At 34.8% G+C, this 57671-nt stretch carries 31 protein-coding genes and 1 other RNA gene (2 of these 32 cut by a window edge); 11 read left to right on the forward strand and 21 right to left on the reverse strand.

The genetic code is table 11. The features are described 5' to 3' along the window. From NNH57_RS06200 to NNH57_RS06225, 6 genes are all read left to right on the forward strand, one after another. Positions 1–1265 carry the final stretch of a M43 family zinc metalloprotease gene (locus NNH57_RS06200; protein WP_108807637.1) on the forward strand. It extends 2923 nt beyond the left edge of the window, so only the last 1265 of its 4188 coding nucleotides appear in the window; its start codon lies beyond the left edge, outside the window; it ends in the stop codon at positions 1263–1265. A gap of 164 nt (positions 1266–1429) precedes the next feature. Next, entirely contained in the window at positions 1430–2275 is an 846-nt protein-coding gene (locus NNH57_RS06205; protein WP_074410033.1) for an N-acetylmuramoyl-L-alanine amidase-like domain-containing protein, read from the forward strand. 79 nt (positions 2276–2354) lie between these two features. Next, the gene (locus NNH57_RS06210; protein ID WP_074410034.1) at positions 2355–3074 is read left to right on the forward strand and encodes a hypothetical protein; all 720 of its coding nucleotides are present in this window, start codon (positions 2355–2357) and stop codon (positions 3072–3074) included. 113 nt (positions 3075–3187) lie between these two features. Continuing rightward, positions 3188–3646 (forward strand): GNAT family N-acetyltransferase, encoded by a 459-nt coding sequence (locus NNH57_RS06215; RefSeq protein WP_234423347.1) that lies wholly within the window; start codon positions 3188–3190, stop codon positions 3644–3646. Between the two features lie 78 nt (positions 3647–3724). Continuing rightward, entirely contained in the window at positions 3725–4180 is a 456-nt protein-coding gene (locus tag NNH57_RS06220) for an HAD family hydrolase (RefSeq protein ID WP_108807645.1), read from the forward strand. 92 nt (positions 4181–4272) lie between these two features. Next, positions 4273–4473, forward strand: coding sequence for a hypothetical protein (locus tag NNH57_RS06225; RefSeq protein ID WP_074410036.1), 201 nt, complete (start codon positions 4273–4275; stop codon positions 4471–4473). Here NNH57_RS06225 and NNH57_RS06230 read toward each other — a convergent pair. From NNH57_RS06230 to NNH57_RS06265, 8 genes are all read right to left on the reverse strand, one after another. Beyond that, the gene (locus NNH57_RS06230; RefSeq protein WP_074410037.1) at positions 4452–5330 is read right to left on the reverse strand and encodes a DUF4249 family protein; all 879 of its coding nucleotides are present in this window, start codon (positions 5328–5330) and stop codon (positions 4452–4454) included. The genes NNH57_RS06225 and NNH57_RS06230 overlap by 22 nt on opposite strands. 3 nt (positions 5331–5333) lie before the next feature. Continuing rightward, positions 5334–7922 (reverse strand): TonB-dependent receptor, encoded by a 2589-nt coding sequence (locus NNH57_RS06235; protein ID WP_159099195.1) that lies wholly within the window; start codon positions 7920–7922, stop codon positions 5334–5336. 59 nt (positions 7923–7981) lie between these two features. After that, entirely contained in the window at positions 7982–8965 is a 984-nt protein-coding gene (locus tag NNH57_RS06240) for a FecR family protein (protein ID WP_108807639.1), read from the reverse strand. A gap of 111 nt (positions 8966–9076) precedes the next feature. After that, positions 9077–9940, reverse strand: coding sequence for a DUF4249 family protein (locus NNH57_RS06245; protein ID WP_108807640.1), 864 nt, complete (start codon positions 9938–9940; stop codon positions 9077–9079). A 51-nt stretch (positions 9941–9991) separates the two neighbouring features. Then, entirely contained in the window at positions 9992–12325 is a 2334-nt protein-coding gene (locus tag NNH57_RS06250) for a TonB-dependent receptor (RefSeq protein WP_234423348.1), read from the reverse strand. 77 nt (positions 12326–12402) lie between these two features. Continuing rightward, complete coding sequence (locus NNH57_RS06255) at positions 12403–12573, reverse strand: hypothetical protein (protein WP_159099196.1); 171 nt, start codon at positions 12571–12573, stop codon at positions 12403–12405. Between the two features lie 145 nt (positions 12574–12718). Continuing rightward, positions 12719–13279 (reverse strand): RNA polymerase sigma-70 factor, encoded by a 561-nt coding sequence (locus NNH57_RS06260; protein ID WP_074410041.1) that lies wholly within the window; start codon positions 13277–13279, stop codon positions 12719–12721. Positions 13280–13473: 194 nt separating this feature from the next. Beyond that, positions 13474–14070 carry a porin family protein gene (locus tag NNH57_RS06265; RefSeq protein ID WP_074410042.1) on the reverse strand — a complete coding sequence of 199 codons (597 nt, stop codon included), beginning with the start codon at positions 14068–14070 and terminating at the stop codon, positions 13474–13476. A gap of 471 nt (positions 14071–14541) precedes the next feature. Here NNH57_RS06265 and NNH57_RS06270 point away from each other — a divergent pair, with 471 nt between their 5' ends. Continuing rightward, the gene (locus tag NNH57_RS06270; protein ID WP_074410043.1) at positions 14542–15141 is read left to right on the forward strand and encodes a TetR/AcrR family transcriptional regulator; all 600 of its coding nucleotides are present in this window, start codon (positions 14542–14544) and stop codon (positions 15139–15141) included. A gap of 60 nt (positions 15142–15201) precedes the next feature. On the opposite strand, the gene NNH57_RS06275 is transcribed toward NNH57_RS06270, so the two are convergent. From NNH57_RS06275 to NNH57_RS06285, 3 genes are all read right to left on the reverse strand, one after another. Beyond that, on the reverse strand, positions 15202–18717 hold the full coding sequence (locus tag NNH57_RS06275; RefSeq protein ID WP_108807641.1) for a T9SS type A sorting domain-containing protein: 3516 nt from the start codon (positions 18715–18717) through the stop codon (positions 15202–15204). 3 nt (positions 18718–18720) lie between these two features. Beyond that, positions 18721–19182 (reverse strand): hypothetical protein, encoded by a 462-nt coding sequence (locus NNH57_RS06280; RefSeq protein ID WP_108807642.1) that lies wholly within the window; start codon positions 19180–19182, stop codon positions 18721–18723. 458 nt (positions 19183–19640) lie between these two features. Next, entirely contained in the window at positions 19641–21266 is a 1626-nt protein-coding gene (locus NNH57_RS06285) for an ABC-F family ATP-binding cassette domain-containing protein (protein WP_074410046.1), read from the reverse strand. A 244-nt stretch (positions 21267–21510) separates the two neighbouring features. On the opposite strand from NNH57_RS06285, the gene NNH57_RS06290 reads away from it, so the two are divergent. Then, positions 21511–22956 (forward strand): TlpA family protein disulfide reductase, encoded by a 1446-nt coding sequence (locus tag NNH57_RS06290; protein ID WP_108807643.1) that lies wholly within the window; start codon positions 21511–21513, stop codon positions 22954–22956. A 54-nt stretch (positions 22957–23010) separates the two neighbouring features. Here NNH57_RS06290 and fsa read toward each other — a convergent pair whose 3' ends face one another. The 3 genes from fsa to ffs all read right to left on the reverse strand — a co-directional run bounded on the left by fsa (position 23011) and on the right by ffs (position 24867). Beyond that, positions 23011–23664 (reverse strand): fructose-6-phosphate aldolase, encoded by a 654-nt coding sequence (gene fsa / locus NNH57_RS06295; RefSeq protein WP_034247234.1) that lies wholly within the window; start codon positions 23662–23664, stop codon positions 23011–23013. A gap of 160 nt (positions 23665–23824) precedes the next feature. Next, positions 23825–24646, reverse strand: a complete 822-nt coding sequence (locus tag NNH57_RS06300; RefSeq protein WP_108807644.1) for an SDR family oxidoreductase — start codon at positions 24644–24646, stop codon at positions 23825–23827. Positions 24647–24768: 122 nt separating this feature from the next. Next, an RNA gene (ffs, locus tag NNH57_RS06305) (signal recognition particle sRNA small type) lies at positions 24769–24867 on the reverse strand. Positions 24868–24954: 87 nt separating this feature from the next. On the opposite strand from ffs, the gene NNH57_RS06310 reads away from it, so the two are divergent. The 3 genes from NNH57_RS06310 to NNH57_RS06320 all read left to right on the forward strand — a co-directional run bounded on the left by NNH57_RS06310 (position 24955) and on the right by NNH57_RS06320 (position 28843). After that, positions 24955–26010: a glutaminyl-peptide cyclotransferase gene (locus NNH57_RS06310; RefSeq protein WP_074410049.1), complete on the forward strand. Its 1056-nt coding sequence runs from the start codon at positions 24955–24957 to the stop codon at positions 26008–26010. Between the two features lie 171 nt (positions 26011–26181). Next, positions 26182–27942: a DEAD/DEAH box helicase gene (locus NNH57_RS06315; protein ID WP_074410050.1), complete on the forward strand. Its 1761-nt coding sequence runs from the start codon at positions 26182–26184 to the stop codon at positions 27940–27942. A gap of 136 nt (positions 27943–28078) precedes the next feature. After that, complete coding sequence (locus NNH57_RS06320) at positions 28079–28843, forward strand: carboxypeptidase-like regulatory domain-containing protein (RefSeq protein ID WP_025667943.1); 765 nt, start codon at positions 28079–28081, stop codon at positions 28841–28843. Positions 28844–28875: 32 nt separating this feature from the next. Here the strand turns inward: NNH57_RS06320 and NNH57_RS06325 are convergent, their stop codons facing one another. From NNH57_RS06325 to NNH57_RS06355, 7 genes are all read right to left on the reverse strand, one after another. Next, on the reverse strand, positions 28876–29241 hold the full coding sequence (locus NNH57_RS06325; RefSeq protein WP_025667942.1) for a VOC family protein: 366 nt from the start codon (positions 29239–29241) through the stop codon (positions 28876–28878). Positions 29242–29316: 75 nt separating this feature from the next. After that, positions 29317–29973, reverse strand: a complete 657-nt coding sequence (locus NNH57_RS06330) for a TrmH family RNA methyltransferase (RefSeq protein ID WP_074410051.1) — start codon at positions 29971–29973, stop codon at positions 29317–29319. A gap of 1701 nt (positions 29974–31674) precedes the next feature. After that, the gene (locus NNH57_RS06335; RefSeq protein WP_074410070.1) at positions 31675–32490 is read right to left on the reverse strand and encodes a mechanosensitive ion channel family protein; all 816 of its coding nucleotides are present in this window, start codon (positions 32488–32490) and stop codon (positions 31675–31677) included. Positions 32491–32615: 125 nt separating this feature from the next. Further along, positions 32616–34586, reverse strand: a complete 1971-nt coding sequence (locus NNH57_RS06340) for an OmpA family protein (protein WP_074410052.1) — start codon at positions 34584–34586, stop codon at positions 32616–32618. A gap of 91 nt (positions 34587–34677) precedes the next feature. After that, the gene (locus NNH57_RS06345; protein WP_254504130.1) at positions 34678–35634 is read right to left on the reverse strand and encodes a PorP/SprF family type IX secretion system membrane protein; all 957 of its coding nucleotides are present in this window, start codon (positions 35632–35634) and stop codon (positions 34678–34680) included. A 76-nt stretch (positions 35635–35710) separates the two neighbouring features. Next, complete coding sequence (locus NNH57_RS06350) at positions 35711–47383, reverse strand: gliding motility-associated C-terminal domain-containing protein (RefSeq protein ID WP_328517069.1); 11673 nt, start codon at positions 47381–47383, stop codon at positions 35711–35713. Next, positions 47296–57671 carry the 3' portion of a DUF7507 domain-containing protein gene (locus NNH57_RS06355; protein WP_254504134.1) on the reverse strand. 865 nt of this gene lie beyond the right edge of the window, so the window shows 10376 of its 11241 coding nt (coding positions 866–11241); its start codon lies off the right edge, out of view — the gene reads right to left on this strand; it ends in the stop codon at positions 47296–47298. Before NNH57_RS06355 ends, NNH57_RS06350 begins: the two co-directional genes overlap by 88 nt.

The raw sequence follows: 57671 nt of genomic DNA on the forward strand, positions 1-57671 counted from the left end.
CTTGTGAACCATGTAACCCTTCGTCTTATTGTTCTTCTAATGGAAGTAATCCTAATGATGAATACATTAGCCGTATACAATTAGGAAATATTGATAAAACTTCTACAGCAGGGAATGGTGGGTATAGTGATTTTACATCAGAGTCTACACCACTACCAAAAGGAGTAGCTCAAACGATTACGATTACTCCAACATGGTCATCAACTGTGTACTCAGAAGGATACAGTGTATGGATTGATTACAATCAAGATGGAGATTTCGAAGATTCTGGTGAACAAGTATTTAGTAAAAGCCCTTCAAAAGACACTTCAATAAAAGGAGAGTTTACTGTACCAGGTGGAGCAAAAAATGGAAATACGAGAATGAGAGTATCTATGGCATACAATAAAATACCTGATACTTGTGAAACATTTGATTACGGTGAAGTTGAAGACTATACCGTTTCTATAGAAGGAGCAACATCTAACCCTACTTGTACCGATGGTATCCAAAATGGAGATGAAACCGGGGTAGATTGCGGTGGAAGCTCTTGCTCCCCATGTAATAATACCGATGGAATTGTTTATGTAGATATCGAAGATCTTACAGTTACTTCATCTAATACCTGGGAGTTTTTCCGTATCGAAGTTGGTGATAATAGAGATTATGGCGCCTGGTACACTAGTAATTCGGTACGATTAGTTACATATGATAAAGATATTGTATGCCAAGGAAATGAAGGTAATATAACTCTAATTGGTGAAGGTGAAGGAATTGATGGTTCTGATAATTTTATAGCAAAATCAAACAGCTATACTATAAGTTCGTCTTCTTATACAACTTGGAATGGTAAATCAGGATTTATTGGATTTACCTTTAAGATAAATGGAAATACACATTATGGATGGTTTCATATATCTGTAGCTAGTAATGGTTTATCTTATACAATACTGGATTATGCATATAACAAGAAACCAAATGAGATCATTTATACCCGATCTTCAAATGCAATAAATAGCATAGCAAACAAAGGAATTTCTGAAAACAAAACATTCACATCTCCTAATCCCTTTACTAATACTTTTGTGATTAACACTTCAAAACTTGACAAAACTAATATCACGGTTAAAGTATTTGATATACATGGAAAACTTCTGATACAAGAAGAATATACAAAAAACCCTAGATCTATAATTTTAGGAAGTGAGCTTAAAATGTCTGGGATTTATTTTGTTCAGGTACAAACAAATTCAAAAATGGAAACATTAAGAATTCTTAAGTACTAACAATTTTAAATTTATTTTTGAAAAAAAGGCTTGATTATGATATCATAATCAAGCCTTTTTAGTTTTTATAAAATCTTATCGAATAAATTCATCAGATATAGTAGCTTTTTGTATTTTAGAACATATTAGAATTAAAAACTAAGCCTACTTAACATATATAACAAATGAACAGTAAATCTTTTATAATTTTTTTCTTTTTAATGACATGTGCTATTCAGGCACAAGAAATTATCTGTTCTGCAAAAGATAAAGAAATCTTTACTACCAGAATTACAGCTTTAAAAAAAGAATATACTCCAAAAACTGCTTTTGGGGAAACTTTGGTATTTGTTGGAAAAACTTTTTTAGGTACTCCTTATGCTGCCAAAACTCTAGAGATCGGATCAAAAGAGTCGTTGGTGATTAATTTTCAGGGATTAGATTGCACTACTTTTGTAGAAAATGTACTGGTTTTAAGTCTAATGCTTAAAAATGGTAAAGATGATTTTGAATCCTATACCGCTTATCTAGAAAAAATACGTTATAAAAATGGAAAATTAGATGGATATGCCTCGCGACTACACTACTTCTCTGAGTGGATTACTAATAATGAACAAAAGGATATTTTAAGAAATATTACAGGTGATATCGGTGGAATAGAAATAGAGAAAGATATTAATTTTATGAGCACACACCGAGAACTTTATCCTTTTCTTAAAGATGATAAAAACTTTAAAGGAATACAACAATCCGAAATTAATATCAGCCAATCATCGGTATGTTTTTTACCAAAAGATCAGATTAAAGAACATGAAGCATCAATACTATCTGGTGATATCATCGCATTAACTACTTCGATCAAAGGATTAGATATTACCCATACAGGAATCGCTATACGCAAAGAGAATGGGCGAATTCATTTATTACATGCATCATCAAAGGGTCAGGTAGAAATCTCTACGCTTCCATTGGTTGATTATCTTAAAAAGATAAAAAACAATACCGGAATTATTGTTAATCGAGTACTGTAATCTTTTACTAGACTATCTATCTCTTTAATCTTGTATAACTTAACCCAAATTGTTAATTTAGTAGAGCTAAAAAAAGAAGATGTTATTTCCCAGAACAAATATAGAGCAACAATTAGGTAAACTACGGGATAAAGAATTTAATGCCTCTACCTGGAAAGAACAAGTATATACAATCTTATCGAAAGAAGAAAAGCACGAGAATCAAATTCTTAAAAACCTAGAAAATTCTTCTCATGTAGTTCAGAATGTTTTTGATCTTGATCACATAGAAACCCACAGCATATACCATCTGGATCAAATCAAAAAAATCTGTATTACCTATCGATTACGTTTTTTGGATTCTAAATATTTTAAAGGAAAGTTGCCCTTATCTGCAATTTCTGCTATTAAAAACCTTGAGAAGAAACATCAAACCGAACTAAAGGGGTTTAAAATTATTGCGCCATCTAAATTATTTAAATTAGAAAATGCTGATGATCCCCTACTCTTTGCTCCTATGGGTAATGACTATTTTTATTTAGTGCATAAATGGGGAAATGATTTACATCCACTGCGTAAATTGATGATGTGGTTTTTTAAAAGTTTTGAAAATTTACTCTTACTCACTTTTTTAGTAAGTCTTTTACTTACATTTATGGTTCCAGAAGGGATGTTCACTAAACACAGTACTACCTCAACATTTATCATGATTTTATTTTTTATGTTTAAATCGGTAGCAGCCGTGGTGTTATTTTATGGATTTGCGCTTGGAAAAAACTTTAATACTGCCATATGGGACAGTAAATATTTTAATGCTTAAATAAATAACACTATGTTTTCTGAAAGTGAATATGAAAGAGTATATACAGGTAGTTTAATTAACGTTCAGTTTTGTAATTTTACAGGGTTATAATTAAAACAAAACTTTTATAAATGATGATTGAAAGGCTTCAAAATAATGATATAGAAGTATCCAAAAAAATACATTCAGTTTTTCAAGTATCGTACAAGGTTGAGGCAAAATTATTAAATGTTACTGATTTCCCTCCTTTAAAAAGATCTATTGAAAATTATGTAAATAGTAGCACACAGTTTTTTGGATACTTCAAAGATCAGGAGCTAGCTGGAGTAATTGAAATAGAACATAACAATAATTTTACAGACATTAATAGCTTAGTTGTAGATCCAAAATTTTTCCGACAAGGAATTGCACGGAAATTAATGGAATTTGTTTTTAATACATTTGATTCGGATCTGTTTGTTGTTGAAACTGGACTGGAAAACAGACCCGCTACTAAATTATATAAAAACTCTGGTTTTAAAGAAGTTAAACAATGGGATACTGACTTTGGGGTTAGAAAAATAAAATTTGAGCGCAGAATAGGAAAATAAATAACTAAGCACAATAAAGTGTCCTAAAATTGTATTATAACATATTTCACACTAAATATCACCTAATTAATATTGGCAGTGAATATAAGTTTTGACCTTTACAGTACATTAATTCCAAATGGAAAAGAATTTGAAACCGAGAAGAGAAATAGAATTGCAAAACTGTTCGGAATCGAGGAAATTCGAAAAGGAACCCATGAATTGATTTCTGATTTACAAAAACAAGGGCATAAAATTCATATCTATACGACATCATTTCGAACTAAAAGGAAAATAAGACTGACTTTAAAATATTATGGAATAAAGGTTAATCGAATTGTGAACCAAACGGAAAATCAGAACGTATTAAAATCTCAGAATATAAACTCATCAAAGTTTCCTCCCGCATCTGGTTTTGATTTGCATATTGATGACTTAAAAGGTGTCGGTATCGAAAGTGAGAGATTTAATTTCAAAGTAATTATTGTTAAACCAAGTGACAAAAACTGGATTGAAAAAATTAAAAATGAAATTAAAAATAAGAGGAATCAATGATATATAAAAATAATTGCTCAATTTTGGGCTTAACCAAAAACAATTATTGGTTTACTTATTTCCAATTATCAAACAAAACTTAACCTAAAATTATGGAAAACGAAAATAAATCACCTCGCAAAACCTGGGACTTAATGATCGGTATTGCTCTTGTTTTATTTGGAGGTTTACGATTATATAATAGATTACAAACTCAGACAGAATGGGATTTCAGAGCCATGATAACCGTATTATTTATTGGTTATGGAGGGTATCTAATTTACAAGCATTTTCAAACTCCATCTAAAGATTGAATTGGACCTAGTGTCATCGTTTTTTCTAATAATCGAAATCCTGCAAACACACCATAACCTCCTTCACCTTCTATATTATTAGGCGGTATAATAGGCTGAAAGAAAGGGTTTGATGTTTGATTTTTATTTAAGAAAGAAGCTTTTAAAGTGGTAAAAATAAGCTCGTCTACATTTGCGACTTTTACGGTAACCTCTAAGCTTTCGTTTGTATTAGAGATCGTTCCATTAGCAGATATACCTAATCCATCTCCATTTACATCAGTGGCAAATCTTTCAATATCAAAATTTACAATCGAGCGATTTTCTTCTGTATTATTCGTCACATTAAATAATGCTCCTATGATATAAAAATTATTTTCACCTTTTATATCATCAAAACTTACATTAAGATTCTCTACCACATTACCATCTGCTGCTCTAAACCCAATAGCCGCAGATACGCTTTCTGTTTTCATAACAGGAATAACGCAAGTGGCTTTAAATTCTTTTCCTTCTGCTAAGACATTTAGAGTATATCTTTTTCCCGGTTCTATCAAGAATTCACTAGATGCAATCTGATATAATTTACTATCGCTAGAATATCTTAATTCTACTTCTTCTTGGTTTTCATTTTTGATAACTACTACTGCTTCTTTAATGATTAAAGTATTTACAAAATCTGCTTGTTCGAGTTGTAAAGGTTTATCAAAAACAGATATTGTTTTAGAAACTTCAACTTTGATCATTTCTTCTTCTGGAGATAAAAACCCATTGATCAAAACTAACTTCTCTCCTTCTGGTCTATTTTTTATCTCTTCTTTTAGATCATCGCAACCTAGAACGATAAAACCTATGATTAATAAAATGTATGGTTTCATATACTAAAATTTTAAACTATAATTAAACGACGGAAGAAACTGAAATAAGTATCTTCTATACAAAACATTGGGAGAACTTTGATTTTCGCTAGAAATCTCATAGTAAAAAGGGTTTTTTCTCGCGTATACATTATAAAACGAAAAACCCCAAGTTCTTTCTCTATTACGTTTTGTGATTTTATGAAATTGAATTCCCAAATCTAAACGATGAAAGTTTTCTCCTTTAAAATTATTTTTTTCGGTGTTAAATAGTAATATATTATCATTATTGTTTACATCTTCTATCGGGAAATTATCGCCTGCAGCTACTCCTAAGGTATTAGGGAGGTTGTAATTAATCCCTGATGTAAATAACCAATTACCAGAAATTGTTATTCTTTTACTAGGCTTATAAATCCCTACAACAGAGAAATCATGTCTTCTATCATAACGTTCATTAAATATCTTTCCTCCATTTAAATCTTTAAACTGTCTTCGCGACCATGATAAGGTGTATCCCAACCAACCTGTTAATTTTCCTTTCTTTTTTCTAAGTAAAAATTCTGTTCCATATGCCCAACCTTTCCCAGTAGTAATACCATTTACAAAATCAACAGTTCGAATAAAGCCTGTAATTTCTCTTACGCTTTCAAGACCTGCAAAAGAAGCACCTTCTTTAAACGCTATAATGTCCTTCATTTTTTTATAATACCCTTCGATTGTTAATCCAAATATATTATTATTGAAATCCTTTGCCAGCCCTAAAGCAATTTGTTCAGAAAGCTGAGGCTTTAATCGTTCTGTAGAAGACACCCAAAGATCTGTTGGTAATCCCAAACCACTATTAGATAACCGATGTATGTACTGATTCATTTTTGCATATGAGGCTTTTAATGTAAGTAAAGGATACAGCTTATAAGCAGCAGAAAGTCTCATCTCTGGTTTAAAATAACCTTTAGATTTATGCTGAAAATGACTAAACCTCAAACCTGGATATATGCTAATCTTATCATTAATTCTCCAATCATCTTCTATATATATTGCACTCTCTAAGCTTTTGATTTTTTGTGTATTTACAATTTCATCATCATTAATATTTTTAATATTAATTTCTTTTGGTGTAAAATCATGATAGGTCGATCCAATACCAAACCTAAATGTATGATTAGGTGTGGGATAGTAATTAAAATCAAACTTAACTCCATAATCGTTGATTCCTGAGCTTGTCTTAAACGTAGAACTTCGATTTGCTCTTCCTCTATCATCTTTACTTACTGTAAATTTATAATTACTAAATATTAATGATGTATTAGAGAAGAGCTTATTATTAAATTCATGATTCCAACGTAAAGTAGAAGTTATATTTCCCCAAAGTATTTTCTGCTTAGATCTTTCATTCTCAAAAACGCTTCTATTTCTATATTTATCTTGCCCATAGTATGTGCTCCAATACAACTTATTTTTATCATTTATAACATGATGAAGCTTAGCATTGACATCTGTGAAATAATAAGCAAATTTCCCTTCCTTGGTCATTAATGGTAAAAGTAACAGATCTGCATAGGTTCTACGACCACTGATTACAAAGGATGTTTTTCCTTTTTTTATGGGCCCTTCCAACAATAAAGATGAAGAAATCAAACTAATATTTGCTTTACCTGCAAATTTTTCCTTATTCCCATTTTTGGTATTTATCTTCACTACAGAAGATAATCTTCCGCCATACCGAGCAGGAAAACCTCCTTTAAATATTTCAACCGATTTAATAGCATCTCCGTTAAATATAGAAAAAATCCCAAAAAGATGGTTTGAATTATAAACTGTAGCTTCATCCAGTATGATCAAATTTTGATCTGGTGTTCCGCCACGAACATAAAAGCCTGTAGAACCTTCACTACCTGATTGTATTCCTGGTAATAATTGTAAGGTTTTAATAGCATCTTTTTCTCCCAGAATTGTAGGAATATCTTCAAAAAATGAAGGGCTCAGTTTCTCAGAACTCATCTGTGTAATCTGACTTTTACTTGTTTCCTGATCAGAATTTATAATGATTTCATCCAGATATTCAGTCTCTGGTTCTAAATTTAAATTTATCGTAATATCAGAGGTAAGGTCAATGTTTTTCTTAATGTTTTTATACCCTACAAATGAGATTAATATCTGATGATTGCCTTCTGATATAGAAAGAGAATAAAACCCATAATCATTGGTTGTTGTACCTGTATTGAGTTCGGGGATATAAATAGATACACTACCTAGATATTCCTGGCTTCCTTTTTCTGAAATATACCCACTAATGGTGTACTTTTTTGGACGTTTATAGATTAGCAATTTTTTACCCAAAACCTTGAATTGATAGAGTTTCGAGGGAAATAGATTTCTTAATACCTTAGCTAAAGTTTTTTCTTTAACATTAACCGATATGATTTTAGAAATATCAATTGCGCTATCAGAATATCCTATCGTAAAATTTAATTTTGTTTCTAACTCACCTAAAACACTGGCAATAGATACATTTTCTTTTACTAAACTAATTTTTTGATCTAAAATTTCTTCTTGGGTATAACCACTAAACCCTCCAATAAAAAGCACTACAAATAGGGCTCTAATCACTTTTATTCTCACTAGAAAATTAAATCGGCAATTTGATTTTTGCAAAAGGAATAACGTTTTTAAGAATTACATTCTCCACCTTTTATAACAATAGTATTCGAATCAGTTTTTTCATATGTGACATCAAATAATATTTCAAGAGTTTCCAAAACATCCTCAAACGATTCGTTGTCAAAGATAGTGGTTAACGTACAATTAGCAAATTCTTTACTCTCGATAATTATGTTCTTATTGTAATACAGTTCTATATCTTTAATTACTTGTTCTATAGAAGTTTTTTCAAATTTAAGTACCCCAGATTTCCAGGAAAAGAAATTTAGGCTTTCATTTGCAGCTTTTATCAATTTGCCACTCGCCTTTGCTGTTACCATATCTCCCGGAGTTAAAATTTCTTTATAATTTTTTGATGAAAACTCAACACTACCTGTTACTAATACAAGTTCTACTTCTTTTGTATTAATATTATTTTTTAGGTTAAATGACGTACCTAAAACCTTAGTTTGTGTGGCATTAGCAATAACAATAAATGGTTTATCGGGGTCTTTTATAACTTCAAAAAAACCTTCTCCTTTTAGATTTAACCTCCTGCTATTTCCTTTAAAATCCTTTTTATAAGTAAGTTGACTACCCTCATTAAGCCATACTATAGAGTTATCTGGTAATGTAAATTTGTTTTCTGCTCCTGTTTTTGCCAGTAAAATTACTTCAGTATTAAAAAATGTATTAAAATAAAAGCCTAAACCAATTAAAAGTACAATAGAGGCTGCGATTTTAAGATAAACATTATTTAATTTTGGTTTCTTCTTTGCTGTAGCATTTATGCCAGATTCAAATTTGCTCCATTGTTCATCTACATCAATTTTATCAAAATCCTCTATATTTTCTGAAGTACTCCATATGCGTTTAACATCTTCAAAATAGGCTGTATTTGATTCGGATTCGACAATCCAACCCTCTACAAACTTTCGTTCATCATCTTGTACGTCATTTTGTAAATAACGTGTTAAAAGTTGTAGTATATGATCTTCTTGTTCGATATTCATTTCTGAAATTAAAATCTGGCTCTAAAAGTAATAAATTATTAAGATTATGTCGTCAAAACAACTTTAAGTTCGCTTTTTAAATAATAGTCTACTCGATTTTATCTTTTTTGTTTAAAAAGTTTCTTCCACTTCTGTTAATTGATATCCTGCAAAAACACCATATCCATTCTCTCCTTCTATATTGGTCGGAGCAATAACTGATTCTGCAAATGGATCTCCGTCATTAAAATCATTTAAATATGTTGCTCTTAGCGCTTCGTATAATATTTTTTCTGCATTGGCTACCTGAATCTTTAACTTGGGATTAGGTAATGCATTATCAGATAAAGTAAAAAATCCATCTGCTGTGATTACAGAATTTTCTCTACTTACATCTGTTGCAAACTGTTTAAACTCGAAATTTATATTTTCTACCTGGTTACTAGTTGTGTCTCCTCCATTATCAAAAGACTGAGTAACTATGGCGCCTATGATATAAAAATTGTTTTGATTTTTGATATCCCCTACAGTAACTTTCAACAAGCGATTCTCAGAGAACTCACCTTCTTTTACCTGAATATCCTTCTCTATCCTTTGTACAGCTTCGGTTGGTATTGTACAAGATGCTTTATATTCTTTACCTAGAGCCGTAACTTTCAAAAAGTATTTCTTGCCAGGTGATATTACTAAACCACTTGCCGGTGCTTCGTAGCTTAAAGATGCATCTGTATATACAAGTGCCACCTCATTGTTTTCTTCATCTGTTATCACTACGGTAGCATCTTTAATAACCATATCCTTAACATTAACTGTACTTGATGCTCTTGATTTAGATCTTGACACCTGTACTTTTAGTGTGGTATCTTGTGGTGATAAATAACTATTAATAACTACAAGCTCTTGTTTTTCTAATAAATCACTTGCATCTACGCTCGTCTCACAGCTTACTAAACAAATGCCTAGAATTATTAATAGTATACTTGGAAAATATTTCATCTGTGTATCTTTATATTTTTCTAATAATTTTGACCTTGTTGATTTCACTTTTTAGAATTTATAGGTATAATTAATTGATGGAATAAACTGTAGGATTGATACTTTTTTAAGTTTAGCATCATCAAAATAATAATAGAAAGGATTTTTTCTTCCGTAAATATTATATATCGAAAATCCCCAGGTACGTTCCCTATTCTTTGAAAATCGTTTATGAAATTGAATTCCCAAATCTAAACGATGATAATTTTCTCCTCTAAAATTATTTCGCTCCGTACTAAAAGGTGTTCCTCCATTAGAGAGATCAGGGATTGTTATCGGAAAATTACTTGTGTTTGATATAGACTCAGTATCCGGAAGGTTAAAGTTATTCCCCGAAGAAAACAACCATGTTCCTGATAGTGTTATACGATCATGAGGTTTATATATACCAACCAAAGAAAGGTCATGTCTCCGATCATATTTTGCAAAGAATTTTCGCCCTTGATTTAGTTCATCAAATTGTCTTTCTGACCAAGATAATGTATACCCAAGCCAACCTGTAAGTTTCCCTGTTTTTTTACGTAATAATAGCTCTGTACCATAAGCCCATCCTTGGCCTGTGGTAATATTTTCTTCCCAATCAATTTCTTTTCCTGTTCCCAGGTCTTCTAATAACAAGAATGAAGCACCTTCTTTATATGCTATCACATCATCCATTTTTTTATAATACCCTTCGACAGTAATAGAATACCCATCATCCATAAAATCTTTTGCCACTCCTAATGCATATTGTTCAGAAACCTGGGGCTTTAATTGATCTGTAGAAGATACCCAAAGATCTGTAGGTAACCCTATTCCTGAGTTAGAAAGTAAATGAATGTATTGATTCATTTTGGAATACGAAGCTTTTAGTGCCAAATCGGGTTTTACATTCCAGGCAATAGTTGCTCTTGGTTCCAGATTAAGGTAATCTGTTGATTTAAACTGAAAATGAGTTAATCTTAACCCGGGAGAGAAACTTAGCGTATTGGTAATTTTCCAATCATCCTCGAGATATAAAGCGCTCTCTAGAGATTCAATTTTTTGTGTGATATCAGAATTACTTTCTCCTGTTTCCCTTATCCTGGATTGTTTTGGTACAAAATTATGATATGTAGATGCCAGTCCAAACCGTATAGAATGCTTAGGGTTGGGATAGTAATCAAAATCTGCTTTAATTCCATAATCATTGATTCCCGAGTTTGTTTTCAATTTAAAAATTTCATTCTGAAACTTTTCATCAACTTTAATTCCAAAGTTATAATTACTAAAAATTAAAGAAGTGTTAGAAAAAAACTTATCACTAAATTGGTGATTCCATCGTAATGTAGAGGTTATGTTACCCCAGAACAATTTTGTTTTTAAGTCGTCTCCTGCTTCCTTTTCGACCGCATGGAATTTATCTTGTCCAAAATAATTACTCCAGTATAGTTTATTTTTTTCATTAAAAACATGGTGTATTTTAAAATTAAGATCCATAAAGTAATATCCCGCTTTTAGATCTGATTTTTGAAAAGGTTTAGACAATAGATCTGCATATGTTCTTCGTCCACTAAAAATAAATGAAGTTTTTCCCTTTTTGATTGGTCCTTCTACCAATAGAGATGAAGATATTAACCCGACGTTTATTTTTCCACTCAGCCTTTCTTTATTTCCGTTTTTTGTATCTATTTTGAGTACAGAAGATAATCTACCACCAAATCTTGCCGGAAACCCTCCTTTAAAAGTTTCTATCGACTTAATAGCATCTCCGTTAAATACCGAAAATATTCCAAATAAATGGTTAGAATTATATACAGGAGCTTCATCTAATATGATCAGGTTTTGATCCGGAGTCCCTCCTCTTACAAAGAACCCTGCACTTCCTTCATTACCTCGCTGAATTCCTGGCAATAACTGCAATGCTTTGATTACGTCTTTTTCTCCCAGAATAGCGGGAATATCTTCTATTTCTGAAGGTTTTATAGACACAACACTCATTTGAGTTACCTGGCTTTCATTCACTCTTCTGTCTCCATCTATAATAACTTCATCAAGGCTTTCGGTTTCTAGTTCCATATCAAAATTAAGTGCGAGATCACTAGTAAGATCAATCGATTTTTTAATGGTTCCATATCCTATAAAAGACACAATCAATTCATGTCTTCCTTCAGGAATAGTAAGTGAAAAGAATCCGTAGTCATTGGTAGTAGTCCCCACTGCACTACCCGGAATATAAATTGATACAGCCGGTAAATATTCCTGACTACCTGATTCTTTTACATACCCACTAATTGTATATTTTTCTACTGTTTTTTGTTGGCTAAATATTTTACTAAAGCCCATAAGTATCACCCAAAAGGCAAGAATTACTTGTTTTGTTTTCAATTTTCTAAAAAGTTTAATGATTATATATTCAAAACACCTATTATGATCAAATCATTGATTTTATATTCTAAGCGATATCATAACACTATTCTTTGAATCCATAATCGTTGAATCTTATGATAATATGAAGTATTGTCAGAACTCTCAGAAACCCACTGTTGTACAAAAATTTCTTCTTCAGGTGTTGCTTTATCCGAAAAATATTTAATTAAAGCATATTCTAAGTTAATTTGGTTGTGCATATTCATAACAGATCTCATTTTAATAAAAATTATATGTTATTTTTTCTTTCTACAACAAAGCATTTTACATTATCTCTGTATAGTTAGTTACCTATATGACGAATAGAAAAGAAGTTACACGTAACTGAAAGTAAAAAAAATGAAAAATAAATCATAAATAACTGATAAACAGCATCATAAAAACAACTAAAACTAATGTTTTTATTTTTTTAAGGGCATTACTGATATGAGTTTCTACTGTTCTTTTGCTAATATTAAGCTCATCGGCAATCTCTTGGTTTGTTTTCCCTTCGAACCGACTAAGCATAAAGATTTTTTGATTTTGATCAGGAAGGGTCTTGATAGCTTTATAGATTTTTTCCTGTAATTCTGTTTTCTCTATTTCTGCATCGTCTTCCTCTATAAGAATAGGCGATTCTTTTTGAATGATATCCTTATGTTGTTGGCGAATATTATGAATTTTGATATAATCAAAACATCGGTTTTTTACAGATGTATATAGGAATGATTTTAAAGAAGTATGGATGATAAGTTCATCTTTTCTTTCATAGAGTTTTATAAACACTTCTTGTGTAATATCTTGTGCTGTATCCAGATCCAAAACATACCTTTTGGCATATATGGTAAGTACTTTAAAATATTGCTTAAATACAGATTCAAAAACTTTGACATTTTTGTTTTTGATTTGTTCTATGATAAGTTGATCACCCAAACGTTGGTTTTGAAAATTATGCTATCAAATATCTTGCAAAGATAAAATTACATTACTATTCTCAAAGAACGAAAAATTCGAGTATATGTTACAAAAATTACCCCCCCCCTTCTCTTATCATTTCTTAATCTAATGCAGAATATAAAAAAGGGGTATTGAAATTTGCTTTCTAATACCCCATTAATAGTAAACAATTAGAAATTAAATCTATATGATATCCCTACTTGCAAAACTTCGTTAAATTGGTTTTTTTCTTTATAAAGAGATTGTTGTGAAAAATTGTGAAAATCTCCATCAAAAACATCTACAGTTCCTCTTTTATATCTGGCCTCTACCCCTATGCCATTTTTAAATTCGTATCCTAAACCAACCGCGATCGAAACATCAATAAAAGTAACATCATTACCTTCATCCCTGTTTACGATTCCTACCGGAGTATCATCTACATCAAAATCAATACCCGGTGCAATTAAAAAATGTAAGCCTGTATTTTTAACAAAAAATTTATTTGTTGCAGATATTGAAAGATAATGAATTTCGACATCGCTCCCAGTAGAAAACTTAGTATTACCTCCTTGATTTGAATATCCGATTTCGGGTTGAAGAGCATAAAGTTTTGAGAATCTGATGTTCAATAATGCTCCTAAATAAACTCCTGGTTTAGTTTCCAAATTTGAATCGGAAAGATTAGAAATATTAACTCCGCCTCTTAACCCAAAAGATGTCTTCTTTTGTGCTGATGCGATTCCGAAAATGCTAATACATGTACATACTAATAAAAGTTTCTTCATTGTAATAAAAAATTATATGTTTTACTTTTTAGAGAATAAAGCATTATGCTTCACCTTTGTTCATTTATCAATATGACGTATAGAAAAGAAGGGACACGTAACCAAAAAGTGATAAAATTTCAAAAAAACTACAAATAGCTAATAGTCAATATTATAAAATAGTCAAAACCTATAATTTTATTTTTACAGTATTAGTCACTAAAATTATTAATCTCCTTTCCTCAATAGTAAACTCTTCAAGTACTATGGGAATAGCGTTTTTTCTGAAGAAGGTTATTCTACATCGTTGTAATCTTATAATTTTTCATACTGTTTATATAAAAAATAATACAAGGATTAACCTTTGTTCATGCATATTTTCACATAACTTTTTGGTTATTTATGTTGTAAACGATTAAGTTTGAAAAACGGAAAACAAAAAAGCAGAACTACTTTATACTAAGTAGTTTGATTTTAGTAAACTTATCAAACGTGGGAAGAAAATCTATACTCAAAAATAGAAAAGAAAAGAACCGAAAAGTAGAACAATGGACCCTGGCAATACTCCCTAAATTGAAGACCGCAGATTTAGGTGAACTAACTATGGATGACCTGGCTTTGCTTATGAAAAAAAGTAAATCTACTATCTATCAATATTTTACTACAAAAGAAGAGATTTTTGAATATATCACACAAGTAAGAATAGATTATTTATACACGTATAAAAATCAGATTACAGAAGAAATTTTGAAATTAGATTACAGATGTGAAACTCTAGGGCGTATTCTTATGGAAGGAGCTAAGGACGTTTCTTCTCTTTTTTTAAGACAATTACAAGAACATTATCCCACAGCATGGAAAATTATTGAAGAATTTTTGTGTGCATTACTCGAAGATCTAAAACAATTTTACATCCTAGGAATAGAAAACAATATCTTTAAGCCCATATCATCTGAGCTTCTTGTTAAATTAGATGAATACTTTATCAGGCAATTAATTACTGACGATAATTTCTTTGATCAGACTGAAGAAACATTAGAATCTATAATGAGAGATTACATGTTTTTAAAATTTGAAGGGTTAAAAAAATAAGTATACCTATAAGCAGAAACTTATAGGTATACCATATCTTAGCGTTATAACAAAATAAGTTTATCTAATAACGATTCTTGTTGTATTTGTTATCCCACCATCTCCAAAAACCTTAACCAAATACATTCCTGATTTAAGATTTTCTAAGGACAACGTTTGTTGAGATTCATTTAATGTTCCAATTCTTTTTGAGTATACGAGTCTACCACTTATCCCATATATTTCGACCACGCTGTTGTTCATTGTGGTTCCTGATGAAATCTGTACCTCTCCATTAGAAATTGTTGGATATAAAAGAGCACCTTCTGAACTTCGAGGAGGTTGCACTATTTCTTCCTGTTCTTCTGCTACCAATTGTTCTTCTGGTGCATTTATAGAGCGAATAGCCCAACCAAAAGACGTAAATAAAGGATCAGAAATTAATCGAAAACGTACCGCAATAACATCTCCTTCCTGAAAAAAGTCTAATAAATTGATTGATTGTTCTTTAAACAACTCATCATTTATTGTTGGAGAGGGCCCAGAATTAAAAGCATCTGTCCATTCTGGAAATCTTTGTGCATCATAGGTATCTAATCGTACCCAATCTTTTAAGTTACTAGAAGCTTCTATTGCTACAAAATCATAAAATTGACCCGGTGCAGGATCAAATTCTGTGATTGCAACATCCTCGTATGTAAAATTTCCATTCTCTGCATTAACGATAATAGGGTGCCTTAAAACAGTACGATATTCTGAATCATTTAAATAGGGATGATCAGAATTATTAAGAACCGCCTGACTTACTGTTTCATTAATTGTATTGATCACAAACTCTCCTCCAAAAGTATATACATCAGACATCTCAAAAGTTGCAATAGATACAAGATTTTTTGGAACTGTATAGTTTATAATATCAAATGATGCCGACGAAGCAACAGATGCATCTCCTGTACTATCAACGGCTTTCAATCCAACAGTATGATTTCCTTCTACCAAATTTTCTATCGTATAAGTAAACTCGGTACCTTGCACGATATTATCTGTAATTTGGGCGATTTCTTCTCCATCTAAATACACTACTATTTTCTCTATATCTTCATTTTCCTGTACATAGGTAATCGTTGCATTCTGATTTTCTACAGATTCTTGTGTCGAAGCCGTAATTGTTGGAGGTGCGTAGTATGTAGGAGGTTCATAGCCTTCTAGTTCCTCAAGAGTAGCGGTCCAAACTCCTCTACCATGAGTTGCCATAACTACTTCATCATTTACAATTTTCATTTGCCAAACAGAAAAAGCTGGTAATCCGGCCAAGAGAGACCAGTGTGCTCCTCCATCTAATGTTTGAAACACTCCAATATCTGTACCTACCCAAATTCTATCTTCATCAAAAGGCATTTCTACCAAACTATGTATTGCAACATCCGGAAACCCTCTGTCTTCTCCTGTAGAAAACCCAGAGATATCAACCCAGGTTTGCCCTAAATCTTCTGTTTTTAATATTTTGGCGGCTCCCTGCCCAGAAAATAACACATAAGCTCTATTCTCATTTGTAGAAGAAGTTTCTACTCCTGAAATAAAATAATTATGACTAACACCATCTCTTGGGTCAGAGAATAAACCCGTAGACTCATAAGACACTCCATTATTCTTAGAAACATGAATCACATAGCTTCCTGATTCTGTCATTGCATTACCAGCCCATACAATATCTGGGTTAGCTGTTGACACAGAAACATCTAATGAACTTGAAGCTCCTACAGAAAAATTATTTGGAATAGAAGTTAACTGCCATGATTTTGCAAAATCAGGAGATCTCCATACTCCACTAATAGAAGGACTAAAAATTACATTAGGATTATTATTTGAATTTGTAATTTTAGAGTAAAAAGGAGATGTTCCCGCACCCGATTCTCCATGCCTTGCATTATACCCTTGGCCATTCTCATAGCGTACAAAACCATTATATTGAGAACCACCTATAAACTCATCAGGGTTGTCATAATTCCATAATACTTCAAACCCATCTCCTCCGATGATAAACTGATATGAAGTTTCATCGTTTGCTCCATTCTCGGTAAATGATATCCAGGTTCCATTATCCTGTGCACCAGCCATATAATCTTCTGTTCCATTACGTTTATCGGCTCCATAAAACTGCGTACAGTTAAGTCCTACTGCAGAAGCAGACCAATCATTAAGCGTGGTTCCTGGCTCAAATAGATAATCGGTATGATATATACCTCCATCATTAGCAAGGATTAATTTAAACTTTTTTTCTTTTCTTTTCTTAATCCATGTTAGACCATGTTGATCTACGTGAACATAATTATTTAATTCACCATTATAACCTGCTGCGATGGGCTGAAAAGTATAACTCACTGGTCCATCTTTACTTTTAGTTTTGGTTCCAGTTCCTGCTTTAACTATTTGTACTCTATGCATCACTACTCCTCCTGCATAAAAAACATTTTCATTAAAAGGATGCGCTCGTATTATATTGTCATACCAGCCTTGCCCTGTAATTAAATTTCCTGCTGCGGGAGTTCCTTCATAACCAATTAATCTAAATGTTTCTCCTGCATCACTGGTAAAGTAAAAATCGGTATTCACTGCAGTAGTTGCTCCTCCATTACCTGTGTACACCGAAATGAAAACCCTATTTGGATTAGCTGGAGAGACATCAAGCTCAAAACGTGAATGGTTTGAGTTATAATCATCCCTATTTAACACTAAGTCCCATGTTAATCCACCATCTATACTTTTTATTACTCCTACACTGTTTACGCCTCCATACAGAGTATTAAAATTAGTGGGGTCATAATTAAGATCCTGAACATTTCCTCCACTATACGTATTCTGCCATGTTACTCCTCCATCTGAGGTAACATAGACACCGTTTCTACTTGCAACAACAAGATTATTTTCATCTTCAGGATTTAAGGCTAATCGACCAACTCCTCCAAAACTTTTGGTATTATTAAGGTATTCCCAACTACGGCCTCCGTTTTCGCTTTTTAAAATTCCAACCCCTCCAACTGCATCTAGGTTGTTAAAAGGCTCTCCTGTTCCCAGATATAATGTTTCTGGATCACTTGTTCCCACTGCAACTGTAGATGTAGACAGGTTAGGTATTTTATAATCTGTAAGATTTTCCCAGGTGGTTCCAGCATCTTCGGTTACCCAAAGTCCACCACCAACGGTACCTGCATACCATTTATCATCATTATCGGGGGCTACTACAATACCACGTATCCTACCTGGTACATTTACAGGCCCTCTTTCTTTCCATTTAATAATACTAGAGTTCTTGGCAATAGACCTATTTTTCATCGCTTTTTGATGCTCTGTCATCAAGAAACCATCTTTATATGTAGATTCTTCGGCACCAATAGGTTTTAAAAGGTTTGCCTTATACTCTGCGATGATTTCAATTCCTTTCTTCTTGTTATAATCTTTCTTTTTTTTGAGTTTTTTAGAAGTTTCTACAGTGCTTATTTCAGTGAGTTTTTGTTCTTGATTTTTATCGCACGAAGAATAAACGATTAGTAGAAAGATAAGAACAGCCAATTTTCGAAAATAAAATTTGTGTGTCATGAGTTAGTTGTTTAAATTAATAATTGTTATTTGTGTTTGAGTCTTTGACAGAAGTAGATCATCAGGATTTTCAGAAGTCGGTTTTTGTTCCATCCCGATGTAAGGAACAAGTTTTATAGAGGTATCATCATTCCAATCAACATTAGCCCCTCTAAAATAGCCTTGTTTTATAATTTTTTTTGTTACAGCGTTATATACAGTATATTCAAAATGAGTAGCTGGATCTCCTGGCTTTATTATCTTTTTAATATGAAGCTCCATCGACTTATTTCTGTTTGGTTTTGAAATAATCATATCATTTTTCATAGGTGTAACGGGCTGATGTGATGGTTTATCTTGCGTAGTTTTATTTTCTGCAGTTTTACACTGAGCAAAAGAAAATATGGTTAAACCAAAAAAAAGGATACTTATGATTTTTCTCAATAACATCGATACTTTTTTATAAATCGCTTGTGAAAGTTTCATTAACTATACGTTAAACCGGTAATTACTTTCGACTTTTGGGGAAGGAATATGGTGAAAGCTTATACTTTTATATAAATAATAAAAGACAACCGCATAACATACCTCTAAAATAGTTTTTATTTTTTTAAAAATCAACAACTTACTTATTGATTTAACAAAATAAATGTAGCTTAGTTTTATGCATACAGAAAGTTTCTGGACGATGATTTTTTAATTTAAAATCCAGATATGTTACTAAACGATCACAACTAAAGTTTTAAGGTTTTATCAATTTACACATTAACTTATGCTATAGGCAGAGTTAATCTCGTGTTTTGAAATTATCTTTTAGATTTTTCAAAACAGAGTTATACTCCTAAATTTCCTTATTAGGGAATACTATATATATGGAAAGATTTATAGAATTATAAGATACAACTCTAAAATTAATTTATTATTTACTGATTTTGGCAATAAAATTAAACATTTACACCATACATTTTTTCTCGTAGTTCTTTAATTTTTGGGTCACTCATATACTCATCAAATGTAGCATAACGATCTATAACTCCGTTTGGTGTTAGTTCGATTACCCTGTTACCCACAGTTTGAGCAAACTCATGATCATGAGTAGTAAATAAGACTGTACCTTTAAATTTTTTCAATGAATTATTGAATGCAGTAATTGATTCTAAATCAAGGTGATTTGTAGGCTCATCCAGCATCAATACATTTGCTCTTGTCATCATCATTTTAGATAACATACAACGAACTTTTTCACCTCCAGATAATACATTTGATTTTTTTAATGCTTCCTCGCCACTAAAAATCATTTTTCCTAAGAACCCTCTAATAAATACTTCTTCTCTTTCTTCTTCTGTAGTTGCCCATTGGCGTAACCAATCGACTAGTGTAAGGTCATTCTGAAAGTATTCACTATTATCTGCTGGCAAATATGATTGCGTAGTAGTAATCCCCCAGTTAAATTTACCAGAGTCTACTTTTTGTTTATCATTTAGTGCCTGATAAAATGCGGTTGTAGCTCTTGAGTCTTTAGAGAAGATAACAACTTTATCTCCTTTGGTTAAATTAATATCAATATCTTTAAATAATGTATCCCCATCCTGGCTTGCGGCTAATCCTTCTACATTAAGGATTTGATCACCTGCTTCTCTATCTCTTTCAAATATTATAGCAGGATAACGACGACTTGATGGCTTAATATCTTCGATATTAAGTTTTTCTATCATTTTTTTACGGGAAGTAGCTTGTTTAGATTTTGCTACGTTAGCACTAAACCTCGCAATAAATTCTTGTAATTCCTTTTTCTTCTCTTCTGCTTTTTTATTTTGTTGGGCTCTTTGTCTTGCAGCTAATTGAGAAGATTCATACCAAAATGTATAATTACCGCTGTAATGATTAATCTTACTAAAATCAATATCTGAAATATGTGTACATACGGCATCCAAAAAGTGACGGTCGTGAGATACTACAATAACTGTATTATCAAAGTTTGCCAAAAAGCTTTCTAACCATGAAATAGTTTCATAATCTAAGTCATTTGTTGGCTCATCCATTATTAAAACATCTGGATTACCAAACAAACATTGAGCTATCAATACTCGTACTCGTTGTTTCGTATCAAGATCAGACATTTGTGTATAATGCAATTCTTCTTTGATACCTAAGTTAGAAAGCATTGCTGCTGCATCACTATCGGCATTCCAGCCATTCATTTCTTCAAACTGTACCTGCAACTCCCCTATCTTCTCTGCATTTTCATCTGTATAATCTGCATAAAGAGCATCTATTTCTTTCTTTATTTTATAGAGAGGTTTATTCCCCATAATTACTGCTTCTAATACCGTATACTCATCATATGCGTAATGGTTCTGTTCTAAAACAGACATTCGTTTACCTGGCTCTAGATGTACATGCCCCGATGTAGGCTCCATCACACCAGAAAGAATTTTAAGAAACGTAGATTTCCCAGCGCCATTGGCACCAATAATACCATAGCAATTACCTTGTGTAAAAGAAGTATTTACTTCATCAAAAAGTATTCGTTTACCAAATTGAACAGAAAGATTAGAAACTGATAGCATGAGTATGAAAAATTGTAAGGTTTAAATTTGCGGCAAAAGTAGAAAAATGGATTCAGAACCTGAAACAATCTATCATTAATTTAGAAGTTTATCCTGTAGTTTATTTATCATCAAAAATCCAAAAATTGAAAATTTTAATAGCTCAATTCGTTAATATGCATAGAATTAACTTATAATTAACAACCGCAATAGGTGTTTCCCTTTATTTTTGGACACAGAGTAAGTTAATTTTATAGCGCCAAAAATGCAATTTTCAGTACTAAGATATTTTATTCAAGTTTCTTTTTTATCATGCTTTGTATGTAGTTGTGGTTCTTCTGAAAAAGACAAAAAAGAGTATACTTATTTTGGTGGTGAAATCGTAAATCCTAATACAAACTATGTTATTTTATCTAAAGGTTACGATTATAGAGATACAATACAATTAGATAAAAATAATAGATTCCTACACAAAATAGAGAATTTAGAAGATGGATTGTATTCTTTTAAACATAATCCAGAATATCAGGTGGTACTCCTTGAGAAAGGAGATAGTGTATTAATTCGCTTAAACACTTTAGAGTTTGACGAATCTCTAGTTTTTACTGGTAAGGGTTCAGGAAAAAATAATTTTTTAATCGATTTGTTTTTACAAAACGAAATTGAGAGGGAACATTTAAAAAGAACAGGCTTCATGCAGTCTGCTTCGTATTTCAAAAAAAAGCAAGATTCTTTACTAAACATAAAATCGGATACTTTTGAAAAGTTAATCAACAAAAATGAGTTGAGTAATTTAGCAAAAAAACTTACTCAAGCTAGTTTCATATTTGAATACTACATGAGACATGAGTTCTATTTTACCAGTCGTTATAAAATGGGAGGTCCTGATGCAACTAAAGAATTATCTGCCTCTTTTTTTAATTATAGAAACCAGATTGATTTTAATGATGATGAATTAAAAAGACTATATTCTTATAATTGGTTTTTAAATTGCTACTTCACTAATGCTTCTATTTCTAATAATGATAATCGATTACAACACGACAATAATTTAGAGAGCTTTATTTACAAACTGGATTTAATTAACAATGTTGTAGAGCATTCATATATTAAAAATAACTTATTAAGGAGGTCTACAATTCGTTTTTTACTCGATGACAGTAAAAATAATAAAGAATCAAACATAGCTTTAAAACATTACCTTTCTGTAAGTACTAATAATCGATCACAAAAAGAATTAAAAAAACTTGCCAGACATATTTCAAAATTAAGACCCAATAAAGTTATTCCTGATCAGGACTTAATTACTTCAAAAGGGGAAACCGTGAAATTGTCGTCACTTTTTAACAAACCAGTTACTGCCTTGTATTTCTGGTCGATAGAAAGTAAAGATCATTATGTAAAGGCCCATGAAAAAGCAACCTATCTTAGCTCTTTATACCCTGGTATTGATTTTATCGCTGTAAACATTGATCCTGATCAAACAAAAAACTGGCTAAAAACTATAAAAAGACATCATTATAATTTGGATAATGAATACGAGTTTAAACATCCAAAATGTTCTTCAGAAGAATTGGTAATTCACTATCGAAATAAAGTTATTCTTGTAGACCAAGATGGTAAGATAATAAATCCGAGTACAGATTTGTTCGCATCTGTTTTTGAGAAACAGCTTATGCAATACACACAATTAGCAAGTTTAGAAAATTAAAAAGCCACTCGATAGAGTAGCTTTTCTAAAACTTTATATGTTAGGAAAATTACACTAGTTTCCTTTTTTATAATCAGCAAGAAACTTAGCAAGACCAATATCTGTTAATGGATGTTTCAATAATCCTTCTATAGAAGAAAGAGGCCCTGTCATTACATCTGCACCGATCTTAGCACAATCAATTACATGCATTGTATGTCTTACTGAAGCTGCCAAAATTTGTGTATCAAATCCGTAATTATCATAAATCAATCTTATCTCTGCAATAAGATTAAGTCCATCTGTAGAAATATCATCTAATCTACCAATAAACGGAGAGACGTAGGTAGCTCCAGCTTTAGCAGCAAGTAAGGCCTGCCCAGCAGAAAATACCAAAGTACAATTGGTTTTAATTCCTTTATCACTAAAGTATTTGATTGCTTTTACCCCATCTTTGATCATTGGTACTTTTACAATAATTTGATCATGAAGTTTAGCTAGCTCTTCCCCTTCTTTAATAATACCATCAAAATCTGTAGAAATTACTTCTGCACTTACATCTCCGGTTACGATTTCACATATCTTTTTATAGTGATTAATAATATTTTCTTTACCAGTGATACCTTCTTTAGCCATCAAAGACGGATTTGTAGTTACTCCATCAAGAACTCCTAAATCTTGTGCTTCCTTAATCTGATCAAGATTTGCAGTATCAATAAAAAATTTCATAGTATTGTTTTTAAAATTGTTGTGTTTAAATTTTGCGCTTTTATAGATCGCGAATATAAAAATAATCGTTGTAGGCTAATAAAATCTTTTTGTTAATTAAAAAAATATCTTTCATCTGTCGAATTCATAACGCTTCTATATTTAATTACAGAACTATCGATTATAATTTATAATGATTCATCAGCATTTTCTCATACATTCTATCTGGTAATGTTCGTTTTAGCACAATAGAAAACTTTTGCATAAACGCTCCTACTTTATAATGTACTTTTGGTTTTTTAGTTTTTATAATCTTAAAAACTGTTTCGGCCATTTCTAAAGGATCATTACCCGAATCTACATGGCTATCCATTAGTTTTAATGTATCTCCATATGGTTTTTCATATGGAGAATTTTTAATAACTGGAGCATGATAGCGCCCTGCAGCAATATTGGTTGCAAAATCCCCGGGAGCTACATTAGTCATTCTAATGTTGAAATCTTTCAATTCCATTCGCCAGGCCTCGGTAGTCATCTCTAATGCAGCTTTAGAAGCACTATAAATCCCTCTATACGGTAATCCCATATATCCCGCGATAGAAGTGATGTTAATAATTAATCCACTTCCCTGTTTTCGCATTACTGGCAAAACCGCTTTGGTAACATTGATTGGGCCAAAATAATTTGTAGTGAAATTTCTTACTATTTCTTCATTAGGAATTTCTTCTATTGGCCCGGTAATGCCTGCTCCGGCATTATTAATTAATACATCTAATCTTCCATGCTTTTGTTCTATTGTTGTGATAGCAGAATTGATACTCTTCGTATCTGCTACATCTAATTCTAAAAGTGTAAAAAACTCAAAATCAGGAAATCGAGATGGATTACGGCTTGTACCATAAACAATATATCCTTTTTGTGCCAAAAATATTCCTATTGATTTCCCTATCCCAGAAGACCCTCCTGTAATTAAAACTACAGTATCTTTTTGATTTGTGCTCATAATCGCAAATATACAATTCTGATTAACGATCTACTAATCTCAAAATATAAAATGATGGGAAACAAATGATGGTAATTTATGGATCAATGGCATTTAAATTACATCAAAAATTAAGGCACAAAAAAAGGCAAGCTACCTACATCACACTGCTACAACCGTCTACCTTTGCTGCGTTCCCGCCCTGGAGGATTCAACAGGAGCTAGTTGTGTAGGACTTGCCGCTGCAAAGATACAATCTTTAAGATATAAAACAATGATTTTTTAAACCCAATTAAAATAAATATCTTGCTTAAAATTTAATTATCACAATGAAGATCCATAACTCCTTCGTCATCATTATTTTAAGCATACTTAGTTTTTCTTGTGGAAGTAATCAGGATAAGCGAAAAAAATATTTTTCTATCAAAATTGAAGATAATAAAACTAAATTTAAGCTGGGTGAAACGATAAAAGCAAACATTATTAATGCTCAAAATATAAAAATCGATTCTGTCACTTTTCTTTTAGATAATAAAAAAGTAGCTTCTAAAAAAGATTTCAGTTATGAAGAAAAGATTGATGACGAAAAACTAGGAAATCATATCTTAACGGCTCAAGTTTTTTATGATGGAAATATAGACACCATAACCAAAAAGATTGCTTTTCTTAATAATATATCTCCAAAATTATATTCCTACAAAATTATTGCAGAATATCCTCATGATAAAGGAGCCTTTACCCAGGGGTTAGAATTTTTTGGGGATACGCTATATGAAAGTACTGGTAAAAAAGGAATATCCTCTTTAAGGAAACTTAACTATAAAACCGGAGAAATTCTTGTAAAAAAGGATATACCAAAGGAATATTTTGCAGAAGGAATTACTATTATGAATGGTAAAATATTTCAACTAACCTGGACATCTAAAGAAGGATTTATCTACGACCTTACTACCTTAGAGAAAACCGGAAGTTTTGCATATAACCAAAGTAAAGAAGGTTGGGGATTATGTAATAATGGAAATCATATCTATAAAAGCGATGGTACAGAAAAAATCTGGATACTCGACCCTAATACTCTTGCAGAAAAGGATTATATAGAAGTTACTACAAACAAAGGTGTTAAATCCAGATTTAATGAATTAGAATGGGTTGACGGAAAAATTTATGCCAATACCTGGCAAAAGGATGGGATTGCCATAATTAATCCTGATAGTGGTGCTTTAGAAGCGGTTATTAATCTTAGTGGTCTTCGTAAAAAAGTAACTCAACATGAAAAACTAGATGTTTTAAATGGTATCGCGTATAATGCAAATACCAAACGGTTATTTGTCACTGGTAAAAACTGGGATAAACTTTTTGAAATTGAAGTTATAAAAAAACCATAGTGTTTCCTTAGAAAAACAATGATATGCAAATTAGACGTTGATCATTTTATTTTATTTTTCTGATACTATAAAGATTCATTCTTCAATAAATTTCTGCAACACTATAATAAGTTACTCGTTATTGTAATAGACAGATAATAAACCGTACCTTTGCGGCTTATTTTTAGCTATATGAATAAATTTGAAGCGTTAGGTCTTGGTGAAGCCATTATTAAGGCGGTGAATGATATGGGTTTCGAAACCCCAAGTGAAGTACAGGAAAAGGCAATCCCTATTTTATTAAAGGAAGATACAGATATTGTTGCTTTAGCACAAACGGGTACAGGGAAAACAGCTGCTTTCGGTTTTCCTTTAATCGAAAAAATTGATAGCAGTAGCAGGATTACACAAGGATTAATCCTCTCTCCTACTCGCGAACTTTGTTTACAAATTACTAACGAACTTAAAAACTACTCTAAATATATTCCTGGATTGCACACTGTAGCAATTTATGGTGGAGCAAGTATAACAGATCAGGCAAAACAAATAAAACGTGGTGCCCAAATTGTAGTAGCAACTCCTGGAAGAATGCAGGATATGATCAACCGTAAAATGGTAGACATTACTAATATTAGTTATTGCGTATTAGATGAAGCTGATGAGATGCTAAATATGGGGTTTTATGAAGACATCAACACCATTTTGTCTCATACTCCAAAAGATAAAAACACTTGGCTATTCTCTGCCACAATGCCAAAAGAAGTTTCTACCATCGCAAAACGATTTATGCAAACTCCTATAGAAATTACTGTAGGGCATAAAAACACTGGCTCTAAAAACGTTTCTCATGAATATTATGTAGTAAATTCTCGTGATCGGTATGCTGCTTTGAAACGACTAGCAGATGCTAATCCTGATATCTTTTCTGTAATTTTTTGCCGTACCAAACGAGATACTCAAAAAGTAGCAGAAAACCTGATTGGTGATGGATATAATGCTGCAGCATTACACGGTGATTTAAGTCAAAATCAACGTGATTTGGTAATGAAAAGCTTTAGAAATCGCCAAATACAAATGTTAGTTGCTACAGATGTTGCTGCACGTGGTATCGATGTCGATGATGTTACTCATGTAATTAATTATCAACTTCCCGATGAGATAGAAACGTATACACATAGAAGTGGAAGAACGGGACGTGCTGGAAAAAGTGGTGTTTCTATGGTTATCGTGTCCAAAAGCGAAGTCAGAAAAATTAAATCTGTAGAACGAATTATTAAGAAGAGCTTTGAGAAAAAAGAAATTCCTAGCGGTGAAGAAATATGTCAGGTTCAATTATTTCATTTAGCCAGTGACATTGGAAAAGCTGAAATAAATCACGAAATCGATAGTTACTTACCATCTATTAATGAGGTATTAGAAGAATTTTCAAAAGAAGAATTAATCAAAAAATTCTTTTCGGTAGAATTTTCTCGCTTCCATAATTACTATAAAAAGTCAAGGGATCTAAATGCTGTAAATGAAAGAGATAATGATTCTAGTAGAGGCAATAGCACACGTTACTTTATTAATGTAGGAGAAAAAGATGGATTTGACTGGATGACTTTAAAGGATTTCCTGAAAGAAGTGTTAGAACTAGGAAGCGATTCTTTAAGCCGAGTAGATGTCAAGGAAAGTTTTTCTTTTTTCAATACCAATACTGAACATCAAGAACGAGTTCTTCAGGTTTTTGAAGATTTCAGAATGGAAGGAAGAAAAGTTAATGTAGAAATCTCTAAAGATTCTGGCCGTAGAGGAGGAAGACGTCGTCGTGATAATGATGGTGGTGGTTTTAAAGGAAAACGTAGAAGCGACGGATTTAAACCTAAGGGTAAAAAACGTTTTGATTCAAAAGAAGATAGAGGTAGCGGAGGTAATCGAAAAAGAGATCGTAGAAAACGTAGTGATCGTAGATAAATCAGAGGTTTTGTCCTTAATATATTCAAAAATTACGCTATAGTAAATCACTGAATATAAAGACTTAACAAATAAATATGATTTTTGGCGCGATTTTTATGTTATATTATTTAAAATTGAACGTCATATTATATACATGAAGAGAGTATTATTTTACATAGCCCTATTAGCAGGTATAACTACTTATGCTCAGGAGAATGATTCAAGTACTGTATCAGGAAAAGTATTAAATGCTGCTAATGATCAGATACTAGAAAATGTTCATATCGTTAATCTTAGTCAAGTCATAGGAACAATTACTAATGAAAAGGGAGATTTTAATATTCCTGCAAAAGTAAATGACACTCTATATTTCTCTTATATTGGGTATAAACCATTACAGGTTAGAGTAACTAACGATTGGGTTAAGTTTGGAGAAGTTAAGATTAAGATGACCGAGCTGGGAATTGCACTAGAAGAAGTAGTCGTTGCCGATGTACAACTTACAGGTTACCTAGAGATTGACGCTAAAAGAATTCCTGTTTATAATAATTACAGATATAGTATTTCTGGACTAAACTCTGGTTATGAAGGTGGTAATAAACAACCTGGTGCCGTAAACAAGGTGTTAGGTGCTATCTTTAATCCTGCCGATTTTTTATATAATATATTTAGCAAACGCTCAAAAGAGTTAAGGAAATTACGTAAAATGAAAAAAGACGATGAGATTAGAAACCTTTTGGAAACCAAATTTGATCGTGCTACCTTAATGGCTCTTCTACAAGTGGGACGGCTGGATATAGATGAGATTTTACGTAATTGCAACTATTCTGTTGATTTTATAAAATTTGCAAATGATCTTCAAATCCTCGATGCAATAAGTGAATGTTATGAGGAATACAAAATACTAGACAGAAAGTAAGTAATCTACATATAAGAAGAGTTATTGTATAATCAACGTAATGAATGCAGCGCAATTCGGTTTCCTTCTGAGTCTACAAAATACGCCATATACCCATGTTCTTCAGAAATTTGTTTTTTGTCTAAAACTACTTTTCCTCCTGCATCTGCTACCCTACTCATTTCATTAGCAACGTTATCACAAGAAAAATACACCAAAACTCCATCTTCACTAGGTTTATAATGTTCTCCAGCATAGATTAATGTTCCTGTAGCAATTCCTGCCTGATTTTGATTAGGAAACCACCCCATTTGTACACCTTCCATATCATGAAGGCTAATTTCTATATCAAAAACTTTTTCATAAAAAGCTTTAGCTCTCTTCATATCTATAACCGGAATTTCAAACCAAGTAACCATAATATTAGATGTTAGATGTTAGATGTTAGATGTTAGATGTTAGATGTTAGATGTTAGATGTTAGATGTTAGAAAGTTACTCATTCTCATGATATCGTGCAATAATTTGTTCATGGCTTTTAATCACTTTCTTTGCCCATTCCATTCGTTTTTCTAACTTTTCCTCTTCAGATAATTGCCAATTGCTATTTGTTTCTTTAAGTTTAGATGTAACATGTTGTAGTATTATTGCAGCCGAAACCGAAATATTAAGGCTTTCTGTAAATCCAACCATTGGGATATGTAACTTGGCATCTGCCGCTTCCAGAACCTGGTCACTTAACCCTTGCTGTTCTCTTCCAAAGAAAAATGCAGCTGGTTTATCAATATCAAAATCCTGTAAAACTTTAGAATCATCATGCGGGGTAGTTGCAACGATTTGATATCCTTTTTTTTGTAGTGTAGCCAGACATTCTTTGGTAGTAGAATATCGATTAATATCTACCCATTTCTGAGCACCCATTGCAATTTCACGGTCTATACGTTTTGCGTTTACCTCTTCAATTACATGTACATTCTGAACTCCAAATACATCACAACTGCGTATCACCGCACTTGTGTTATGCAATTGATACACATCTTCGACTGCTACCGTAAAATGATTTGTACGTTGTTCCAAAACTTTTTTATTTAAACCTTGTCGTCTTGGAGTAAGAAATGATTCTAAGTATTCGAGAAGTTTTATATCTATCATAATTGCTAAAATATAAAAACATCGATTATTTTTAATAAAAAAGAGCTGCCAGTTATGATATCAGACAGCCCTTTTACAATCTACTTAATTTAACTTAAACATATGCACCATAGTTTTCTGCATTGCAATATTTATGGCTTATTACAACAAAGCTCTTGTATGTGCATAATTCGGATTTAAAAAACACTTAAAATTTGATATCACCTATCAAGTATTATTTTCACAACTAATTATTATTTAAACTTTTTTAGACAAAAAAAACCTCCCGAAATTACCCCTAAAAACGGAAGGTTTAAGTAAACACATTGTCAAAATGTTTCTTACAGACTAATTATTCGTATCATGATTAGTCTAATTTTTCTTTTTCATTATTTTTTAATTTATACTTTATTATACTGTTGTTATGTAATTTATAGTCATTGATTTTAGTATTAGCATAGCTATGACCGAAACAAAATTTGGTGTCATTATACTGTATAGCGTTGTAAATAAATATCAAAAAAGACCTTAACAACTTGTAGCTGTGCACATTAAATTCTAATACATGATTAACTACAGATAAAGCACTAGTTTTTCTGGTAGTATATCGTGTTAAGAAAGTGATAAAAAATGTACGGTAAGTCCGTAAAAAAGATAAAGAATTACTATATTTCACCCTTCGGAAAGAGGAGAAAAACGATATGTATTTTTCCTTAAGGGAAAGAAGCATCCTGTCAATTGAAAATCGAAATTGACAATTTATAGACGCATGAAATAATAGTCCACTCATAATGATTGATTTATTTTAAATTAATCGCTATTCAGACCCTGCTTTTGTTGGCTCGCCAAAGTTTCACAATCGCGGGGTTGTTTTTGTCTTAACCTTAATTTTTAATGATACATATTTTTTATAAAAGAAACTAACATTAAAAATCTACAGTTTTACACATTTATTTATTACTTTTTATTTTAGTACTACGCTCAAAATACATCCAAAACAGAAGTTTTTGATTTTTATAGTATTACTTATTCTTCTCATTAATGCAATTTGACAATAAAAGTGTTCGTTTCTTCATAAAAGTATATTACTACTACTTAGATGAAAAACCACATATTCTTTTACAAAACAATATCGAATATAAAACTCAGGGAGGGGTAAGAAAATAAGTTTTTTATCCTGTAATTATTACATTATGTTTTGTTCAAAAACAATACTTAAAGATAGTTACTATTTGTTAAAACAGAACACTGAAACACCACATAATTATTCCGGTTTTACCATAAAAAAATAAATGTCTAATCATATTTTAAAAATAATAAACAGAATTAACATTTATATCAATCTAAAAAACCATAAAAACTTAATTATCAGGTATTTACCATAAAAAAGAAGCTATACAAAATGCTATAAACTCATTAAAAAAGTAGGAATATTCTATAAAAAATATCAAAATAAAGCTTTTAAACCGATGTATTGAACTTTTTAACTGTTTTTAGATTGTTAAAAAAACGTCAGTTATAGATAGGTAAACTGTAATTTTTTATCCAGATAAAAGTATAAATCCCATTTTTCAATACTAAAATAGATAATAGGTTTAGGTTATTATATTATCATTCTGAACTCTGATATTTTTAACCTACTAAATTTAAGCAGTTTACACAAAAAAATCACTTTCCATAGAAAATAGAAAGTGATTTTTAATTTCAATTTATTTTATACGATTAACTTTCTTTATGAATTTCTACTGAGTGTGGATAAGGAATTTCAATACCTGCATCATCAAGAGCTAGTTTACAGTTTTCTAATGTAGTAAAATACACATCCCAATAATCTTCTGGAGTACAGTAGGGACGAACAGCCAAATCGACAGAACTTTCTCCTAATTGGCTAACGTTTACAGAAGGTGCAGGATCTTTCATTATCTTAGGGTTTGATGTTAAAACTCCTAGTAATACTTCTTTGGCATTTTTTATATTTTCATCATAACCTATACCTATTGTGATATCTACTCTCATCATTCCTTCTGCCGTATAGTTAATGATATTACCATTTGCCATTGCTCCATTAGGGACGATAGCTAACTTATTTTGAGGAGTAGTCAATTTTGTTGTAAAAATTTCAATTTCCTTAACTACACCCAATACGCCTTGTGCTTCTATAACGTCTCCTATTTTGTATGGTCTAAAAATCATAATAAGCACTCCTCCTGCAAAATTAGATAAAGACCCTTGTAGTGCCAAACCAACTGCCAAACCAGCTGCAGCAATTACAGCAGCAAAAGTAGTGACATCGACACCTAATCTTGAAATTACGAGAATGATGAGGAATACTTTTAGGGACCAGGTCAATAAGTTTAATAAAAACTTTTGTAAAGATTCATCATACTTACTTTTAGACATCATCTGCCTAACACTGTTAATTAATTTCTTAATAACCCATGATCCTATAATATAAATAAGGATGGCTGTAATGAGTTTAGGGCCAAATTCTTTTGCCAGTTCAATACCGTAATTGAACCATTCTTGAGCTTTTTCCATTATAATTTGTGTTATTTTGTGTTGAAATTTTGCAGTAATAAAAACTATAACTACCACAGATAAAATTTAGGATAGCAAAGGTATATGAAATCAATATCAAAGCCAAAACGTTTTCTGTACTATCATTATTGTAGTATAATAAATTCGCTTCTACGGTTAAGTTGATGTTCTTTATCACTACATGGTACTCCATCTATACATTTATTAATAAGTGCAGTTTCACCATATCCTCTACCTGTTACGCGAGATCTATCTATCTTACCTTTTTCGACTATATACTTAATCGTGCTTTTTGCTCTGCGTTCACTTAAATACATATTATAATCATCGTCTGCCCTGCTGTCTGTATGAGATCTAACATCAATCTTTAAATCAGGGTATTCGTTAAGTGCTGCAATAATCTTTTGTAATTCTATTTCCGCATCTGGCCTTATAAAGGATTTATCTAAATCAAAATATATAATCTCCAGATCTAATAGTTTAGCCAAATCATCACCTGGTTTCACTTCTTTTTCGGCCAATCCACCTTTGCTAAGTTGCAGAGCTAAGTCATGCTTATGTTCTAATACATTATTTGCAGTAAGAAGCGCCTCTGTAGGGCCATACCCTATCTTATTTCCCCTAACAATATAGGATGTATCACATTCGAGGTCAAACCTATATCTCCCTTTCGAGTCTGTAACTGTACGTTGTAATTCGTTATTAGTATCGTCTAATAAAAACACTTCGGCATCTACCAAAACTTCTCTAGTACTTGCATCTGTAACTACTCCTTCAACATATTGATTACATTTAGTAATTAATTCTTCTGTTTGTTTAAAGCTATAGATATCATCATTTCCTTTTCCTCCAGCTCGATTGCTTGAGAAATATCCAATTTTTGTATTTTCATTCAATACAAAGGTAAAGTCGTCTTCAGAACTATTTACAGGCTTCCCTACATTATATGGGATAGAAAATATTCCAAATTCCTCTGGAACAGTTACAAAAATATCTAACCCTCCTAAACCAATATGTCCATCACTTGCAAAATACAATCGTCCCGAATCACTAACGTATGGAAAAGTTTCTCTTCCTTCGGTATTAATTTTATCTCCCAGATTTTTGGGTTCACCAAAAGTACCATCTTCATGTATATCAATAACATATAAATCAGAAAGTCCTCTACTATCAGGCATATCACTTGCAAAATAAAGCTTGGTTCCATCTGCACTCAATGCAGGGTGGGCTATAGAATATTCATTGCTATTGAAAGGTAACTCTTCTATGTTTGTCCATTTATCATTTTCGAGTGTTGCTCTATATATTTTTAACAAAATAGTCCCCTCTACATTAGAACCTAATTTTCTTTTGATATAATTATTTCTAGTAAAATATACTGTTTGTCCATCACTACTAAATGAAGTAGAGGATTCGTGAAACTTTGTATTGATTTTCCCTTTTAACTTTTTGGGTGTTTGCAAAATCCCATTAGATTCAATAATCGTTGAAGAAAACAGGTCTAGAAATGGCATTTCATCCCATTCATGAACAACCTTACTCATTCCACTTCCTCCTTTTCTCGAAGATGCAAATATCAACTCTCCCTGGTTATTAAAACTAGGTGCATAATCAGAATATTTAGAGTTTATACTTAATTTTAATAACCTAAACTTACCCGATTGCATTTCAATAAATTTTAAATAATCCCTGGTATTCATAAAGAATTCTGCCCTTTGATCATTACCAGTAATCGTATTAAATTGCTCCATTATCTTATCTGCTTCCTCGTATCGTTGTATACTTTTTAAGCTTTGAGAATATCTAAATAAATATTCAGGATCAATATCATCTGCATACTTAGTAGTTAACTTTTCATACCAAGGAATTGCATCCTCTAACCGGGCATTAAAATAATAAGAGTCTCCTAGTTTTCTAAACAAATCTGCCGATTCATAACCACTTTCTGCAACTTGAAGATATATTTTACGGGCATCGACAAAAGCATAACGATTAAAGCTTTCATCAGCTTTAGCCATTCGCTTTTCCTGGGAAAACGCAATCCCCGACAACAATATACTTAAGGAAATATTTATAAAGTATTTGGTAAAATTCATAGTTTTTCGTTTTTATTTAATTCTAAAAACTAGGTTTTATTATGGTTCTAATCTTTTAATTTTTTTGAAGGCCTAACATCTTAAATAGTTATTAAAAGAAACGAGGTGTTAGCATTCTATTGTATTTTTTGAAGAGTTCGAATCTGAGAAAGACCTCATAACTGCCATCATTAAATTGACTCTGACCTAACTCGGTGGTTTCTCGATCATAAGCAAAACCAATCATTAATGCATCTGAGATCTGAAACCCTATAGTACCACTTAATGCAGCACTCCATCGATAAGCGGCTCCCAGTGTTAAACGATCATACAATAAAAAATTAGCCGAAATATCTACCTGTAATGGAGCGCCAAACACTAACTTACTCAAAACTGCTGGCTTAAACTTAACATCATCACTCAAATCAAAAACATGACCTGCTATTAAATAATAATTAATACGCTCCTCTGCCAAAAAACTAACAGCATCACTACTACTTGTCGTAGTACTCTCATCAAAATGATCTGTCTCTAATAAATTAGGAGCACTTAAACCTACATAAAACTTATTGGTATGATAATAAACTCCAACTCCAACATTAGGACTAAACTTATTGTCTATATTACTCTCAAACAATGCATCATTAGTATTGAATTGTGATAGTTTTTGAAAATCAACATTCAGTAAATGACCGCCAGCTTTTATTCCTAAACTTAACTTTCCAGTCTCTGAAGTAGGAATCGTATACGAAAAATCAATATCGAAATACGTCTCATCGGTAGGACCAATCTGATCATTAACTATAGATAGACCCAAACCAACACGCTCATTCCCCCCAATAGGAGTATTAAGAGTAAGTGTCTGGGTTCGGGGTGCTCCATCTAAACCAACCCATTGACTACGATGAAGACCCATAATACTTAGTACTCCTCGACTACCTGCATAGGCAGGGTTTACACTTATCGTGTTATACATATACTGAGTGTACTGAGCATCTTGTTGTGCATAACTGGCAAAAAACGTAATGCTCAAAAACGCTGTCACAACTATTATCTTTATTTTTTTCATCCGCTCTAATTTAACATTTTTATTTCACCCACGAGTAGATATAATTATACTCGCGGGGAATTTAAATTTTGATTGATTATCTGTTTATGTATAAGTAACCTGCCCTAGACTTACGTTCACCTGATTCTAAAACATATTCTAAAACATAATAATAGGTACCTACTGGTAATTGATCTGTTCCTTCTATTGTAGTTCTTCCTTTAGAGATTCCTCTGAAGAATTGATCATCTCTTCCATAGTTTTTAGTTCCATATACTTTAACACCCCAACGGTTATATATCTCTAAAGTATTCTCTAATCTTTCTATTCCGCTAATTATAAATACATCATTAACACCATCTCCATTTGGAGACATTCCTGTAAAGACTGTAATACCATCTTCACCTTCTCCTGTTGGCCCGTTAGGTTCTAAATAATCAGGAATACCATTACCATCTGTATCAAAAGCATCATCTGGGTTTCCATCCCCACTAGGGTCTGGATTTTCATCAACGGTAAGAATATCATCATTATCATCATCTATATCTTGAAAGTCATCTCTACCATCACCATCTGTGTCCTGAATAGGGTAATTAACATTACCTGAATCAAATTCTCCAACATTCTGTACTCCGTCAGGAATACCATCAGTTCCTACGGTACCTTCTATTCTTCCTATATCAGAAATCGAAAGTCCATCAAGATTGGCTCCGGATTCATATACATCTAATACTCCATCTCCATCGGCATCAAGATCTAAACGATCGATAACACCATCGCCATCAGTATCCAGATTAGGATCTCCATTTTGTTCTTCAATATCAGTAATACCATCGTTATCATCATCCATATCATCTGGATCAGGAATACCATCCCCATCACTATCAATAACACTAATCGTTGGATCATCTGGATCACCATCAAGATCAGGATCATCATTATCAGAATTATTAGGATCATCAGAGGTTTCTGTTATTGTTTCTGATGTTGGGGTAACCCCTGTTACTTCTGCAATATTAACGACCTGCCCAACCAATATATCAGCCTGAGTCACTACATGTTCTGCGATAACTGTTGTTACCTCTCCTGGTACTAAGGTTGTTATTGGCAATCCAGATATAATCGTTGCATTATCATCAATTACAGTAACATTACTTAATGTAACCGTACCTGTATTTTCTATTTCTATCGTATACGTAATTACATCTCCTATGGCTGTAAAAACTCTAAGGTTTGCCGATTTTGTTACCGATAATCTTCCTATTGTTACTAATCCAGTCTCTGTTTCGGTAGCATCATTTGGATCTGGGGTCGTAGGATCATCAGACATATCTGTAACAGGAATTCCTCCTGGAGTCTCTCCCACAACATCTGCTCTATTTATCACAATTCCTGCATCAAGATCTAATTGAGTAATTGAATGTGCAGCAGTTACAGTTATTCTACCACCTGGTGCTAATGTTGCAATATTAGAAGGTGTTACACTACCAGAATCAGCATTTAAATCTGTGACTACTATGTTATTTATAGTTACTGTTCCGGTATTTATTACTTCTAAAGTATATGTTATTACTTCACCAACAGTATCATATGCTCCATCTGTAGGGGTATCAGACATTTTAGTTAATGTAAGTTCTGGATTTTGGTCAATAATAGTTATCGTCGCATCATCCGGAGCTGGTGTATCTGGATCATCAGAATCATCATTTACTGGAGTCGTATTAGGATCCTCCGCTGATACACTAGCTATGTTCGTAACAGTTCCAAGATCTATATCTGCCTGAGTGATTACATGTGTAGCAGTAGCTATAACTGTTTGACCTGGATCAATACTAGCAATTACACTAGGAACTATAGTATCGGCATTAGGGTCTGTAAGGACAATATTGGTTAACGTTACATTACCATTATTTGTTACTTCTATAGTATATAGTATTGCCTCACCAACAGTGTCATAAGATCCATCTGCTGGTAGATTGTCTGCCTTAGTTATACTAATCATAGGATTAGGAGTTAATGTAATTACTGTAAGGTCATCAGGGCTACCATCATTATTTGGATCTACATCAGTAGCATCATTAGGATCATCTGAATTATCGGTAACTGCTGCTCCTCCTAATGGATTTGGTGCACTTGCAACGGCCTGATTAATATAACTTCCAGAATTTATTTCTGCTTGAGTTAATGTATGTATTGCTGTATATGTGCTATTATCCACTGCACCAGCTACTAAATCTATTGTTGTAGCGGGAGTAACTGTAGCATTAGCATCCGTTATACTGATGCCTGTTAAATCTATATTTCCCGTATTGGTCACTACAAAAGTGTAGTTGATATTTTCTCCTACATCAGCAAAACCATTAAAATTAGCATCATCCAAAGTTCCTGTTTTAGTAATATCTAATAAAGGCTGACGTAAATCGGTAACCGTAGGATCATCTGGACTGCCGTCATTATTAGGATCTACATTTGTTGGATTATTTGGGTCATCTGAGTTATCGGTAACCGCTGCTCCTCCTAATGGGTTCGGTGCACTTGCTACCGCTGTATTGGTAAAGTTACCCGCAGTAATATCTCCCGCAGTAATAATATAACTAGCGGTATACGTACTGTTATCCACTGCACCAACTACTAAATCTATAGTCGTAGCAGGAGTAACTGTAGCATTAGCATCTGTTACACTAATACCTGTTAAGTCTATATTTCCGGTATTGGTCACTACAAAAGTGTAGTTGATTGTATCTCCGGCATCGATAATACCATTACCATTTGTATCAACAACGCCCGTACTGGTTTTTGTAATATCTAATAACGGTTGACGTAAATCGGTAGTCGTAACATCATCTGGACTACCATCATTGTTTGGATCTACATTCGTAGCATCAGTAGGGTCATCTGAATTATCAGTAACCGGTGGACCTAATGGATTTAATGGGTTCAAGGCACTTACAACGGCCTGGTTGTTAAAGGTACCGGCAGTAATATCTCCGGCAGTAATGATATAACTAGCGGTATAGGTACTGTTATCTACTGCACCAACTATTAAATCTATCGTAGTCGCAGGAACAACCGTAGCATTAGCATCTGTTACACTGATTCCTGTTAAATCTATATTTCCGGTATTGGTCACTACAAAAGTGTAGTTGATCGTATCTCCGGCATCAATAATACCATTACCATTTGTATCAACAACCCCTGTACTGGTTTTTGTAATATCTAATAAAGGCTGACGTAAATCGGTAACCGTAGGATCATCTGGACTGCCGTCATTGTTGGGATCTACATTTGTTGGATTATTTGGGTCATCTGAGTTATCGGTAACCGCTGCTCCTCCTAATGGGTTCGGTGCACTTGCTACTGCTGTATTGGTAAAGTTACCTGCAGTAATATCTCCCGCAGTAATAATATAACTAGCGGTATAGGTACTGTTATCTACTGCACCAACTACTAAATCTATTGTCGTAGCAGGGACAACTGTAGCATTAGCATCTGTTACACTGATGCCTGTTAAATCTATATTTCCTGTATTGGTCACTACAAAAGTGTAGTTGATCGTATCTCCGGCATCGATAATACCGTTACCATTTGTATCTACTACGCCTGTACTGGTTTTTGTAATATCTAATAAAGGCTGACGTAAATCGGTAGTCGTAACATCATCTGGACTACCATCATTGTTTGGATCTACATTCGTAGCATCAGTAGGGTCATCTGAGTTATCTGTTACTGGTGGTCCTAATGGATTTAATGGGTTTAAGGCACTTGCAACAGCCTGGTTGTTAAATGTCCCAGCGGTAATATCTCCGGCAGTAATGATATAACTAGCGGTATAGGTACTATTATCTACTGCACCAACTATTAAATCTATCGTAGTCGCAGGAACAACTGTAGCATTAGCATCTGTTACACCAATTCCTGTTAAATCTATATTTCCGGTATTGGTCACTACAAAAGTGTAGTTGATCGTATCTCCTGCATCGATAATACCATTACCATTCGTATCTACTACTCCCGTACTGGTCTTGGTAATATCTAATAAAGGTTGACGTAAATCGGTAACCGTAGGGTCATCTGGACTGCCGTCATTATTAGGATCTATATCAGTAGCATCATTAGGGTCATCTGAGTTATCGGTAACCGCTGCTCCTCCTAATGGGTTCGGTGCACTTGCTACTGCCGTATTGCTAAAGTTACCAGCAGTAATATCTCCAGCGGTAATAATATAACTCGCAGTATAGGTACTGTTATCTACTGCACCAACTACTAAATCTATAGTCGTAGCAGGGACAACTGTAGCATTAGCATCTGTTACACTGATACCCGTTAAATCTATATTTCCGGTATTGGTTACTACAAAAGTGTAGTTGATCGTATCTCCGGCATCAATAATACCATTACCATTCGTATCTACTACGCCTGTACTGGTTTTTGTAATATCTAATAACGGTTGACGTAAATCGGTAACTGTAGGATCATCTGGACTACCATCATTGTTTGGATCTATATCAGTAGCATCATTGGGATCATCTGAGTTATCAGTAACCGCTGCTCCTCCTAATGGGTTCGGTGCACTTGCAACTGCTGTATTGCTAAAGTTACCAGCAGTAATATCTCCAGCGGTAATAATATAACTTGCCGTATAGGTACTGTTATCTACTGCACCAACTACTAAATCTATAGTCGTCGCTGGGACAACTGTAGCATTAGCATCTGTTACACTGATGCCTGTTAAATCTATATTTCCAGTATTAGTCACTACAAAAGTGTAGTTGATCGTATCTCCGGCATCGATAATACCATTACCGTTCGTATCTACTACTCCCGTACTGGTCTTGGTAATATCTAATAAAGGCTGACGTAAATCGGTAACCGTAGGGTCATCTGGACTACCGTCATTATTGGGATCTACATTTGTGGCATTATTTGGATCATCTGAGTTATCGGTAACCGCTGCTCCTCCTAATGGGTTCGGTGCACTTGCTACTGCCGTATTGCTAAAGTTACCTGCAGTAATATCTCCCGCGGTAATGATATAACTTGCCGTATAGGTACTGTTATCTACTGCACCAACTACTAAATCTATCGTAGTCGCAGGAACAACCGTAGCATTAGCATCCGTTACACTGATGCCTGTTAAATCTATATTTCCGGTATTGGTCACTACAAAAGTGTAGTTGATCGTATCTCCAGCATCAATAATACCATTACCATTTGTATCAACAACACCCGTACTGGTCTTGGTAATATCTAATAAAGGTTGACGTAAATCGGTAACCGTAGGATCATCTGGACTGCCGTCATTGTTTGGATCTACATTAGTAGCATCAGTAGGGTCATCTGAATTATCAGTAACCGGTGGTCCTAATGGATTTAGTGGGTTTAAGGCACTTGCAACAGCCTGGTTATTAAAGGTACCGGCGGTAATATCTCCCGCGGTAATAATATAACTTGCCGTATAGGTACTGTTATCTACTGCGCCAACTACTAAATCTATTGTAGTCGCAGGAACAACTGTAGCATTAGCATCTGTTACACCAATTCCCGTTAAATCTATATTTCCAGTATTAGTCACTACAAAAGTGTAGTTGATTGTATCTCCGGCATCAATAATACCATTACCATTTGTATCAACAACGCCTGTACTGGTTTTAGTAATATCTAATAAAGGTTGACGTAAATCGGTAACCGTAGGATCATCTGGACTGCCGTCATTATTAGGATCTACATTTGTTGGATTATTTGGGTCATCTGAGTTATCGGTAACCGCTGCTCCTCCTAATGGGTTCGGTGCACTTGCTACCGCTGTATTGGTAAAGTTACCTGCAGTAATATCTCCCGCGGTAATAATATAACTCGCAGTATAGGTACTGTTATCTACTGCACCAACTACTAAATCTATTGTCGTAGCAGGGACAACTGTAGCATTAGCATCTGTTACACTGATGCCTGTTAAATCTATATTTCCTGTATTGGTCACTACAAAAGTGTAGTTGATCGTATCTCCGGCATCGATAATACCGTTACCATTTGTATCTACTACGCCTGTACTGGTTTTTGTAATATCTAATAAAGGCTGACGTAAATCGGTAGTCGTAACATCATCTGGACTACCATCATTGTTTGGATCTACATTCGTAGCATCAGTAGGGTCATCTGAGTTATCTGTTACTGGTGGTCCTAATGGATTTAATGGGTTTAAGGCACTTGCAACAGCCTGGTTATTGAATGTTCCGGCGGTAATATCTCCCGCGGTAATAATATAACTTGCCGTATAGGTACTGTTATCTACTGCGCCAACTACTAAATCTATCGTAGTCGCAGGAACAACTGTAGCATTAGCATCTGTTACACCAATTCCTGTTAAATCTATATTTCCGGTATTGGTCACTACAAAGGTGTAGTTGATTGTATCTCCGGCATCAATAATACCATTACCATTTGTATCAACAACGCCTGTACTGGTTTTAGTAATATCTAATAAAGGTTGACGTAAATCGGTAACCGTAGGATCATCTGGACTGCCATCATTATTAGGATCTACATTCGTCGCATTATTGGGATCATCTGAGTTATCGGTAACCGCTGCTCCTCCTAATGGGTTCGGTGCACTTGCTACTGCCGTATTGCTAAAGTTACCCGCAGTAATATCTCCCGCAGTAATAATATAACTTGCAGTATAGGTACTGTTATCTACTGCACCAACTACTAAATCTATAGTCGTAGCAGGAGTAACTGTAGCATTAGCATCTGTTACACTAATACCCGTTAAGTCTATATTTCCAGTATTAGTTACTACAAAAGTGTAGTTGATCGTATCTCCGGCATCAATAATACCATTACCATTTGTATCAACAACACCCGTACTGGTTTTTGTAATATCTAATAAAGGCTGACGTAAATCGGTAGTCGTAACATCATCTGGACTACCATCATTGTTTGGATCTACATTCGTAGCATCAGTAGGGTCATCTGAGTTATCTGTTACTGGTGGTCCTAATGGATTTAATGGGTTTAAGGCACTTGCAACAGCCTGGTTGTTAAATGTCCCAGCGGTAATATCTCCGGCAGTAATGATATAACTAGCGGTATAGGTACTGTTATCTACTGCACCAACTATTAAATCTATCGTAGTCGCAGGAACAACTGTAGCATTAGCATCTGTTACACCAATTCCTGTTAAATCTATATTTCCGGTATTGGTCACTACAAAGGTGTAGTTGATCGTATCTCCTGCATCAATAATACCATTACCATTTGTATCAACAACGCCTGTACTGGTTTTAGTAATATCTAATAAAGGTTGACGTAAATCGGTAACCGTAGGGTCATCTGGACTGCCATCATTATTGGGATCTACATTCGTAGCATCATTTGGGTCATCTGAGTTATCGGTAACCGCTGCTCCTCCTAATGGGTTCGGTGCACTTGCTACCGCTGTATTGGTAAAGTTACCTGCAGTAATATCTCCCGCAGTAATAATATAACTAGCGGTATAGGTACTGTTATCTACTGCACCAACTACTAAATCTATTGTCGTAGCAGGGACAACTGTAGCATTAGCATCTGTTACACTGATGCCTGTTAAATCTATATTTCCTGTATTGGTCACTACAAAAGTGTAGTTGATCGTATCTCCGGCATCGATAATACCATTAGCATTTGTATCTACTACGCCTGTACTGGTTTTTGTAATATCTAATAAAGGCTGACGTAAATCGGTAGTCGTAACATCATCTGGACTACCATCATTGTTTGGATCTACATTAGTAGCATCAGTAGGGTCATCTGAATTATCAGTAACCGGTGGTCCTAATGGATTTAATGGGTTTAAGGCACTTGCAACAGCCTGGTTGTTAAATGTCCCAGCGGTAATATCTCCGGCAGTAATGATATAACTAGCGGTATAGGTACTATTATCTACTGCACCAACTATTAAATCTATCGTAGTCGCAGGAACAACTGTAGCATTAGCATCTGTTACACCAATTCCTGTTAAATCTATATTTCCGGTATTGGTCACTACAAAAGTGTAGTTGATCGTATCTCCTGCATCGATAATACCATTACCATTCGTATCTACTACTCCCGTACTGGTCTTGGTAATATCTAATAAAGGTTGACGTAAATCGGTAACCGTAGGGTCATCTGGACTGCCGTCATTATTAGGATCTATATCAGTAGCATCATTAGGGTCATCTGAGTTATCGGTAACCGCTGCTCCTCCTAATGGGTTCGGTGCACTTGCTACTGCTGTATTGGTAAAGTTACCTGCAGTAATATCTCCCGCAGTAATAATATAACTAGCGGTATAGGTACTGTTATCTACTGCACCAACTACTAAATCTATTGTCGTAGCAGGGACAACTGTAGCATTAGCATCTGTTACACTGATGCCTGTTAAATCTATATTTCCTGTATTGGTCACTACAAAAGTGTAGTTGATCGTATCTCCGGCATCGATAATACCGTTACCATTTGTATCTACTACGCCTGTACTGGTTTTTGTAATATCTAATAAAGGCTGACGTAAATCGGTAGTCGTAACATCATCTGGACTACCATCATTGTTTGGATCTACATTCGTAGCATCAGTAGGGTCATCTGAGTTATCTGTTACTGGTGGTCCTAATGGATTTAATGGGTTTAAGGCACTTGCAACAGCCTGGTTATTGAATGTTCCGGCGGTAATATCTCCCGCGGTAATAATATAACTTGCCGTATAGGTACTGTTATCTACTGCGCCAACTACTAAATCTATCGTAGTCGCAGGAACAACTGTAGCATTAGCATCTGTTACACCAATTCCTGTTAAATCTATATTTCCGGTATTGGTCACTACAAAGGTGTAGTTGATTGTATCTCCGGCATCAATAATACCATTACCATTTGTATCAACAACGCCTGTACTGGTTTTAGTAATATCTAATAAAGGTTGACGTAAATCGGTAACCGTAGGATCATCTGGACTGCCATCATTATTAGGATCTACATTCGTCGCATTATTGGGATCATCTGAGTTATCGGTAACCGCTGCTCCTCCTAATGGGTTCGGTGCACTTGCTACTGCCGTATTGCTAAAGTTACCCGCAGTAATATCTCCCGCAGTAATAATATAACTTGCAGTATAGGTACTGTTATCTACTGCACCAACTACTAAATCTATAGTCGTAGCAGGAGTAACTGTAGCATTAGCATCTGTTACACTAATACCCGTTAAGTCTATATTTCCAGTATTAGTTACTACAAAAGTGTAGTTGATCGTATCTCCGGCATCAATAATACCATTACCATTTGTATCAACAACACCCGTACTGGTTTTTGTAATATCTAATAAAGGCTGACGTAAATCGGTAGTCGTAACATCATCTGGACTACCATCATTGTTTGGATCTACATTCGTAGCATCAGTAGGGTCATCTGAGTTATCTGTTACTGGTGGTCCTAATGGATTTAATGGGTTTAAGGCACTTGCAACAGCCTGGTTGTTAAATGTCCCAGCGGTAATATCTCCGGCAGTAATGATATAACTAGCGGTATAGGTACTGTTATCTACTGCACCAACTATTAAATCTATCGTAGTCGCAGGAACAACTGTAGCATTAGCATCTGTTACACCAATTCCTGTTAAATCTATATTTCCGGTATTGGTCACTACAAAGGTGTAGTTGATCGTATCTCCTGCATCAATAATACCATTACCATTTGTATCAACAACGCCTGTACTGGTTTTAGTAATATCTAATAAAGGTTGACGTAAATCGGTAACCGTAGGGTCATCTGGACTGCCATCATTATTGGGATCTACATTCGTAGCATCATTTGGGTCATCTGAGTTATCGGTAACCGCTGCTCCTCCTAATGGGTTCGGTGCACTTGCTACCGCTGTATTGGTAAAGTTACCTGCAGTAATATCTCCCGCAGTAATAATATAACTAGCGGTATAGGTACTGTTATCTACTGCACCAACTACTAAATCTATTGTCGTAGCAGGGACAACTGTAGCATTAGCATCTGTTACACTGATGCCTGTTAAATCTATATTTCCTGTATTGGTCACTACAAAAGTGTAGTTGATCGTATCTCCGGCATCGATAATACCATTAGCATTTGTATCTACTACGCCTGTACTGGTTTTTGTAATATCTAATAAAGGCTGACGTAAATCGGTAGTCGTAACATCATCTGGACTACCATCATTGTTTGGATCTACATTAGTAGCATCAGTAGGGTCATCTGAATTATCAGTAACCGGTGGTCCTAATGGATTTAATGGGTTTAAGGCACTTGCAACAGCCTGGTTGTTAAATGTCCCAGCGGTAATATCTCCGGCAGTAATGATATAACTAGCGGTATAGGTACTATTATCTACTGCACCAACTATTAAATCTATCGTAGTCGCAGGAACAACTGTAGCATTAGCATCTGTTACACCAATTCCTGTTAAATCTATATTTCCGGTATTGGTCACTACAAAAGTGTAGTTGATCGTATCTCCTGCATCGATAATACCATTACCATTCGTATCTACTACTCCCGTACTGGTCTTGGTAATATCTAATAAAGGTTGACGTAAATCGGTAACCGTAGGGTCATCTGGACTGCCGTCATTATTAGGATCTATATCAGTAGCATCATTAGGGTCATCTGAGTTATCGGTAACCGCTGCTCCTCCTAATGGGTTCGGTGCACTTGCTACTGCCGTATTGCTAAAGTTACCAGCAGTAATATCTCCAGCGGTAATAATATAACTCGCAGTATAGGTACTGTTATCTACTGCACCAACTACTAAATCTATAGTCGTAGCAGGGACAACTGTAGCATTAGCATCTGTTACACTGATACCCGTTAAATCTATATTTCCGGTATTGGTTACTACAAAAGTGTAGTTGATCGTATCTCCGGCATCAATAATACCATTACCATTCGTATCTACTACGCCTGTACTGGTTTTTGTAATATCTAATAACGGTTGACGTAAATCGGTAACTGTAGGATCATCTGGACTACCATCATTGTTTGGATCTATATCAGTAGCATCATTGGGATCATCTGAGTTATCAGTAACCGCTGCTCCTCCTAATGGGTTCGGTGCACTTGCAACTGCTGTATTGCTAAAGTTACCAGCAGTAATATCTCCAGCGGTAATAATATAACTTGCCGTATAGGTACTGTTATCTACTGCACCAGCTACTAAATCTATAGTCGTCGCTGGGACAACTGTAGCATTAGCATCTGTTACACTGATGCCTGTTAAATCTATATTTCCAGTATTAGTCACTACAAAAGTGTAGTTGATCGTATCTCCGGCATCGATAATACCATTAGCATTTGTATCTACTACTCCCGTACTGGTTTTAGTAATATCTAATAAAGGCTGACGTAAATCGGTAACCGTAGGATCATCTGGACTGCCGTCATTATTAGGATCTACATTTGTCGCATTATTTGGGTCATCTGAGTTATCGGTAACCGCTGCTCCTCCTAATGGGTTCGGTGCACTTGCTACTGCCGTATTGCTAAAGTTACCAGCAGTAATATCTCCAGCGGTAATAATATAACTTGCAGTATAGGTACTGTTATCTACTGCACCAACTACTAAATCTATAGTCGTAGCAGGAGTAACTGTAGCATTAGCATCTGTTACACTAATACCCGTTAAGTCTATATTTCCAGTATTAGTTACTACAAAAGTGTAGTTGATCGTATCTCCGGCATCAATAATACCATTACCATTTGTATCAACAACACCCGTACTGGTCTTTGGTAATATCTAATAAAGGCTGACGTAAATCGGTAGTCCGTAGGATCATCTGGACTGCCGTCATTGTTTGGATCTACATTAGTAGCATCAGTAGGGTCATCTGAATTATCAGTAACCGGTGGTCCTAATGGATTTAGTGGGTTTAAGGCACTTGCAACAGCCTGGTTATTAAAGGTACCGGCGGTAATATCTCCCGCGGTAATAATATAACTTGCCGTATAGGTACTGTTATCTACTGCGCCAACTACTAAATCTATTGTAGTCGCAGGAACAACTGTAGCATTAGCATCTGTTACACCAATTCCCGTTAAATCTATATTTCCAGTATTAGTCACTACAAAAGTGTAGTTGATTGTATCTCCGGCATCAATAATACCATTACCATTTGTATCAACAACGCCTGTACTGGTTTTAGTAATATCTAATAAAGGTTGACGTAAATCGGTAACCGTAGGATCATCTGGACTGCCGTCATTATTAGGATCTACATTTGTTGGATTATTTGGGTCATCTGAGTTATCGGTAACCGCTGCTCCTCCTAATGGGTTCGGTGCACTTGCTACCGCTGTATTGGTAAAGTTACCTGCAGTAATATCTCCCGCGGTAATAATATAACTCGCAGTATAGGTACTGTTATCTACTGCACCAACTACTAAATCTATTGTCGTAGCAGGGACAACTGTAGCATTAGCATCTGTTACACTGATGCCTGTTAAATCTATATTTCCTGTATTGGTCACTACAAAAGTGTAGTTGATCGTATCTCCGGCATCGATAATACCGTTACCATTTGTATCTACTACGCCTGTACTGGTTTTTGTAATATCTAATAAAGGCTGACGTAAATCGGTAGTCGTAACATCATCTGGACTACCATCATTGTTTGGATCTACATTCGTAGCATCAGTAGGGTCATCTGAGTTATCTGTTACTGGTGGTCCTAATGGATTTAATGGGTTTAAGGCACTTGCAACAGCCTGGTTATTGAATGTTCCGGCGGTAATATCTCCCGCGGTAATAATATAACTTGCCGTATAGGTACTGTTATCTACTGCGCCAACTACTAAATCTATCGTAGTCGCAGGAACAACTGTAGCATTAGCATCTGTTACACCAATTCCTGTTAAATCTATATTTCCGGTATTGGTCACTACAAAGGTGTAGTTGATTGTATCTCCGGCATCAATAATACCATTACCATTTGTATCAACAACGCCTGTACTGGTTTTAGTAATATCTAATAAAGGTTGACGTAAATCGGTAACCGTAGGATCATCTGGACTGCCATCATTATTAGGATCTACATTCGTCGCATTATTGGGATCATCTGAGTTATCGGTAACCGCTGCTCCTCCTAATGGGTTCGGTGCACTTGCTACTGCCGTATTGCTAAAGTTACCCGCAGTAATATCTCCCGCAGTAATAATATAACTTGCAGTATAGGTACTGTTATCTACTGCACCAACTACTAAATCTATAGTCGTAGCAGGAGTAACTGTAGCATTAGCATCTGTTACACTAATACCCGTTAAGTCTATATTTCCAGTATTAGTTACTACAAAAGTGTAGTTGATCGTATCTCCGGCATCAATAATACCATTACCATTTGTATCAACAACACCCGTACTGGTTTTTGTAATATCTAATAAAGGCTGACGTAAATCGGTAGTCGTAACATCATCTGGACTACCATCATTGTTTGGATCTACATTCGTAGCATCAGTAGGGTCATCTGAGTTATCTGTTACTGGTGGTCCTAATGGATTTAATGGGTTTAAGGCACTTGCAACAGCCTGGTTGTTAAATGTCCCAGCGGTAATATCTCCGGCAGTAATGATATAACTAGCGGTATAGGTACTGTTATCTACTGCACCAACTATTAAATCTATCGTAGTCGCAGGAACAACTGTAGCATTAGCATCTGTTACACCAATTCCTGTTAAATCTATATTTCCGGTATTGGTCACTACAAAGGTGTAGTTGATCGTATCTCCTGCATCAATAATACCATTACCATTTGTATCAACAACGCCTGTACTGGTTTTAGTAATATCTAATAAAGGTTGACGTAAATCGGTAACCGTAGGGTCATCTGGACTGCCATCATTATTGGGATCTACATTCGTAGCATCATTTGGGTCATCTGAGTTATCGGTAACCGCTGCTCCTCCTAATGGGTTCGGTGCACTTGCTACCGCTGTATTGGTAAAGTTACCTGCAGTAATATCTCCCGCAGTAATAATATAACTAGCGGTATAGGTACTGTTATCTACTGCACCAACTACTAAATCTATTGTCGTAGCAGGGACAACTGTAGCATTAGCATCTGTTACACTGATGCCTGTTAAATCTATATTTCCTGTATTGGTCACTACAAAAGTGTAGTTGATCGTATCTCCGGCATCGATAATACCATTAGCATTTGTATCTACTACGCCTGTACTGGTTTTTGTAATATCTAATAAAGGCTGACGTAAATCGGTAGTCGTAACATCATCTGGACTACCATCATTGTTTGGATCTACATTAGTAGCATCAGTAGGGTCATCTGAATTATCAGTAACCGGTGGTCCTAATGGATTTAATGGGTTTAAGGCACTTGCAACAGCCTGGTTGTTAAATGTCCCAGCGGTAATATCTCCGGCAGTAATGATATAACTAGCGGTATAGGTACTATTATCTACTGCACCAACTATTAAATCTATCGTAGTCGCAGGAACAACTGTAGCATTAGCATCTGTTACACCAATTCCTGTTAAATCTATATTTCCGGTATTGGTCACTACAAAAGTGTAGTTGATCGTATCTCCTGCATCGATAATACCATTACCATTCGTATCTACTACTCCCGTACTGGTCTTGGTAATATCTAATAAAGGTTGACGTAAATCGGTAACCGTAGGGTCATCTGGACTGCCGTCATTATTAGGATCTATATCAGTAGCATCATTAGGGTCATCTGAGTTATCGGTAACCGCTGCTCCTCCTAATGGGTTCGGTGCACTTGCTACTGCTGTATTGGTAAAGTTACCTGCAGTAATATCTCCCGCAGTAATAATATAACTAGCGGTATAGGTACTGTTATCTACTGCACCAACTACTAAATCTATTGTCGTAGCAGGGACAACTGTAGCATTAGCATCTGTTACACTGATGCCTGTTAAATCTATATTTCCTGTATTGGTCACTACAAAAGTGTAGTTGATCGTATCTCCGGCATCGATAATACCGTTACCATTTGTATCTACTACGCCTGTACTGGTTTTTGTAATATCTAATAAAGGCTGACGTAAATCGGTAGTCGTAACATCATCTGGACTACCATCATTGTTTGGATCTACATTCGTAGCATCAGTAGGGTCATCTGAGTTATCTGTTACTGGTGGTCCTAATGGATTTAATGGGTTTAAGGCACTTGCAACAGCCTGGTTATTGAATGTTCCGGCGGTAATATCTCCCGCGGTAATAATATAACTTGCCGTATAGGTACTGTTATCTACTGCGCCAACTACTAAATCTATCGTAGTCGCAGGAACAACTGTAGCATTAGCATCTGTTACACCAATTCCTGTTAAATCTATATTTCCGGTATTGGTCACTACAAAGGTGTAGTTGATTGTATCTCCGGCATCAATAATACCATTACCATTTGTATCAACAACGCCTGTACTGGTTTTAGTAATATCTAATAAAGGTTGACGTAAATCGGTAACCGTAGGATCATCTGGACTGCCATCATTATTAGGATCTACATTCGTCGCATTATTGGGATCATCTGAGTTATCGGTAACCGCTGCTCCTCCTAATGGGTTCGGTGCACTTGCTACTGCCGTATTGCTAAAGTTACCCGCAGTAATATCTCCCGCAGTAATAATATAACTTGCAGTATAGGTACTGTTATCTACTGCACCAACTACTAAATCTATAGTCGTAGCAGGAGTAACTGTAGCATTAGCATCTGTTACACTAATACCCGTTAAGTCTATATTTCCAGTATTAGTTACTACAAAAGTGTAGTTGATCGTATCTCCGGCATCAATAATACCATTACCATTTGTATCAACAACACCCGTACTGGTTTTTGTAATATCTAATAAAGGCTGACGTAAATCGGTAGTCGTAACATCATCTGGACTACCATCATTGTTTGGATCTACATTCGTAGCATCAGTAGGGTCATCTGAGTTATCTGTTACTGGTGGTCCTAATGGATTTAATGGGTTTAAGGCACTTGCAACAGCCTGGTTGTTAAATGTCCCAGCGGTAATATCTCCGGCAGTAATGATATAACTAGCGGTATAGGTACTGTTATCTACTGCACCAACTATTAAATCTATCGTAGTCGCAGGAACAACTGTAGCATTAGCATCTGTTACACCAATTCCTGTTAAATCTATATTTCCGGTATTGGTCACTACAAAGGTGTAGTTGATCGTATCTCCTGCATCAATAATACCATTACCATTTGTATCAACAACGCCTGTACTGGTTTTAGTAATATCTAATAAAGGTTGACGTAAATCGGTAACCGTAGGGTCATCTGGACTGCCATCATTATTGGGATCTACATTCGTAGCATCATTTGGGTCATCTGAGTTATCGGTAACCGCTGCTCCTCCTAATGGGTTCGGTGCACTTGCTACCGCTGTATTGGTAAAGTTACCTGCAGTAATATCTCCCGCAGTAATAATATAACTAGCGGTATAGGTACTGTTATCTACTGCACCAACTACTAAATCTATTGTCGTAGCAGGGACAACTGTAGCATTAGCATCTGTTACACTGATGCCTGTTAAATCTATATTTCCTGTATTGGTCACTACAAAAGTGTAGTTGATCGTATCTCCGGCATCGATAATACCATTAGCATTTGTATCTACTACGCCTGTACTGGTTTTTGTAATATCTAATAAAGGCTGACGTAAATCGGTAGTCGTAACATCATCTGGACTACCATCATTGTTTGGATCTACATTAGTAGCATCAGTAGGGTCATCTGAATTATCAGTAACCGGTGGTCCTAATGGATTTAATGGGTTTAAGGCACTTGCAACAGCCTGGTTGTTAAATGTCCCAGCGGTAATATCTCCGGCAGTAATGATATAACTAGCGGTATAGGTACTATTATCTACTGCACCAACTATTAAATCTATCGTAGTCGCAGGAACAACTGTAGCATTAGCATCTGTTACACCAATTCCTGTTAAATCTATATTTCCGGTATTGGTCACTACAAAAGTGTAGTTGATCGTATCTCCTGCATCGATAATACCATTACCATTCGTATCTACTACTCCCGTACTGGTCTTGGTAATATCTAATAAAGGTTGACGTAAATCGGTAACCGTAGGGTCATCTGGACTGCCGTCATTATTAGGATCTATATCAGTAGCATCATTAGGGTCATCTGAGTTATCGGTAACCGCTGCTCCTCCTAATGGGTTCGGTGCACTTGCTACTGCCGTATTGCTAAAGTTACCAGCAGTAATATCTCCAGCGGTAATAATATAACTCGCAGTATAGGTACTGTTATCTACTGCACCAACTACTAAATCTATAGTCGTAGCAGGGACAACTGTAGCATTAGCATCTGTTACACTGATACCCGTTAAATCTATATTTCCGGTATTGGTTACTACAAAAGTGTAGTTGATCGTATCTCCGGCATCAATAATACCATTACCATTCGTATCTACTACGCCTGTACTGGTTTTTGTAATATCTAATAACGGTTGACGTAAATCGGTAACTGTAGGATCATCTGGACTACCATCATTGTTTGGATCTATATCAGTAGCATCATTGGGATCATCTGAGTTATCAGTAACCGCTGCTCCTCCTAATGGGTTCGGTGCACTTGCAACTGCTGTATTGCTAAAGTTACCAGCAGTAATATCTCCAGCGGTAATAATATAACTTGCCGTATAGGTACTGTTATCTACTGCACCAGCTACTAAATCTATAGTCGTCGCTGGGACAACTGTAGCATTAGCATCTGTTACACTGATGCCTGTTAAATCTATATTTCCAGTATTAGTCACTACAAAAGTGTAGTTGATCGTATCTCCGGCATCGATAATACCATTAGCATTTGTATCTACTACTCCCGTACTGGTTTTAGTAATATCTAATAAAGGCTGACGTAAATCGGTAACCGTAGGATCATCTGGACTGCCGTCATTATTAGGATCTACATTTGTCGCATTATTTGGGTCATCTGAGTTATCGGTAACCGCTGCTCCTCCTAATGGGTTCGGTGCACTTGCTACTGCCGTATTGCTAAAGTTACCAGCAGTAATATCTCCAGCGGTAATAATATAACTTGCAGTATAGGTACTGTTATCTACTGCACCAACTACTAAATCTATAGTCGTAGCAGGAGTAACTGTAGCATTAGCATCTGTTACACTAATACCCGTTAAGTCTATATTTCCAGTATTAGTTACTACAAAAGTGTAGTTGATCGTATCTCCGGCATCAATAATACCATTACCATTTGTATCAACAACACCCGTACTGGTTTTTGTAATATCTAATAAAGGCTGACGTAAATCGGTAGTCGTAACATCATCTGGACTACCATCATTGTTTGGATCTACATTCGTAGCATCAGTAGGATCATCTGAGTTATCAGTAACCGGTGGTCCTAATGGATTTAATGGGTTTAAGGCACTTGCAACAGCCTGGTTATTAAAGGTACCGGCGGTAATATCTCCTGCGGTAATAATATAACTTGCGGTATAGGTACTGTTATCTACTGCACCAGCTACTAAATCTATAGTCGTAGCAGGAGTAACTGTAGCATTAGCATCCGTTACACCAATTCCCGTTAAATCTATATTTCCAGTATTAGTCACTACAAAAGTGTAGTTGATCGTATCTCCGGCATCGATAATACCATTACCGTTCGTATCTACTACTCCCGTACTGGTCTTGGTAATATCTAATAAAGGCTGACGTAAATCGGTAACCGTAGGATCATCTGGACTCCCGTCATTATTAGGATCTATATCAGTAGCATCATTAGGGTCATCTGAGTTATCAGTAACCGCTGCTCCTCCTAATGGGTTCGGTGCACTTGCTACCGCTGTATTGGTAAAGTTACCCGCAGTAATATCTCCCGCAGTAATAATATAACTAGCGGTATACGTACTGTTATCCACTGCACCAACTACTAAATCTATAGTCGTAGCAGGAGTAACTGTAGCATTAGCATCTGTTACACTAATACCTGTTAAGTCTATATTTCCGGTATTGGTCACTACAAAAGTGTAGTTGATTGTATCTCCGGCATCGATAATACCATTACCATTTGTATCAACAACGCCCGTACTGGTTTTTGTAATATCTAATAACGGTTGACGTAAATCGGTAGTCGTAACATCATCTGGACTACCATCATTGTTTGGATCTACATTCGTAGCATCAGTAGGGTCATCTGAATTATCAGTAACCGGTGGACCTAATGGATTTAATGGGTTCAAGGCACTTACAACGGCCTGGTTGTTAAAGGTACCGGCAGTAATATCTCCGGCAGTAATGATATAACTAGCGGTATAGGTACTGTTATCTACTGCACCAACTATTAAATCTATCGTAGTCGCAGGAACAACCGTAGCATTAGCATCTGTTACACTGATTCCTGTTAAATCTATATTTCCGGTATTGGTCACTACAAAAGTGTAGTTGATCGTATCTCCGGCATCAATAATACCATTACCATTTGTATCAACAACCCCTGTACTGGTTTTTGTAATATTTAATAAAGGCTGACGTAAATCGGTAACCGTAGGATCATCTGGACTGCCGTCATTGTTGGGATCTACATTTGTTGGATTATTTGGGTCATCTGAGTTATCGGTAACCGCTGCTCCTCCTAATGGGTTCGGTGCACTTGCAACTGCTGTATTGGTAAAGTTACCTGCAGTAATATCTCCCGCAGTAATAATATAACTAGCGGTATAGGTACTGTTATCTACTGCACCAACTACTAAATCTATTGTCGTAGCAGGGACAACTGTAGCATTAGCATCTGTTACACTGATGCCTGTTAAATCTATATTTCCTGTATTGGTCACTACAAAAGTGTAGTTGATCGTATCTCCGGCATCGATAATACCGTTACCATTTGTATCTACTACGCCTGTACTGGTTTTTGTAATATCTAATAAAGGCTGACGTAAATCGGTAGTCGTAACATCATCTGGACTACCATCATTGTTTGGATCTACATTCGTAGCATCAGTAGGGTCATCTGAGTTATCTGTTACTGGTGGTCCTAATGGATTTAATGGGTTTAAGGCACTTGCAACAGCCTGGTTGTTAAATGTCCCAGCGGTAATATCTCCGGCAGTAATGATATAACTAGCGGTATAGGTACTATTATCTACTGCACCAACTATTAAATCTATCGTAGTCGCAGGAACAACTGTAGCATTAGCATCTGTTACACCAATTCCTGTTAAATCTATATTTCCGGTATTGGTCACTACAAAAGTGTAGTTGATCGTATCTCCTGCATCGATAATACCATTACCATTCGTATCTACTACTCCCGTACTGGTCTTGGTAATATCTAATAAAGGTTGACGTAAATCGGTAACCGTAGGGTCATCTGGACTGCCGTCATTATTAGGATCTACATTTGTTGGATTATTTGGGTCATCTGAGTTATCAGTAACCGCTGCTCCTCCTAATGGGTTCGGTGCACTTGCTACTGCTGTATTGGTAAAGTTACCTGCAGTAATATCTCCCGCAGTAATAATATAACTTGCCGTATAGGTACTGTTATCTACTGCACCAACTACTAAATCTATCGTAGTCGCAGGAACAACTGTAGCATTAGCATCCGTTACACTGATGCCTGTTAAATCTATATTTCCGGTATTGGTCACTATAAAAGTGTAGTTGATCGTATCTCCGGCATCGATAATACCATTAGCATTTGTATCAACAACGCCCGTACTGGTTTTGGTAATATCTAATAAAGGTTGACGTAAGTCGGTAACTGTAGGATCATCCGGGTCATTATCACCATCTGGATCGACATTCGTAGCATTATCAGGGTCATCCGAGACATCTGTTTCCAAATTTACATTAACATCAACACTACTTACTGTTGCACTATTACTATAGCTACCTGTATTAATATCTGCCTGAAGAAGTGTATATGTCCCTGTAAACGTTGTGTTGTCCATTGCTCCCGAAGCTAAACTCGCTATTGGAGTACCGCTAACAGTTATCCCCGAATCTGTAACTGTTACATTAGTCAATGTGGTTCCTCCGGTATTAGTTATGGTAAAGACATAAGTGATTGTATCACCTGCATCTATAACACCATTTGTATTTGTATCCACATAAGTGTCTGTCTTTAAAAGTGAAATATCTATCCATTCTCTCCAGTTAGATTCTCCCCCCGGGCTATCTGTATCAGGAAAAGGACTGGTAGCCGTTTGACCACCGTTTGTAGGATCTAAATTGGCATCATCTACATCAAAATTATCATCCAAACCATCATTATCAGCATCTGATGCTGCTGGTACAGTATCTGCAATACCATCATCGTTAGTATCATATGCTTCAATGGTATCACTTTCATTATCACCGTCTGAATCTAAATCCAGATAATCTGGTACCGTATCACTATTAGGAGTACCTGCATCTGTGTTTATTGGTATTAGCGGAAATCCTCCAGAATTTATATCATAACGATCATCAATCCCATCCCCATCTGCATCATTTAATAAAGGGGCTTGATACCCTGCAGTTGTCTGAGCTTCAATATTATCTACTATTCCATCATTATCTGCATCAATATCAAGATAATCATCATTACCAGAACCATCACTATTAGGAGTAGGAAGTGGTGTTCCTGTTGTAACTTCTCCTACTCCACTACCACTATCTATATTATCAACAATATCTGCTAATCCATCACCATCTGCATCGGTAGGTACTCCTGTGCCGATAACACCATCATTATCGGGGTCAGTCCCCCCTGCCTCTATAACATCTAAGATACCATCGTTATCACTATCTAAATCTAAATGGTTGGAAATACCATCTCCATCAAAATCAAATTGAGGTTCTACTACTCCGTTTACATTTCCTATTGTAAAATTATTATCATTATCATCAAGATATGCCGGTATACCATCTCCATCAACATCCAAATTAGGTTCGCCTGCAGCTCCAGATTCATCTATATCCAAAATACCATCATCATCATCATCAGGATCTCTGGCATCAGAAAGGCCATCTCCATCAGAATCTCTATCTCCAGATATTGTACTTATAA

This window comes from Aquimarina spinulae (assembly GCF_943373825.1).
Classification (GTDB): Bacteria; Bacteroidota; Bacteroidia; order Flavobacteriales; family Flavobacteriaceae; genus Aquimarina; species Aquimarina spinulae.

Coding starts and splice junctions, on each gene's coding strand:
- NNH57_RS06205 (WP_074410033.1), top strand. CDS start 1,430: ATGAACAGTAAATCTTTTATAATTTTTTTCTTTTTAATGACATGTGCT.
- NNH57_RS06210 (WP_074410034.1), top strand. CDS start 2,355: ATGTTATTTCCCAGAACAAATATAGAGCAACAATTAGGTAAACTACGG.
- NNH57_RS06215 (WP_234423347.1), top strand. CDS start 3,188: ATGATGATTGAAAGGCTTCAAAATAATGATATAGAAGTATCCAAAAAA.
- NNH57_RS06225 (WP_074410036.1), top strand. CDS start 4,273: ATGGAAAACGAAAATAAATCACCTCGCAAAACCTGGGACTTAATGATC.
- NNH57_RS06230 (WP_074410037.1), bottom strand. CDS start 5,330: ATGAAACCATACATTTTATTAATCATAGGTTTTATCGTTCTAGGTTGC.
- NNH57_RS06240 (WP_108807639.1), bottom strand. CDS start 8,965: ATGAATATCGAACAAGAAGATCATATACTACAACTTTTAACACGTTAT.
- NNH57_RS06245 (WP_108807640.1), bottom strand. CDS start 9,940: ATGAAATATTTTCCAAGTATACTATTAATAATTCTAGGCATTTGTTTA.
- NNH57_RS06255 (WP_159099196.1), bottom strand. CDS start 12,573: ATGAATATGCACAACCAAATTAACTTAGAATATGCTTTAATTAAATAT.
- NNH57_RS06265 (WP_074410042.1), bottom strand. CDS start 14,070: ATGAAGAAACTTTTATTAGTATGTACATGTATTAGCATTTTCGGAATC.
- NNH57_RS06275 (WP_108807641.1), bottom strand. CDS start 18,717: ATGACACACAAATTTTATTTTCGAAAATTGGCTGTTCTTATCTTTCTA.
- NNH57_RS06280 (WP_108807642.1), bottom strand. CDS start 19,182: ATGAAACTTTCACAAGCGATTTATAAAAAAGTATCGATGTTATTGAGA.
- NNH57_RS06285 (WP_074410046.1), bottom strand. CDS start 21,266: ATGCTATCAGTTTCTAATCTTTCTGTTCAATTTGGTAAACGAATACTT.
- NNH57_RS06290 (WP_108807643.1), top strand. CDS start 21,511: ATGCAATTTTCAGTACTAAGATATTTTATTCAAGTTTCTTTTTTATCA.
- fsa (WP_034247234.1), bottom strand. CDS start 23,664: ATGAAATTTTTTATTGATACTGCAAATCTTGATCAGATTAAGGAAGCA.
- NNH57_RS06300 (WP_108807644.1), bottom strand. CDS start 24,646: ATGAGCACAAATCAAAAAGATACTGTAGTTTTAATTACAGGAGGGTCT.
- NNH57_RS06310 (WP_074410049.1), top strand. CDS start 24,955: ATGAAGATCCATAACTCCTTCGTCATCATTATTTTAAGCATACTTAGT.
- NNH57_RS06315 (WP_074410050.1), top strand. CDS start 26,182: ATGAATAAATTTGAAGCGTTAGGTCTTGGTGAAGCCATTATTAAGGCG.
- NNH57_RS06320 (WP_025667943.1), top strand. CDS start 28,079: ATGAAGAGAGTATTATTTTACATAGCCCTATTAGCAGGTATAACTACT.
- NNH57_RS06325 (WP_025667942.1), bottom strand. CDS start 29,241: ATGGTTACTTGGTTTGAAATTCCGGTTATAGATATGAAGAGAGCTAAA.
- NNH57_RS06330 (WP_074410051.1), bottom strand. CDS start 29,973: ATGATAGATATAAAACTTCTCGAATACTTAGAATCATTTCTTACTCCA.
- NNH57_RS06335 (WP_074410070.1), bottom strand. CDS start 32,490: ATGGAAAAAGCTCAAGAATGGTTCAATTACGGTATTGAACTGGCAAAA.
- NNH57_RS06340 (WP_074410052.1), bottom strand. CDS start 34,586: ATGAATTTTACCAAATACTTTATAAATATTTCCTTAAGTATATTGTTG.
- NNH57_RS06345 (WP_254504130.1), bottom strand. CDS start 35,634: ATGAAAAAAATAAAGATAATAGTTGTGACAGCGTTTTTGAGCATTACG.